This window comes from Novosphingobium sp., from assembly GCF_041905565.1.
In the GTDB taxonomy this organism is placed as follows: Bacteria; Pseudomonadota; Alphaproteobacteria; order Sphingomonadales; family Sphingomonadaceae; genus Novosphingobium.
Genome location: NZ_JAYRKX010000007.1, coordinates 111,935 through 162,200, shown reverse-complemented (window position 1 = coordinate 162,200; position 50,266 = coordinate 111,935). Strand labels below are relative to the sequence as shown.

49 protein-coding genes, 1 tRNA gene and 1 pseudogene (1 of these 51 only partly in view) are annotated in these 50,266 nt (G+C 66.8%); 30 read left to right on the top strand and 21 right to left on the bottom strand.

All coding sequences use genetic code 11. The features are described 5' to 3' along the window. Positions 1-112: 112 nt before the first annotated feature. A complete protein-coding gene (locus tag ACE3N9_RS08095; protein ID WP_374282653.1) occupies positions 113-1,435 on the bottom strand; it encodes a homoserine dehydrogenase in 1,323 nt (440 codons plus the stop codon). A 75-nt stretch (positions 1,436-1,510) separates the two neighbouring features. After that, positions 1,511-2,359, bottom strand: coding sequence for a hypothetical protein (locus ACE3N9_RS08090; RefSeq protein WP_374282651.1), 849 nt, complete (start codon positions 2,357-2,359; stop codon positions 1,511-1,513). Between the two features lie 342 nt (positions 2,360-2,701). Between ACE3N9_RS08090 and ACE3N9_RS08085 the strand changes: the two genes are divergently transcribed. From ACE3N9_RS08085 to ACE3N9_RS08070, 4 genes are all read left to right on the top strand, one after another. After that, complete coding sequence (locus ACE3N9_RS08085; protein ID WP_374282649.1) at positions 2,702-3,355, top strand: energy transducer TonB; 654 nt, start codon at positions 2,702-2,704, stop codon at positions 3,353-3,355. 68 nt (positions 3,356-3,423) lie between these two features. Then, positions 3,424-4,188, top strand: coding sequence for a MotA/TolQ/ExbB proton channel family protein (locus tag ACE3N9_RS08080; RefSeq protein ID WP_374282647.1), 765 nt, complete (start codon positions 3,424-3,426; stop codon positions 4,186-4,188). 116 nt (positions 4,189-4,304) lie between these two features. Then, entirely contained in the window at positions 4,305-4,838 is a 534-nt protein-coding gene (locus ACE3N9_RS08075) for an ExbD/TolR family protein (RefSeq protein ID WP_374282645.1), read from the top strand. 33 nt (positions 4,839-4,871) lie between these two features. Continuing rightward, entirely contained in the window at positions 4,872-5,330 is a 459-nt protein-coding gene (locus ACE3N9_RS08070; RefSeq protein WP_374282643.1) for an ExbD/TolR family protein, read from the top strand. A 95-nt stretch (positions 5,331-5,425) separates the two neighbouring features. On the opposite strand, the gene ACE3N9_RS08065 is transcribed toward ACE3N9_RS08070, so the two are convergent. Next, entirely contained in the window at positions 5,426-7,888 is a 2,463-nt protein-coding gene (locus tag ACE3N9_RS08065) for a ligase-associated DNA damage response DEXH box helicase (protein ID WP_374282642.1), read from the bottom strand. A 96-nt stretch (positions 7,889-7,984) separates the two neighbouring features. On the opposite strand from ACE3N9_RS08065, the gene ACE3N9_RS08060 reads away from it, so the two are divergent. Further along, positions 7,985-9,247, top strand: a complete 1,263-nt coding sequence (locus tag ACE3N9_RS08060) for an MgtC/SapB family protein (RefSeq protein WP_374282640.1) — start codon at positions 7,985-7,987, stop codon at positions 9,245-9,247. Positions 9,248-9,340: 93 nt separating this feature from the next. On the opposite strand, the gene pgmG is transcribed toward ACE3N9_RS08060, so the two are convergent. Genes pgmG through ACE3N9_RS08045 form a run of 3 tightly spaced genes read right to left on the bottom strand, consistent with a single transcriptional unit; the run spans position 9,341 to position 11,871 of the window. Beyond that, complete coding sequence (pgmG, locus tag ACE3N9_RS08055; protein WP_374282638.1) at positions 9,341-10,744, bottom strand: phosphoglucomutase/phosphomannomutase PgmG; 1,404 nt, start codon at positions 10,742-10,744, stop codon at positions 9,341-9,343. Then, complete coding sequence (locus tag ACE3N9_RS08050; protein ID WP_374282636.1) at positions 10,741-11,037, bottom strand: DnaJ domain-containing protein; 297 nt, start codon at positions 11,035-11,037, stop codon at positions 10,741-10,743. Before ACE3N9_RS08050 ends, pgmG begins: the two co-directional genes overlap by 4 nt. Positions 11,038-11,046: 9 nt before the next feature. Then, a complete protein-coding gene (locus ACE3N9_RS08045; protein WP_374282634.1) occupies positions 11,047-11,871 on the bottom strand; it encodes a division plane positioning ATPase MipZ in 825 nt (274 codons plus the stop codon). 98 nt (positions 11,872-11,969) lie between these two features. Here ACE3N9_RS08045 and panC point away from each other — a divergent pair, with 98 nt between their 5' ends. Beyond that, entirely contained in the window at positions 11,970-12,818 is an 849-nt protein-coding gene (gene panC, locus ACE3N9_RS08040) for a pantoate--beta-alanine ligase (RefSeq protein WP_374282632.1), read from the top strand. A 129-nt stretch (positions 12,819-12,947) separates the two neighbouring features. Continuing rightward, a complete protein-coding gene (locus ACE3N9_RS08035) occupies positions 12,948-13,733 on the top strand; it encodes a CsgG/HfaB family protein (RefSeq protein ID WP_374282630.1) in 786 nt (261 codons plus the stop codon). A gap of 107 nt (positions 13,734-13,840) precedes the next feature. Here the strand turns inward: ACE3N9_RS08035 and ACE3N9_RS08030 are convergent, their stop codons facing one another. The 6 genes from ACE3N9_RS08030 to pepN form a co-directional block, all read right to left on the bottom strand. Then, on the bottom strand, positions 13,841-14,377 hold the full coding sequence (locus ACE3N9_RS08030; protein WP_374282628.1) for an adenine phosphoribosyltransferase: 537 nt from the start codon (positions 14,375-14,377) through the stop codon (positions 13,841-13,843). A gap of 78 nt (positions 14,378-14,455) precedes the next feature. Further along, the gene (locus ACE3N9_RS08025) at positions 14,456-15,271 is read right to left on the bottom strand and encodes a cytochrome c1 (protein ID WP_374282626.1); all 816 of its coding nucleotides are present in this window, start codon (positions 15,269-15,271) and stop codon (positions 14,456-14,458) included. Between the two features lie 26 nt (positions 15,272-15,297). Further along, positions 15,298-16,581, bottom strand: a complete 1,284-nt coding sequence (locus ACE3N9_RS08020; protein ID WP_374282624.1) for a cytochrome bc complex cytochrome b subunit — start codon at positions 16,579-16,581, stop codon at positions 15,298-15,300. A gap of 11 nt (positions 16,582-16,592) precedes the next feature. After that, positions 16,593-17,159 carry a ubiquinol-cytochrome c reductase iron-sulfur subunit gene (petA, locus tag ACE3N9_RS08015; protein ID WP_374282622.1) on the bottom strand — a complete coding sequence of 189 codons (567 nt, stop codon included), beginning with the start codon at positions 17,157-17,159 and terminating at the stop codon, positions 16,593-16,595. 251 nt (positions 17,160-17,410) lie between these two features. Then, on the bottom strand, positions 17,411-18,187 hold the full coding sequence (gene pgeF, locus ACE3N9_RS08010; RefSeq protein ID WP_374282620.1) for a peptidoglycan editing factor PgeF: 777 nt from the start codon (positions 18,185-18,187) through the stop codon (positions 17,411-17,413). Further along, a complete protein-coding gene (gene pepN, locus ACE3N9_RS08005; RefSeq protein ID WP_374282618.1) occupies positions 18,180-20,792 on the bottom strand; it encodes an aminopeptidase N in 2,613 nt (870 codons plus the stop codon). Before pepN ends, pgeF begins: the two co-directional genes overlap by 8 nt. A 111-nt stretch (positions 20,793-20,903) precedes the next feature. Between pepN and ACE3N9_RS08000 the strand changes: the two genes are divergently transcribed. Next, the gene (locus ACE3N9_RS08000; RefSeq protein WP_374282616.1) at positions 20,904-22,199 is read left to right on the top strand and encodes a M48 family metallopeptidase; all 1,296 of its coding nucleotides are present in this window, start codon (positions 20,904-20,906) and stop codon (positions 22,197-22,199) included. A gap of 16 nt (positions 22,200-22,215) precedes the next feature. Continuing rightward, a complete protein-coding gene (locus tag ACE3N9_RS07995; RefSeq protein ID WP_374282614.1) occupies positions 22,216-23,022 on the top strand; it encodes an SDR family NAD(P)-dependent oxidoreductase in 807 nt (268 codons plus the stop codon). On the opposite strand, the gene ACE3N9_RS07990 is transcribed toward ACE3N9_RS07995, so the two are convergent. Together ACE3N9_RS07990 and ACE3N9_RS07985 are read right to left on the bottom strand one after the other, a co-directional pair. Next, positions 22,987-23,886, bottom strand: coding sequence for a DMT family transporter (locus ACE3N9_RS07990; protein WP_374282613.1), 900 nt, complete (start codon positions 23,884-23,886; stop codon positions 22,987-22,989). The two genes, ACE3N9_RS07995 and ACE3N9_RS07990, sit on opposite strands and share 36 nt — an antisense overlap. After that, a complete protein-coding gene (locus ACE3N9_RS07985) occupies positions 23,883-24,878 on the bottom strand; it encodes a low specificity L-threonine aldolase (RefSeq protein WP_374282663.1) in 996 nt (331 codons plus the stop codon). Before ACE3N9_RS07985 ends, ACE3N9_RS07990 begins: the two co-directional genes overlap by 4 nt. Positions 24,879-24,937: 59 nt before the next feature. On the opposite strand from ACE3N9_RS07985, the gene ACE3N9_RS07980 reads away from it, so the two are divergent. From ACE3N9_RS07980 to ACE3N9_RS07965, 4 genes are all read left to right on the top strand, one after another. Next, the gene (locus tag ACE3N9_RS07980; RefSeq protein ID WP_374282611.1) at positions 24,938-25,246 is read left to right on the top strand and encodes a GNAT family N-acetyltransferase; all 309 of its coding nucleotides are present in this window, start codon (positions 24,938-24,940) and stop codon (positions 25,244-25,246) included. A gap of 124 nt (positions 25,247-25,370) precedes the next feature. Further along, complete coding sequence (locus tag ACE3N9_RS07975) at positions 25,371-25,502, top strand: hypothetical protein (RefSeq protein ID WP_374282609.1); 132 nt, start codon at positions 25,371-25,373, stop codon at positions 25,500-25,502. 182 nt (positions 25,503-25,684) lie between these two features. Next, positions 25,685-26,026 carry a hypothetical protein gene (locus ACE3N9_RS07970; protein WP_374282607.1) on the top strand — a complete coding sequence of 114 codons (342 nt, stop codon included), beginning with the start codon at positions 25,685-25,687 and terminating at the stop codon, positions 26,024-26,026. A 54-nt stretch (positions 26,027-26,080) separates the two neighbouring features. Continuing rightward, a complete protein-coding gene (locus ACE3N9_RS07965) occupies positions 26,081-27,232 on the top strand; it encodes a JmjC domain-containing protein (RefSeq protein ID WP_374282605.1) in 1,152 nt (383 codons plus the stop codon). A gap of 91 nt (positions 27,233-27,323) precedes the next feature. Here ACE3N9_RS07965 and ACE3N9_RS07960 read toward each other — a convergent pair whose 3' ends face one another. Further along, complete coding sequence (locus tag ACE3N9_RS07960; RefSeq protein ID WP_374282603.1) at positions 27,324-27,875, bottom strand: pseudouridine synthase; 552 nt, start codon at positions 27,873-27,875, stop codon at positions 27,324-27,326. Positions 27,876-27,939: 64 nt separating this feature from the next. Between ACE3N9_RS07960 and ACE3N9_RS07955 the strand changes: the two genes are divergently transcribed. The 4 genes from ACE3N9_RS07955 to ACE3N9_RS07940 all read left to right on the top strand — a co-directional run bounded on the left by ACE3N9_RS07955 (position 27,940) and on the right by ACE3N9_RS07940 (position 32,912). Beyond that, positions 27,940-28,341, top strand: a complete 402-nt coding sequence (locus tag ACE3N9_RS07955) for a ribonuclease HI (RefSeq protein ID WP_374282601.1) — start codon at positions 27,940-27,942, stop codon at positions 28,339-28,341. A 209-nt stretch (positions 28,342-28,550) separates the two neighbouring features. Beyond that, the gene (locus tag ACE3N9_RS07950) at positions 28,551-28,841 is read left to right on the top strand and encodes a hypothetical protein (protein WP_374282599.1); all 291 of its coding nucleotides are present in this window, start codon (positions 28,551-28,553) and stop codon (positions 28,839-28,841) included. A gap of 61 nt (positions 28,842-28,902) precedes the next feature. Further along, complete coding sequence (locus ACE3N9_RS07945; protein ID WP_374282597.1) at positions 28,903-31,839, top strand: TonB-dependent receptor plug domain-containing protein; 2,937 nt, start codon at positions 28,903-28,905, stop codon at positions 31,837-31,839. 50 nt (positions 31,840-31,889) lie between these two features. After that, positions 31,890-32,912 (top strand): MBL fold metallo-hydrolase, encoded by a 1,023-nt coding sequence (locus ACE3N9_RS07940; RefSeq protein ID WP_374282595.1) that lies wholly within the window; start codon positions 31,890-31,892, stop codon positions 32,910-32,912. Positions 32,913-32,943: 31 nt separating this feature from the next. Here ACE3N9_RS07940 and ACE3N9_RS07935 read toward each other — a convergent pair whose 3' ends face one another. Next, entirely contained in the window at positions 32,944-34,260 is a 1,317-nt protein-coding gene (locus ACE3N9_RS07935) for an MFS transporter (RefSeq protein WP_374282594.1), read from the bottom strand. A 14-nt stretch (positions 34,261-34,274) separates the two neighbouring features. Then, positions 34,275-35,423, bottom strand: coding sequence for a mandelate racemase/muconate lactonizing enzyme family protein (locus tag ACE3N9_RS07930; protein WP_374282592.1), 1,149 nt, complete (start codon positions 35,421-35,423; stop codon positions 34,275-34,277). 154 nt (positions 35,424-35,577) lie between these two features. Here ACE3N9_RS07930 and ACE3N9_RS07925 point away from each other — a divergent pair, with 154 nt between their 5' ends. The 4 genes from ACE3N9_RS07925 to ACE3N9_RS07910 all read left to right on the top strand — a co-directional run bounded on the left by ACE3N9_RS07925 (position 35,578) and on the right by ACE3N9_RS07910 (position 40,581). Next, positions 35,578-36,849: a glucarate dehydratase family protein gene (locus ACE3N9_RS07925; RefSeq protein WP_374282590.1), complete on the top strand. Its 1,272-nt coding sequence runs from the start codon at positions 35,578-35,580 to the stop codon at positions 36,847-36,849. 19 nt (positions 36,850-36,868) lie between these two features. Beyond that, on the top strand, positions 36,869-37,753 hold the full coding sequence (locus ACE3N9_RS07920; protein ID WP_374282588.1) for a LysR family transcriptional regulator: 885 nt from the start codon (positions 36,869-36,871) through the stop codon (positions 37,751-37,753). 103 nt (positions 37,754-37,856) lie between these two features. Next, on the top strand, positions 37,857-39,413 hold the full coding sequence (locus tag ACE3N9_RS07915) for an aldehyde dehydrogenase (NADP(+)) (protein WP_374282586.1): 1,557 nt from the start codon (positions 37,857-37,859) through the stop codon (positions 39,411-39,413). 136 nt (positions 39,414-39,549) lie between these two features. Continuing rightward, positions 39,550-40,581, top strand: a complete 1,032-nt coding sequence (locus tag ACE3N9_RS07910) for a mannonate dehydratase (protein WP_374282584.1) — start codon at positions 39,550-39,552, stop codon at positions 40,579-40,581. A gap of 4 nt (positions 40,582-40,585) precedes the next feature. Here the strand turns inward: ACE3N9_RS07910 and ACE3N9_RS07905 are convergent, their stop codons facing one another. The 3 genes from ACE3N9_RS07905 to ACE3N9_RS07895 form a co-directional block, all read right to left on the bottom strand. After that, the gene (locus tag ACE3N9_RS07905; RefSeq protein ID WP_374282582.1) at positions 40,586-41,914 is read right to left on the bottom strand and encodes an enolase C-terminal domain-like protein; all 1,329 of its coding nucleotides are present in this window, start codon (positions 41,912-41,914) and stop codon (positions 40,586-40,588) included. Continuing rightward, on the bottom strand, positions 41,911-42,837 hold the full coding sequence (gene kdgD, locus ACE3N9_RS07900; protein WP_374282661.1) for a 5-dehydro-4-deoxyglucarate dehydratase: 927 nt from the start codon (positions 42,835-42,837) through the stop codon (positions 41,911-41,913). Before kdgD ends, ACE3N9_RS07905 begins: the two co-directional genes overlap by 4 nt. A gap of 108 nt (positions 42,838-42,945) precedes the next feature. Next, complete coding sequence (locus ACE3N9_RS07895) at positions 42,946-43,992, bottom strand: MBL fold metallo-hydrolase (RefSeq protein ID WP_374282580.1); 1,047 nt, start codon at positions 43,990-43,992, stop codon at positions 42,946-42,948. Positions 43,993-44,148: 156 nt separating this feature from the next. Here ACE3N9_RS07895 and ACE3N9_RS07890 point away from each other — a divergent pair, with 156 nt between their 5' ends. After that, positions 44,149-45,336, top strand: a complete 1,188-nt coding sequence (locus tag ACE3N9_RS07890; RefSeq protein ID WP_374282578.1) for an enolase C-terminal domain-like protein — start codon at positions 44,149-44,151, stop codon at positions 45,334-45,336. Between the two features lie 79 nt (positions 45,337-45,415). Beyond that, positions 45,416-45,484: pseudogene (locus tag ACE3N9_RS07885) on the top strand (transposase); the annotation flags it as partial. Between the two features lie 300 nt (positions 45,485-45,784). On the opposite strand, the gene ACE3N9_RS07880 reads toward ACE3N9_RS07885, so the two are convergent. Further along, a tRNA-Thr gene (locus ACE3N9_RS07880) sits at positions 45,785-45,859 on the bottom strand. 157 nt (positions 45,860-46,016) lie between these two features. Between ACE3N9_RS07880 and ACE3N9_RS07875 the strand changes: the two genes are divergently transcribed. The 7 genes in view from ACE3N9_RS07875 to ACE3N9_RS07845 are tightly spaced (at most 44 nt apart) and all read left to right on the top strand, a layout consistent with a single transcriptional unit that may run on beyond the window. Then, complete coding sequence (locus ACE3N9_RS07875) at positions 46,017-46,160, top strand: hypothetical protein (protein WP_374282576.1); 144 nt, start codon at positions 46,017-46,019, stop codon at positions 46,158-46,160. A gap of 44 nt (positions 46,161-46,204) precedes the next feature. Next, the gene (gpmA, locus tag ACE3N9_RS07870) at positions 46,205-46,891 is read left to right on the top strand and encodes a 2,3-diphosphoglycerate-dependent phosphoglycerate mutase (protein WP_374282574.1); all 687 of its coding nucleotides are present in this window, start codon (positions 46,205-46,207) and stop codon (positions 46,889-46,891) included. Between the two features lie 2 nt (positions 46,892-46,893). Next, on the top strand, positions 46,894-47,382 hold the full coding sequence (purE, locus tag ACE3N9_RS07865; RefSeq protein WP_374282572.1) for a 5-(carboxyamino)imidazole ribonucleotide mutase: 489 nt from the start codon (positions 46,894-46,896) through the stop codon (positions 47,380-47,382). Between the two features lie 5 nt (positions 47,383-47,387). Then, on the top strand, positions 47,388-48,440 hold the full coding sequence (locus tag ACE3N9_RS07860; RefSeq protein WP_374282570.1) for a 5-(carboxyamino)imidazole ribonucleotide synthase: 1,053 nt from the start codon (positions 47,388-47,390) through the stop codon (positions 48,438-48,440). Beyond that, the gene (locus ACE3N9_RS07855) at positions 48,437-48,946 is read left to right on the top strand and encodes a dihydrofolate reductase (RefSeq protein WP_374282568.1); all 510 of its coding nucleotides are present in this window, start codon (positions 48,437-48,439) and stop codon (positions 48,944-48,946) included. Before ACE3N9_RS07860 ends, ACE3N9_RS07855 begins: the two co-directional genes overlap by 4 nt. Further along, the gene (locus tag ACE3N9_RS07850; RefSeq protein WP_374282567.1) at positions 48,946-50,211 is read left to right on the top strand and encodes a dipeptidase; all 1,266 of its coding nucleotides are present in this window, start codon (positions 48,946-48,948) and stop codon (positions 50,209-50,211) included. The genes ACE3N9_RS07855 and ACE3N9_RS07850 overlap by 1 nt, the downstream gene beginning before the upstream one ends. Before the next feature lie 2 nt (positions 50,212-50,213). Further along, on the top strand, positions 50,214-50,266 hold the beginning of the coding sequence (locus ACE3N9_RS07845) for a bifunctional riboflavin kinase/FAD synthetase (protein ID WP_374282659.1). Its footprint extends 871 nt past the window's final position; the window shows 53 of its 924 coding nt (coding positions 1-53); the start codon lies at positions 50,214-50,216; the stop codon falls past the right edge of the window.

Sequence of the window (50,266 nt, the reverse complement as noted above, 5' to 3'; positions counted from 1 at the left end):
TCCCCCGGCCCAACCACCCGCTTAAGGGTACCCTATGGGTGGTTGGGCCGGGGGAGTGGGCCGGCCAGGCCAAGCTGATCGCGGAGGCGATCAGCGCATCCGACAAGAAATCTCAATCCCCCAGCAGGTTCATCACCAGAGGCGGCTCGGTCAGGCTGTCCGAGCCATCGAGCAGTTCCAGCGCCTTGCTGACCGCGCTTTCGGGGCCTTCGTGGGTGACCATCGCCACCATCACCGCCCCGTCCACCCCGGCGCGGCCCTTCTGGATCAGGCTCTCGATCGACACGCCGGCATCGCGCAGCGCGGCGGTGATTTCCGCCAGCACGCCGGGACGGTCGGCCACCATGAAGCGGATGTAGCTGCGGCTGAGCCGGTGCCCGGTATCGGCCGGGGCCATCGCCTCCAGCTCGGCCACCGGGACCGAGAAGGGCGCGCCCACTTCGCCCCCGCCCATGGTTGAGCGCGCAATGTCGATCAGGTCGGCCACCACGGCGCTGGCGGTCGGGCCTTCGCCTGCCCCCGCACCCTGGAACAGCAGCCGGCCCGAAAAGTTGCCTTCGGCGACCACCGCGTTGGTCGCGCCGTCGACGTGGGCCAGCGGGTGATCGAACGGCACCAGGTGCGGCTTGACCCTTTGGAACAGGGTGTTGCTGCCGTTGTGCACCTCGGTGTCAGCCATACCGATCAGGCGGATGACATAGCCCAGCGCATCGGCCTGGGCGATGTCGGCGGCGCGCAGCCGGGTGATCCCGGCGGTATCGACCGAGCCGAAATCGACATTCGATCCGAACGCGATCGAGGCGAGAATCGCCAGCTTGTGCGCCGCATCGGTGCCCTCGATGTCGAAGGCCGGATCGGCTTCGGCATAGCCCTTGGCCTGCGCTTCGGCGAGCACGTCGGCAAAGTCGCGCCCACTGTCTTCCATGGTCGAGAGGATGTAGTTGCAGGTCCCGTTGAGAATCCCGTAAACCCGCTCGATCGCGTTGGCCGCAGCCCCTTCGCGCAGGCCCTTGATCACCGGAATTCCGCCGGCCACCGCGGCTTCGAACTTCAGCGCAACCCTCGCCGCCTCAGCCTTGGCGGCCAGTTCCAGCCCGTGGTGCGCGATCATCGCCTTGTTGGCGGTAACCAGCGCCTTGCCCGCCTCGATCGTGGTGCGCGCGCAGGCCAGCGCCGGGCCATCGGCCCCGCCGACCAGTTCCACCACAACATCGACATTGGGCTTCTCGCCCAGGATCACCATGTCGTCTTCCCAGGCGTAGGGCGACAGGTCCACCCCGCGCTTGCGGCTGCGGTCGCGGGCGCTGATCGCGACGATCTCGATCGGCCGGCCGGCACGGCGCGCGATCAGCGCCTGGTTCGCCTCGACCAGGCGGATCACCCCGGCGCCAACGGTGCCCAGGCCAGCAAGTGCGATTCGAAGCGGTTCAGCCATCTGTCTTTCCCTGTTACTGGCGCGCCCATGCCAAGCGGCGCGGCGCTTGGGAAGCCAGTTATGCTTGGCCCGGCGCTATTTCCGATTGCGCGGACAAGCGCCAAGCTGATCCAGCACCGCGCGGTAGTCCGCCCCGGCAGCCGCGCGGGCGGCATCGCCCTCCGAAATGTTCACTCCCACCGGCAGGACCGGCGGCAGGAAGCAGGCCAGCCGATACCAGGCCAGGGTATCAGGCCGGGGCACGCCGCCGGCATCGCCCAGCACTTCGGAAAAGGACACGCTGATCCGCACCGGCTGGCCAGGGCTGCGCGCCACGGCGATCGCCGCTGGCTCACCATTGGCAGTCGACAGGAACAACTGGGTCTCGCTCTCGCCAGCCAGGGTGCCGGGCACGTTGATCGCCTCTCGCACGCCGGTCACGCGCTGCGGCGCGCCCGGCGCGTAGAGCGCCTGCAGGATGTCCTTGAGCCGCGCCTCGCTGGCGGGATTCCAGGCCAGCTGAGCATCGGGCGCCACCAGTTGCAATTCGCCCGGACGCCCCGCCACGGCGCGTGCGAACAGCAACACGCTCTGCTTCTTGAGCGCGGGCGGCTTGCCCTTGGCGTCAAGCGGCAGGTCGACGAGGTAGCGCAGCGCCTCACCCACTACCTGGCGGCCGGCGTAAAGCGCCTCGGTCCGCGCCTCGACATAGAAACGCCCCCAGCCGGGGCGCAGGCCCTGGGCCTGGCCGGGCTTGAGCGGCGCGAGCTTGCGCACTTGAGCACGCAGCACCAGCGGCGCGCCATCGGCCAGGTCGGCCAGATCGGCGTAAGCCGCAGCCGGAAGCGGCGCGCGAGGCGGCGAATCGGCGGCGCTGGCCGGGGCTCCAAGCAGTGCGCAGCTGGCAGCGAGCGCGAAGGCAAGACAAGCGTGGCGATGGATCATGACGCGTTCCAGAATGGTTGCTGACCGGCTCAATCCGACATCGAAGCGCAGGATTCAGCGGCGTTTTCAACCCCTTTGATCTTAACGGAGTTGAATCAGTAGTTAATGGATAAAGCGTTGCGCGCTGGGGCCAAGGCCGTTAAAGCACTAGGAAAACCGGGCCAAAAAACAAAAAAGGTCCGCGATCTGGCCGTGGGGGCGTCGGGCGCCAGCACGGTTTCCCGGATTGAACCGCAGGGTGGAAGTTAAGTATTTTGGGCGGCCGGCTTTCCGCATTGCAGGGAGTCGTTCGCCCGGTCCGGGTTCAGGCCCGGGGGGACTGTAATGGAGTGATGCAATCGAATGGCCTACGCTGACCAGCAGATGAGCGGTAATCGCATTACCGCGTTTATTATCGTTGCTCTGCTCCACTTGGTGCTCGGTTATGCGCTGGTGACCGGCCTCGCTTACGAGGGCGTGAAGCAGATCATGAAGAAGGTTACGACCATCGACATCAAGAAGGACGAGCCCAAGAAAGAGCCGCCGCCGCCGCCGAAGAAGGTAGCTGCGCCGCCGCCGATCGTGGCCCCGCCGCCGAAGATCAACGTGAGCGTGGCTCCGCCTCCGGTTCAGACCGTGGTGACCCCGCCGCCGCTGCCGCCGCCGCCGATTATCGCGCCGCCGGCTCCGGTTCCGGCGCCGCCGCCGCCGCGGTTCCAGCCCAAGTCGGCTACGCCGAAGGGCAATCCCGCGAACTGGGCGACGACCAACGACTATCCCAGCCGTGCCCTGCGCGAAGAGCGTGAAGGCACCACGGGGTTCCGCGTCACGGTCGGTCCGGACGGCCGCGTTACCAGTTGCGACGTCACCAGCTCGAGCGGCAGCTCGGACCTGGACGACGCAACCTGCGCGAACGTGACGCGTCGCGCCCGGTTCACCCCGGCCATGGACGGCGAAGGCAACCCGACCTCGGGTAGCTATTCGAACCGGATCCGCTGGGTGATCCCGAAGGATTGATCTCTTTCTTGCTTCCGGCCCCGCGCCGGACCCAAATTCCACCTTATTCTTCTTGAGAGGACTATCGCATGACCATCGTTGAAATTCTGGCCGCCGCCGCTGGCGCTGCGCCGCAGAACAAGTTCGGCTTCGCCGAAGCTCTGAAGCAGGGCGGTTTCATCGCCTATGCCACCGTCGTCATCCTCGGCGTCATGTCGTTCGGCTCGTTCTTCATCCTGATCACCAAGTGGATCGACCAGTCGAAGATCCTGCGCCAGTACCAGGCCCTGAAGGGTTCGTTCTGGAAGGCCAACACCCTCAAGGAAGGCGCCGCCAAGCTCGAAAAGAACAGCGCCTGGCGCCAGATCGTCGATGACGGCATCGCGGCTGAGGACGCTCACAGCAAGATGGCTGACGCCCTTGAAGCCCATGACTGGCTGCACGGCTCGCTGGCCCGCTCGGAAGGTCAGATCAACGCCCGCCTCGCTGGCGGTCTGCCGTTCCTCGCCACCGTCGGCGCGACCGCTCCGTTCATCGGTCTGTTCGGTACCGTGGTCGGCATCTACCGCGCGCTGATCGCCATCGGCATCGCCGGTTCCGCCTCGATCGACAAGGTCGCGGGTCCGGTCGGTGAAGCGCTGATCATGACCGCGCTTGGTCTGCTCGTCGCGGTTCCGGCCGTGCTTGCCTACAACTACCTCCAGGGCCGCAACAAGGCGATCGCTGGTCTGCTCGCCGGTTTCTCGACCGACGTGCTCGCCTACATCAACTCGAAGGGTGCGGTTCGTCCGGCTACCACTGCTGCTCCGGCCGCTGCGGCCAAGCCCGCCGCTGCTCCGGCTGCCAAGCAGTAAGTCACAAGGCTGGCGCGCGACGGGTCCGTCCCGCCGTCGCGCCGGCTTCCAACCGGACCGGGGCCTGGCTGGCCCGGTCCCCGGTCCCGGTTAAACGCAAGAATAGGATGTAACCCATGGCGATTTCGATGGGCGGCGGCGGCGAAGAGAAGCCGATGTCGGACATCAACACCACGCCCCTCGTGGACGTGATGCTGGTGCTTCTGATCATCTTCCTCATCGCCGTTCCGGTCGCGATCCAGACCATCCAGAAGCTGCACATCCCGATCATGGTTTCGGTCGAGTCCAAGGACAAGGTCGAGAACCTGCTGCTGACTGTCAGCACCACCGACGCTGCTGGTCGCAGCGCGGGTGATCCGGGCTTCGAAGGTGCGAATCTGGGCGGCGAATGCCGGATCTACTTCAACAACATCACACCGGTCGACTCGGTCGAGCTGCGCGATCTGGCCTACAAGCGGCTGGACAACATCGTGAAGCGCGCCGGCGGTCCCGAAGCGCTCAAGGCTAACCCGGAACTGGTCCCGCAGGTCCATATCCGTGGTGACGTGAACGCACCGTGGCGCTGCGTGGCTGGTGCGATCTTCAACGTGCAGATTTCGGGCTATCCGACCGTTGGCTTCATTTCGACTCCGGTCGATCCCGCCGGCTGATCAGCCAAGCCGAAAATCCAGGAGTAAACCATAATGGCAATCTCAGGCGGCAAGGACGATGGCGAGCCGATGATGGAAATGAACACGACGCCGTTGATCGACGTCATGCTCGTTCTCCTCATCATGTTCATCATCACCATTCCGGTGGCCACCCACGCGGTGAATATCGACCTGCCTTCGCCGGCGGCGACCCCGCCGGACATGGAAGTGAAGCGTGACAAGAACAAGGTCACCATCCTGCCCAGCGGCGAAGTGCAGTGGAACGGCGTGACCGTGAACAACGGCCAGCTCGTTTCGGCGCTGAAGGCGACCCTGTCGATCAAGCCGGAGCCGGAGCTGCAGTACCAGCCCGACGCCCAGGCGCCCTATGACATGTCGGCCAAGGTGCTGAACATCATCAAGGGTTCGGGCGTGACGGCCTTCGGCTTCGTCGGCAACGAACAGTATTCGGAATTCGGCAAGCCTGCCAACGCAGGCAAGGCTTCGATGTAAGCCTTCGGCCAATCCGAAACGAAACCTGCAAGGGGGCGGAGCGATCCGCCCCCTTGTTGTTTATGCGGTACCCGGCAGGCCGGCTTGGCACCGGATCAATCCTCGTCGGGATCGAACCGTGCCGGTCCCTCACCCGGATCCATCGCCCGGGCCGCCAGCCCCTCGGCTTCGAGCAACAACTCATCATCGGTCGAACCCTGGGCCACACTTTCGCGCCCGATCATCGCCAGCACCGGCACCGCCAGGGGACTGACCCGGTCCAGCACCACGTGCCGCAACTGCCCGGCGGCGCGATCCAGCACGTTGGCCAACCGGCCCATATCGGTCATGCGCGACCGCGCGTCGGCCCAGGCCGCCTCGATCAATACGTGGTCGGGCTCGTACTTGCGCAGCACGTCGTAGATCAGGTCGGTCGAGAAGGTGACCTGCCGCCCGGTCTTGCGCTTGCCAGGATGCTGGCGCTCAACCAGCCCGGCAATCACCGCCACTTCGCGAAAGGCCCGGCGCAGGAGGTAACTGTCCTGGACCCATTCGACGAACTCGTGCGCCAGGATATCAGGGGAAAGTAGCGCCGCCGGATCGGGAATTGGCCGCAGCCCCCATACCGCCAAAGCATAGTCATTGGCGACGAAGCCCAGCGGAGCGAGCCCGCGCTCCTCCATCCGCCGCGTCACCAGCATGCCGAGCGACTGGTGCGCCGGCCAACCCTCAAACGTGTAGAACACGGTGTAGTGCCGCCCCTCATGCGGGAAGCTTTCCGCCAGGAGCGTGCCCGGCGCGGGCAATTCGCTGCGCCAGTCCTGCACCTCCAGCCATTCCCGCACGTCATCCGGAAACCGCGCCCAACCAGCCCGGTCCGCCAAAAGGCCCTGGACCCGTTCCGCCAGATGCGTGGTCAACGGCATGCGCTGGCCCAGATAGCTCGGGATCTGCCCGCCCTTCTTCGCCGCGCGGACCAGCAATTCGGTCTCGCGCATCGATTCCACTTCAAGGTCGAGCCCGGCAAAGCGGAACGTATCGCCAGAGGCCAGACTGGCGGCAAAGCCTTCCTCAACCCGGCCGAGCGAACGGCCGTTGCGGAACCGCACGTCGACCATTTCCGCGTCGATGATGATCCCGGCGTTGAGCCGGTGCCGCGCGGCGTGTTCAGGATGGGTCAGCCGCCACAGCCCGTCCCGACCGCGCACGATCCGCTGGAACCGGTCATAGGCCCTGAGCGCATAGCCACCGGTGGCGACGAAGTTCAGCACCCGTTCCCAGGTGGCCGCATCGACCCAGCCATAGGCCGCGCTTGACGCGATCTCGGCGTGCAGCGCCGCCCCGTCGAACGGCCCGCCGCAGGCCCGCGCCATGACATGCTGGGCCAGGACGTCGAGACCGCCCGGGCGAAATGCCTCACCATCGCGCTGGCCCTCTGCCACGGCCTGTTCAGCAGCAATCGCCTCGAGGAATTCGAAGCGGTTGCCCGGCACCAGCAGAGCGCGGCTGGGTTGATCGAGCCGGTGGTTGGCCCGCCCGATCCGTTGCAACAGCCGCGACGAGCCCTTGGGCGCGCCCATCTGGACCACCAGATCGATATCGCCCCAGTCCACCCCAAGGTCGAGGCTGGCCGTGGCGACCAGCGCGCGCAGTTCCCCGCGCGCCATGGCACCTTCGACCTTGCGCCGCGCTTCCTTGCTGAGCGAGCCGTGGTGGATCCCGATCGGCAACTTGTCTTCGTTCGCGTCCCACAGCCGTTCGAAGATGAATTCGGCCAGGAACCGGGTGTTGCAGAACACCAGCGTGGTCCGGTTGGCGCGGATCGCCGCGTACAGCTGCGGCACGGCCCAGGCCGCCGCATGGCCGCCCCACGGCACCCGCGCCTGATCGGGCAACAGGATCGACAGCTGCGACGGCGCGCCAGGTTCACCAAGCACAAGATCGACCGAACCGGCCTGTCCGCCGGGGGCCAGCCAGGTGCGAAAGCTGTCCGGCTCGGCCACCGTGGCCGACAGCGCGGCGCGCTGCATGTCGGGGGCCAGCGCCTGCAACCGGGTGAGCGCCAGAGCCAGCAGATCGCCACGCTTGCCGGTGGCAAAGGCGTGGACCTCGTCGATCACGATGCGTTGCAACCCGGCGAACAGCTCCGCGCTTTCGGGATAGCTGAGCAGCAACGAAAGCGATTCAGGCGTCGTCAGCAACACGTGCGGCGGGCGGGCACGCTGGCGGGCCTTGCGGTCCGACGGCGTATCGCCGCTGCGGGTCTCGACCCGGATCGGCAGGTCCAGCTCGGCAATCGGGGCGAGCAGCCCGCGCTGCACATCGTGCGCCAGCGCCTTGAGCGGGGAGATGTAGAGCGTGTGCAGACCATCGTGCGGGCTCGCCCCGGCCAGCACAGACGGGCAGAACGCGGCCAGGGTGGGCAGGAACCCGGCCAGGGTCTTGCCCGCGCCGGTATCGGCCACCAGCAGGGCGTGGCGCCCGGCACGCGCCGCCGCCAGCATGCCCCGCTGGTGGCTGCGCACCCGCCAGCCACGCTCGCCAAACCAACCTTCCAGCTCGGGCGGGAGATGTTCCATCGCGCGCCCTGCCTCGCACGGATCGCGTGTCCGGCGCAAAGGCTATCCGCGCACCCCCTTCCCTATTGGCGGCGGGCCTGCCATCACCGGCGAACGATGAACCTGTCGACCTCAGACCTGACCGCAATTGGCCTGGCCCTGGCGCTGGGGCTGCTGGTCGGCGTGCAGCGCGGCTGGGCCACGCGCGATGGCGGGCCGGGCAGCCGCTTCGCCGGAGTGCGTACCTTCGGGCTGCTCGGATTGGCCGGCGGCATCGCCGGGGCGCTGCACGGCAGGGCCGAAGGGCTGGCCACGGTGCTGCTGGCTGCCAGCGCGGCGCTGGTCGTGCTGGGCTATTGGCGGGCAACCCAGCGCGATCCATCGATTTCCGGCACGGCCAGCCTGGTCGGCCTGCTGACCATGGCCTGCGGGTTCCTGGCAGGCGGCGGCAACTATGGCCTGGCCAGCGCGGCGAGCGGGGTAATGGTCATGGTGCTGGCGATGCGGCGCCAATTGCACGGCTGGGTCCGCGCCATCGACGAGAGCGAAATGATGGCCATCGCCCGCTTCGCGCTGATCGCGCTGGTGGTGCTGCCGCTGCTGCCCGATACGCGGTTCGGTCCCTACCAGGCCTGGCAACCACGCCAGCTCTGGATGGTGGTGGTGCTGGTCTGCGGCTTTTCGTTCCTGGGCTACATCGCTGCTCGCAAGCTGGGGGCGTCGCGCGGGGTGCTGGCCACATCAGCGGCGGGTTCGGTGGTTTCGTCAACCGCCGTCACCGCCTCGCTCGGCGGCAAGCTGCGCAATGGCGAAGGCGATCCGGCTGTGCTTAACGCCGGGATCGCGCTGGCCTCGGCGGTGATGTACGGGCGGGTCATGGCGCTGACCGGGGCTCTGGCCAGCCAGGTCCTGCCCAGCCTGGCGCTGTGGGCTGTGCCGGGCCTGGTGGTCAGCCTGGCCGGCGCCGGGTGGCTGATGCTGCGCCGGGACGCAGGTGATCCGGCGCGCGACGGGCAGTTGGCGCTGCGCAATCCCTTTGCGATCGGCCCGGCGCTGCTGCTGATGCTGCTGGTCATGGTGCTGACCGTCCTGGCCCACTGGGTGCAGGACCGCTGGGGCGATGCGGGCCTGGCGACGGTGCTGGCGCTGTCGGGGATGATGGACGTCGATTCGGCGATCATCACCATGGGTAACCTGCCCCCCGGCGCCCTGCCCGCCGCCACGGCCGCCATGGTACTGATGCCGCCGGTGCTGTTGAACACTGCAGTCAAGGCGGGCATGGCGATAAGTCTGGCGGGCTGGCGGCAGGCCTGGCCGGGGGCCATGGTGCTGCTGGCGAGCATGCTGGCCGCACTGGCCACGCTACCCGCCCTGGTGTGATCCGCCTGGCGCGGCAGCCCATTAGCGCAGGCCGCGCTTTGCAACATCGCCGCTGCGTTCAGCGGGTCGAATGCATCAACCCGCCGAGCCCGATCAGTGTCCTGCTTGCGGGCCGCGTTGCAGGCCCGATGCGGCCAGCTGGGCGTCGATCTGCGCCATCAGTCGTTCCAGCCCGGCCTCATCCTCGCTTTCGGCGCGGGCAACCAGCACGTCCTGGGTGTTCGAGGCGCGCAGCAGCCACCAGCCATCGGGCGTGTTGACGCGGACACCGTCGGTGCCGTTAACGTCGGCCCCGGCCTCGGCCAGCCGCGCTTTGACCTCGTCAACCACGGCGAACTTGCGGCTTTCATCGACCTGGAAGCGCATTTCCGGCGTGTTGATCAGATTGGGCATTTCACCCCGAAGTTCGGTCACCGACTTGCCCAGCCGGACCGAGGCCGCGATCAACCGGACCGCAGCGTAAAGTGCGTCGTCATAGCCGTAGTAGTCGTGGGCGAAGAACACATGCCCGCTCATCTCGCCGGCCAGCGGCGAACCAGTCTCTTTCATTTTGGACTTAATCAGGCTGTGTCCGGTTTTCCACATAAGCGGCTGTCCACCATGCCTTGAGACATGATCGAATAGAGCCCGACTGGCCTTCACATCCGCGATAATCGTGGCTTCCGGCACCTTTTTCAGGAGGTCTTCGGCGTAGATCATGAGCAACTGGTCGCCCCAGATCACGCGCCCTGCGCCGTCGATCGCGCCGATCCGGTCGCCGTCGCCGTCGAAAGCCACACCAAAATCGAGGTTCTTCGCCGCGACCAGCGCGCGCAGGTCCTCTAGGTTCTTTTCCTCAGTGGGATCCGGATGATGGTTCGGGAACGTCCCATCCACTTGGGTGAAGAGCAGATGATGTTCGCCAGGAAGCTTTTGCGTCAGCAGTTCGAGAGCGGGGCCGGCGGCCCCGTTACCCGCATCCCAGCCGATCCGAAGAGCGGCCAGCCGATCCTGGCTGATCCCGCGCAGCCCCTCGACCAGCCGGTCGACATAGGCGCCGAGGATCTCGCGGCGCTCATGGCCGCCCTCACCGTCAGCCCAGGCACCAGCGGCCGCCAGTCGGCCGAGCTGCTGGATATCCTCGCCGAAGAACGGACGCCCAAGAAATACCATCTTGAAGCCATTGTAATTGGCGGGATTGTGGCTGCCAGTTATCTGAATGCCGCCCTGCACATCTGGCATTGACGCTTCGGCGTAGTAGAGCATCGGGGTCGGCCCCATGCCAACCCGCACCGCGTCGACGCCGCTGGCGTTGAGCCCGGCGATCAGCGCTTCTTCCAGTTCGGGCGAGCTGACCCGCCCGTCATAGCCCACAGCAACCTTGCTGCCGCCAGCCTCGCTCAGCAGCGTCGCAAACCCGCGCCCGATGGCATAGGCGTCCGCCGTGCCCAGCGTTTCGCCAATGATCCCCCGGATGTCGTATTCGCGCAGCACGGTGGGGTGGAACTGGTGGCTCATCGTTCAATCCTGTTCTGCCGGTCGAGCCGCGCCAGCAGCAGGTCGCGGGCGGCATTCGCCGCGTGAACCTGCTCGGCCGTACCGCCCCGGTCCGGATGGACCCGGGTTATCAGCCGCCGATGCGCCTCGGAGATGGCTTCACGACTAGCCGAGCGTTCCACGCCTAGCAAGGCGCGCGCCTGCGCTTCTTGCTGCGAACGTTCTGAATCGGACCACAATTCCCACGGCCACTTGCCGGTCAGACCTTTACACGCCAGCGCGGCCAGCACCGCGAACAGGATCAGCCGGCCCATTGGCGCCTCTCAGCCCTGGGCGGCCAGAGCCAGCTCGGGCGCACCGCGCGCTGGCATCGGCAGGTTGAGCCCTTGCAACAGCGCGCGCAGTTCCTGACGGGCGACCAGGTGGCTGGTACCCAGTTCTCCCAGGTGCCCCTTGTCGAGCAGGGTCAGACCCGACGGAAACAGCTCGCGATAGATTACGCGTTCGGACAGCCCTTGCGCGATGCGAAAGCCAACCCGCTTGGACAACTCGGTCAGCGCCCCGTCAAGGCGGCGCATGTTGCGCGCTTCGGTGTGCTGGGTGCGGTTGCGCACCACCACCCAGTCCATTTCGCGGCGCTTCTGTTCGATGGTGGCCATGGCCCGCTTCTTGCGCGCTTCCCAGATCAGTTCGGCATAGAACGACAGGCGGCGTACCTTGAATGTCTCGGCATCTACCTGTCCGATCAGGTCGAAATCGACGAAGCTGTCATTCAGCGGGGTGACCAGCGTGTCGGCTTCGGTAGCAACGTGGCGGGCAAAGGCATCGTCGCGGCCCGGGGTGTCGAACAGCAGGAAATCGGCACCCTCACTCATTTCGGCGATCAGCGCGTCAAGTTCCGCGATTGTGTCGCCCTGGAACACGGCAAATCGTGCGTTCGGCAAATCAATGCTGCGGCGGCGCTCGGTCTCGGTGCGGTTTTCCAGATAGCGATGCAGGGTGCGCTGGCGCGGATCGAGGTCGATCGCGGCGACCTTGGCCCCCTGGTAGGCCAAGGCGATCGCCACGTGGACCGCCGTGGTCGACTTTCCGGTTCCGCCCTTTTCATTGGCAAAGACGATTCGGTGCGGCGCGGCTTGGTTCGACACGGGCTTGGTTCCGGGCTTTCTTTGAGTGGTTGCTGTGCCGCCCACGGCAAGGCTAGGGCAGCTGGCGAAACCTGTTCTTACTCCAAGGGGATTCTCCGGTGCAAACGATCAGCCAGCTTGTTCCACTGCGCAGTGCGGTCGATGCCTTAAAGGTGGATGGGCCGCTGGCGCTGGTGCCGACCATGGGAGCGTTGCACGAAGGCCATCTGACGCTGGTACGCGAAGCACGGCGGCAGGCTGCGCACGTGGCCGTGTCGATCTTCGTAAACCCGCGCCAGTTCGGCGCGAACGAGGATCTGGACGCCTATCCGCGCCAGCTGGAGCGCGATTCGCGCCTGCTGGAGGGCGAAGGGGTCAGCCTGCTGTGGGCGCCGACGGCAGAGGCGATGTATCCGGCGGGCTATGCGACCAATGTCTCGGTGGAAGGGGTGAGCAGCGGACTGTGCGGCGATGCCCGCCCGGGCCATTTCGACGGGGTGGCGACCGTGGTGTGCAAGCTGTTCAACCAGGTGCGCCCGGACCTGGCCCTGTTTGGCGAGAAGGACTGGCAGCAACTCGCCGTGATCCGCCGCATGGCGCGCGATCTTGACCTGACCCTGCCGCACGTCGACTGGATCATCGGCGTGCCGACAGTGCGCGAGGCCGATGGCCTGGCGATGAGCTCGCGCAATGCCTACCTTTCCGCCGAGCAACGCGTCCAGGCGGCCTGCCTGCCACGGGCAATGCAGACCGCCATCGCGGCCATGCGGGCGGGCACCGCCTATCCCGCCGCGCTCGACGCCTTGCAGGCCGAACTGCTGGCGGGCGGGTTTGCCTCGGTCGACTATGCGCAGGTGCGCGGGGCAGACAGCGTTGCCCTGCAGGACGGTCCCGGGGACGAGCCAGGCCGCCTGTTCGTGGCCGCCCGGATCGGCGGGACGCGGCTCATAGACAACATGCCGGTGTGACAGCAATCACAATGGCTTGGCGCGATTATGCAAGTCGGGTGGAGCCAAACAGGCTATGTTTTCCCGTATCGGGCCGCGCCTGAGGGCAATCCAACGGTGCGCCCCTGTTTCAGGGAGGATGTTATTCCTATGCGCAAGACCATAGCCACCGCCATCGCGCTGGCCCTGACGATCGGGTCTACCCCGTCGCTGGCCGCCGACAAGGGCTCCTCTGGCCGCAAGGCCCAGGCCAAGGGCACGCGCGACATCCCGCGCTGCACCAAGAACCTCGGAACCGTCGCGATTGTCGAACCGGACAACCAGTGGTGGCGCGAGATGAGCCTTGGCAGCCCCGAGGCGATCATCAAGATCTTCGTCCAGCAATCCGGCTGCTTCAGCCTGGTCAACCGGGGCCGCTCGATGCAGAGCCGCGCCATGGAACGCGCCATGGCTGACAATGGCGAACTGCAGGACGGCTCAAACCTCGGCAAGGGCCAGGTCAAAGCGGCTGACTACTTCCTGCAACCCGATATCGTTACCGCGAACCGCAATTCCGGCGGCGGCGGCGCCGGGGCAGTGCTCGGCGGCATCGGCCGCAGGTTTGGGGGTTTCGGCGGGGCGCTTGGCGCAGTCGCCGGCGGGATCAGCGTCAAGAAGGGCGAGGCGAACGTGACCCTGTCGGTCGTCAACGCCCGCACCACCGTCGAAGAAGCGCTGGTCGAAGGCTACTACCGCAAGAGCGATCTCAGTTGGGGCGCCGGCGGGGGTGTGTTCAGCGGCGGCACCTTTGGCGGTGCGGCCGGTGGCGGCTACCAGAACACCGAGATCGGACAGGTCATCGTGCTGGCCTATCTCGATGCCTATACCAAGCTGGTCAGCCAGCTGGGCGGCCTGCCAGACAATGCGGCAGAAGCCGCGCCCCAGGCCAAGCCTTGAGTGACGGGGCGGGCCGGACCCGTTCCGTTCCGGCCCGCCTGCCCCCACAGCACCGTTTGGCATGGCCCCCGGCTCTTGCCGCAGAGCCTGCCAACTTCGGCCGGCGATCAGTGGCCGGGAAAGTCCATCAGTGCCTCGACCGTCAGACCGGCAGCGCGCAGCCGGTCTGCGCCGCCCAGGTCCGGCAGGTCGATCACGAACAAGGCGTGCTGGGCTACGCCGCCGGCCCGGTTCAGCAGCTGCGCCGCAGCCAGGGCGGTCCCGCCCGTGGCAATCAGATCATCGATAATGACCACACGCTGGCCAACGGCAATGGCGCCGGGATCGACCTCGAGCGTGTCGGTGCCGTATTCCAGGGCATAGTCGATCGCCAGCACCGGAACCGGTAGCTTACCGGGCTTGCGCACCGGCACGAACGGCAGGTTCAACCGTGCGGCTACCGCCGCGCCGAAGATAAAGCCGCGCGCTTCCATCCCGGCAATCGCCTGCGCCCCGGCGGCGGCGGCCTGATCCGCCAGCATGGCGACGCTTGCCGCAAAGCCGGGTCCATCACCAATCAGGGTCGTGATGTCGCGAAACAGGATGCCGGGCTTGGGAAAGTCCGGGATGGTCCGCACCAGCGCCTTCAACTGATCAGGGGTCATTCCGCAGTCCTTCCAAAGCAAACGCCCCCTGCACCGGGGTGCAAGGGGCGCTGATTGCTCGCCTCAGGCGGGCAAGGCTCAGTGGCCCTTCTTCTCCGCCCAGATGTTGCGGTAGGACATGTAGGCCAGGATCGTGGCGAAGATCAGGAAGCCCAACCACCACACGCCAGTCTGGTGGCGCTTTTCCAGCTTCGGTTCGGCAGTCCAGACGAGGAACGCCGATACGTCCGTCGACATCTGGTCAACCGTGGCCTTGGTGCCGTCACCATAGGTCACCTGGCCTTCCGAGGTCAGCGGAGCCGGCATCGAGAGGTTCAGGTTGGCGAAGTACGGGTTGTAATACAGCCCATCCGGCGTCTTGGCGTCGGGGTATTCCTTCAGCAGCTTGGCCGGCTGCGCCTGGTAACCCGTCAGCAACGAGTGGATGTAGGCCGCGCCGCCATGACGCGCCTTGGTGATCAGCGACAGGTCGGGCGGGACGCCCTGGCCGGCATAGACCACCGGCGGGAACTTGTCGGCGGCCAGGCCCGGACGATCCTTGACCTCGCCGGTCAGGGGATCCTTGGCGGTGATCGTCGCCTTGGCGGCAATCGCCTTGATTTCAGCTTCGCTGTAACCAAGGTCCGCGAGATCGCGGTAGGCGACATGCTTCAGCGAGTGGCACGCGGCGCAGACTTCCTGGTAAACCTGGAAGCCGCGCTGCAGCTGCTGGCGGTCGAACTTGCCGAACCAGCCGTCGCTCGACAGGCTGAGCGGCTTGGGGTGCTCATGGAAGGCCTTCTCGACCGTGTGCGGCAGGCCGTCCTTCGACAGGTTGATGCCGCCCAGCAGCAGTGACCAGGCAAGGGCCACCGTGAAGAACAGCCCGACCAGGATGGAAAAGATGCGGATCATGGTTCTCTCTTTCCGTCAGCCTGAGGTCAGCCCTGGTGGTCCAGCACCGAGTTGTCGTCCTTGCCCAGGACGGCCTCGGTGATCGAGAAGGGCAGCGGATCGGGCCGTTCGATCGACGAGACGATCGGCACGATGATCAGGAAGTGTGCGAAGTAATAGAGCGCAGCCACCTGGCTGAGCATGACGTAGGGTTCTTCGGCCGGGGCGCCGCCGCAGTAGAACAGCACGACCATCGCCGGGATCAGGCCGAACCAGAAGAACTTGCGGTACAGCGGGCGATAATTGGCCGAACGCACGGGCGAACGGTCAAGCCAGGGCAGGAAGAACCACACCAGGATCGCCGCGAACATCGCCAGCACGCCCATCAGCTTTGCAGGCACGATGAAGAAGTCCTGGGTGAAGGCGCGCAGGATCGCGTAGAACGGCCAGAAGTACCATTCGGGCACGATATGCGCCGGGGTCTGCATCGGGTTCGCCGGGATGTAGTTATCCGGGTGGCCCAGCGCGTTCGGCATGAAGAACACCATGGCGCTGTACAGGATCATGAACAGGCCGATCGTCCACCCATCCTTCGCGACGAAGTAGGGGAAGAACGGCACGGTGTCGCTTTCGCTCTTCACTTCGACGCCGGTCGGGTTCGACGAACCCGGGATGTGCAGCGCCCAGATGTGCAGGATCACCACGCCCAGGATCACGAAGGGCAGCAGGAAGTGCAGCGAGAAGAAGCGGTTCAGCGCGGCGTTGTCGGGCGCGAAACCGCCCAGCAGCCATTCGCGCAGTGGTTCGCCGACCAGCGGGATCGCTCCGAACAGGCCGGTGATGACCTGCGCACCCCAGTAGGACATCTGGCCCCACGGCAGCACATAGCCCATGAAGGCGGTGGCCATCATCAGCAGGAAGATCACTACGCCCAGCAGCCAGATCATCTCGCGCGGGGCCTTGTACGAACCGTAATAGAATCCGCGGAAGATGTGGGCATAGACCACGACGAAAAACGCCGAGGCGCCGTTGGCATGACCGTAGCGCAGCATCCAGCCCCAGTTGACGTCGCGCATGATGTGCTCGGTCGAATCGAAGGCGACCTGAGTGTTGCCGCCGTAATGCATCGCCAGGACCACGCCGCTGACGATCTGGATCATCAGGCACAGACCCGCGAGGAACCCGAAGTTCCACATGTAGTTCAGGTTGCGCGGCACTTCATAGCCGCCACCAACCGCGCTGTAGACGAGGCGCGGGATCGGCAGCTTCTCGTCCATCCACACCATGAAGGGGTGGCTCGGCTTGTATTCTTTTGCCCAGGGAAAGCTCATGGTCGGGACCCTCAGCCGATCTTGACGACAGTGTCGGAGGTGAATTCGTAGGGCGGCACCTGCAGGTTCTTCGGAGCCGGACCCTTGCGGATGCGCGCGGCGACATCGTAGTGCGAGCCGTGGCACGGGCAGAAATAGCCCTGGAAGTCGCCCTTCACCTCGCCCTCGCCGGCGCCCTGCGGGACGCAGCCGAGGTGGGTGCAGACACCCATGGTGATCAGCCAGTTTTCATGGCCTTCCTTGGTGCGCTGGGCCAGCGTTTCGGGATCGCGCAGGCTGGTGACGTCAACCTGGTTCGCTTCCTCGATTTCCTTGGCCGTCAGGTTGCGGATGAACACCGGCTGCTTGCGGAAGATCCGCTTGACCGCCTGGCCCGGCTGGATCGCGCTGATGTCGACCTCGGTCGAGCTTTCGGCCAGAACGTCGGCCGAAGGGGCCATCTGGCTGATCAGCGGGTAGACCAGCGAAACACCGCCGATCCCGGCCGCGCTCACCGCAGCGATATTGATGAAATCGCGCCGACGAACCCCTTCGCCGCCTGCGGCGGCCGGAGTGTCGATGCCAGCATCTTGTGCCATGGTCGAACCTATCCTGCTCTTTGCCGGAATCCCCGAAAGCGCCCCTTGCACCAACGGAAATCCGCACCAAATCGTGTTTTGGAGATGCCCCGCCGGTAAACCTTGGAACCCCCCTGAACCAACCGCGCACGCGCCACGAAGCGCCGGGCGGGCGAACGGTTTGGGGGGCCTGATAGACGCGAAGGGCCGCGCTGCCAACAGCGTTTTTTACACGAATTGTGGAGCGGTCCGCATGGCCCCCGTAGGCAGGGTCAGGGCAGGCCGATCAGGCTGATCTGGCGGCCATAATCCGCTTCGCCGCGATGGGTCGCCCGGCGGAAGCTGAAGAACCGGTCGGGATCGGCATATGTATCCAGTCCAAGCCGTTCAACCCTCGCAATTCCGGCCTTTTCAAGCCGTGCGGCAACATAACCTTCGAGATCGAATTGATAGTGGTCCGCGCGCCCGGGCACGAAGAACCGTTCCCAATCCGCGCCGTCTGCGAGGAACCGGCTGCGAAAGGCCGCGTCCACCTCGTAGCTGGTCTGGGCGATGCAGGGACCGACCGCGGCGGCGATTCGGGCGCGGTCCGCCCCCAGTCGTTCCATCGCGGCAATAGTACTGTCAGTCACGCCGGCCACGGCGCCCTTCCACCCGGCATGGGCCGCGCCGACCACGCCGGCCTGGCGATCGGCCAGCAGCACCGGGGCGCAATCGGCGGTGAGAATGCCGAGCAAGACCCCCGCCTGATCGGTAACCAGGGCATCGGCATGGGGCCGCGCCGCCTCGTCCCAATCGCCCGCAACCGCGCAGTCGGCGCCGTGGACCTGGTAGACCGTGACCAGCCGCGCGCCGGGCAGCACGGCGGCCACGCCCCGTCGGCGGTTCTCCCACACCGGCACCAGCCGGGGATCGGCCGGGTCCATCGCCCGCGTGCCCATGTCGAGCCCGGCAACCTGCCCCGTGGACACGCCGCCGCGCCGCCCCAGGAAGCCGTGGGGCAGCCCGTCCAGCGCCGCGGCGCGGAATACCTCGACCGGGTCAGCCAAGGCTCTTGCTCACTTGCTCGAAGGTATCCTTCGACAGGCCGGGCGCAGCCAGGATCCGTTCCAGCTCGGCCCGCATCAGCGCGGAACGGCCTGGCTCGATCCTCCGCCAGCGGCCCAGTGGGGCGACAAACCGCGCCGCCGTTTGCGCATTGATCGGATCGAGCGCGAGGATCAGGTCGGCAACGATCCGGTAGCCTTCGCCGCTTGCGATATGGAACGCCCCCGGGTTGACCGCCATTGCCATATAGAGCGCGCGGACCCGGTTGGGGTTGGTCATCGTGAAGTCGGCATGCTTAGCCAGCGCCTTGACGTGATCGAGCACGCGCGGGTGGAGCGAGCCTGCCTGGAGCGAGAACCACTTGTCGATCACCAGTGCATTGCCGGCAAAGCGCTGGTGGAAAGCGGCCAGCCGGTCCTCGCGCAGCGGGGTTTCCAGCCCGCACAGCACCATCAGCGCGCCCTGCCGGTCAGTCATGTTATCGGCGGCGTCATACTGCGCGGCAGCGAGCAACGCGGCTTCATCCGGCGCCCCGGCGGCGAGGTAGACCAGCGCCTGGGTCTTGAGCTTGCGGCTGCCGCGGGCTTCGGCCGAGAGGCTGTAGGGCACCGCGCTGGCCCGGGCGTGCAGCTCGCGCAGCTCGGCCTTCAGGCTGGCGCCCAGCCAGGCCTTCAGCGCTTCGCGTTCGGCATGGATCGCGCCGGGGTCGGCCACCAGGAACTGCTCGGCCAGATAGGCTTCGCCTGGCAGGATCATCAGTTCGCCGCGCATCAGATCGTCGAGCGCGGGATCGGCGATGACCGCTGCGAGCGCACCCCTGATCGCCTCGCGCCCTGCCTGCCGTTCGGCATCGCACAGCATCCCGCCGCCGATCGCGGCGACGAGATGCTGGACCACCAGCTGCTGCATCGCCTCGTACCGGGCAAAGGGATCGTCATCATGCGCGGCCAGGAACACCAGGTCCGCCGCGGCAAGATCGGCGTCGATTGCAACCGGCGCGGAGAAGCCGCGATTGAGCGACAGCACCGGGCATTCGGCGAATCCCGGAAAGCTCAAGGTAACTTGAGGTTCGCGCAGTGTAACCAGTTGTTCACCATCGTGTTTCCCGGTTTTCCGGTCAAACAGCGCCACGCGCAGCGGGATCACCATCGGCTGCTTGTCGGCCTGGCCGGGGGTGGCGGGCACGGTCTGCCGCAGGGTCAACTGCGCCACATCGCCGCTATGGGACAGCCGCGCTTCGACGCGCGGCGTGCCGGCCTGCGAGTACCACAGGCGGAACTGGCCAAGGTCAAGGCCCGCCCCTTCCTCCATCGCCCGGACGAAGTCCTCACAGGTTGCCGCTTCGCCATCGTGGCGTTCGAAATAGAGGTCGGTGCCCTGGCGGAACCGCTCCGGCCCGGCCAGCGTGCGCATCATCCGGATCACCTCGGCGCCCTTGTTATAGACCGTGGCGGTATAGAAGTTCGAGATTTCCTGGTAGGCATCCGGCCGGATCGGATGGGCCAGCGGGCCGCTATCCTCGGGGAACTGGGCGCTGCGCAGCACCCGCACGTCCTCGATCCGCTTGACGCTCTCGCTGCCCATGTCCTGGCTGAACAGCTGGTCGCGCAGCACGGTGAAGCCTTCCTTCAGGCTCAGTTGGAACCAGTCGCGGCAGGTCACGCGGTTGCCGGACCAGTTGTGGAAGTATTCGTGGGCGACCACCCCTTCGATCCCGTCATAGTCGAGATCGGTCGCGGTGTCGGGATCGGCCAGAATGTAGCGGGTGTTGAAGACGTTGAGCCCCTTGTTCTCCATCGCCCCCATGTTGAAGTCCGACACGGCGACGATGTTGAACAGGTCCAGGTCGTATTCGCGCCCGAACACTTCCTCGTCCCAGCGCATCGAATCCTTGAGCGCCTGCATCGCGTGGCCGGTGCGATCCTGGTCGCCCTCGCGGACCCAGATGTTGAGATCGACCTTGCGGCCGCTCAGCGTGGTGAAGCTGTCGTGGTTGGCGACCAGATCACCCGCGACCAGCGCAAACAGATAGCTCGGCTTGGGCCAGGGATCGTGCCATTCGGCCCAGTGCGTGCCATCGCCGTTGTCGCCGGTGGCGGTGCAGTTGCCGTTGGACAGCAGTACCGGGAAGCGGTCCTTCGCCCCGGCCATCCGCACGGTATAGACCGAGAGCACGTCCGGCCGGTCGGGGAAGAAGGTGATGCGGCGGAAGCCCTCGGCCTCGCACTGGGTGCAAAGCATCCCGTTCGAGGCATAGAGCCCCATCAGCTGGCTGTTGGCGGCAGGCTCGATCTCGGTCTCGACTTCGACCGCATGGGCCGCGCCGGCCAGCGGGATCAGCAGATCGTCGCCGTCCATGGTCCAATCGTTGATCGCTGCGCCATCGACCCGGACGACGACCGGCTTGAGGCCATCGCCGTTGAGCCGCAGCGGCGCAGTGGCGGCCTCGCCCCCGCGCTGGACGGTCAGGCGCGCGCGGACCCGGGTCCGCTCAAGCCCGAGGGTGAAGTCGAGGCGGGTTTCCGGCACCAGCCATTCAGGCGGGCGATAGTCTTCGCGGCGGATGACCTGCGGGGCGGCGGGAACGTTCAGGCTGGCGTCGATCATGAAGCCATCTAGGGGGCCTTGCCCCCGAAGGCCAAGGGCAATGTTGCGCTTGACAGGCACGGCGTGGCAGCGCACCCGTATTAGCAAGATAACACAGCCGGAAAGCCTGCCATGAAATCACGCCTTGCGCTCGTTCCACTCGCGCTGACCATGCTGGCCGCCCCGGCGCTGGCCCAGGGGCAGGCCTTCGATGTCGAAACGGCAACGCGGGCCTATCTCGATACCTTGCAGGGTGCGGCCCGGGCCAAGTCCGACGCCTATTTCGAAGGCGGCTACTGGGTGATCCTGTGGGGCGCGCTCGTCTCGTTCCTGGCTGATGCGCTCCTGCTGCGCTTTGCCCTGTCGGCCCGGCTGCGCGACTGGGCGGCGCGCCGGTTCAAGCGGACCGGCATGGTGGTCTGGGCAACGGCGGCGCTCTATGTCCTGTGGGGCATGATCGTGACCTTCCCCTGGACGGTCTACACCGGCTTCGTGCGCGAGCGGCAATACGGGCTGATGAACCAGCAGTTCGGCGGCTGGCTGGGCGATCAGGCGACAGGGGCGGTGATCTCGCTGGTGCTGATGCCGCTGCTGATCACCGCGATCTATGCCGTGATCCGCCGTTTTCCCGGGAACTGGTGGATGCTGGGCACCGGCGTGGTGCTGGGCTTCGTGCTGCTCGGCGCGCTGATCGCGCCGGTCTATATCGCCCCCTTGTTCAACAAGTATACCGAGCTGCCGGCCGGCCCGGTGCGTGACCGCATCGTCGCCATGGCCCAGTCGCGCGGAGTGCCATCCGAACACATCTACCTGTTCGACGCATCGAAGCAGACCAAGCGGATTTCCGCTAACGTCTCGGGCCTGGGGCCGACGATCCGGATCAGCCTCAACGACAACCTGCTGAACCGCACCACCCTGCCGGAAACGGCGGCGGTGATGGGACACGAAATGGGCCATTACGTGCTGGGCCATGTCTGGCGCAGCATCCTGGTCCTGTCGCTGCTGGCGGGCGCGATCCTGTTCGTCATCGCGCGCGTGGCGCCCGCGCTGATCGCGCGGTATGGCGCGCGCTGGGGGGTGAGGGACCTGGCCGACCCCGCCTCGATGCCGGTGATCGGCATGCTGATCGCGGTGCTGGGGCTGCTCGCCACGCCCGTCACCAACACGCTGATCCGCGTCAACGAAAGCGAGGCCGACGCATTCGGCCTCGACGTCGCGCGCGAGCCGGACGGCTTTGCCCTGACCGCGATGAAGCTGTCGGAATACCGCAAGATCGAACCCGGTCCGATCGAGGAAATGCTGTTCTTCGACCACCCATCGGGGGCAACCCGGGTACGCATGGCGATGCAGTGGAAAAAGGACCATGTGCCGAGCGCACAGATGGTCACGCCCCCGCCAATGGTGCAGGAGCAGCCCGCCCCGCAATGATCTGCAGTGATGTGACATGAAACCCCGGTTTTTCATCTTCGGCCTTGGCTACACCGCCGCCCGGCTTGCAGCAGCGCTCGAAGCGCGGGGGTGGGACGTGGTGTCCACCGGGCGCAGCGGCACCTTGCTGTTCGAAGATGCGGGCAATGTGCGGCTAGCGCTGGCCGATGCCAGCCATGTCCTGTCGTCCGTCCCGCCGGGCGGCGATCTGGGCGATCCGGTGCTCGATGCCTATGGCCCGATGCTGGCGGGCAAGTGGCTCGGCTATCTCTCCTCCACCGGGGTCTATGGCGATACCGGCGGGGCCTGGGTGGACGAGAGCGCGCCGACCGGCACCGGCCGCCGCGCGGCGCGGGCAGAGGCGGATGCCGCCTGGCTGGTGTGCGGGGCGCGGGTGTTTCGCCTGCCGGGCATCTACGGCCCGGGTCGCTCCGCGCTGGAGCGGGTGCGCGAGGGCAAGGCCCACCGGATCGACCTGCCGGGCCAGGTGTTCAGCCGGGTCCACGTCGACGATATCGTCAGCGGCGTTCTCGCCGCGCTGGACGCGCCGCCGGGGGCCTGGAACCTGGCGGATGACGAACCGTGCAGCCAGAACGCGGTGATCGAACATGCCTGCCGCCTGCTTGGCCTCGCGCCGCCGCCGCTGCAAAGCCTGGACGAGGCCGGGCTCAGCCCGATGGCCCGCGCCTTCTATGCCGAAAACCGCCGCATCGCGAACCACAAGGCCCGGCGCGAACTGGGCTGGACTCCGCGTTATCCGAGCTACCGTGAAGGGCTGGCGTCGTGCCTAACGCCGTCCGCCGAGCGCGATCAGCAGGCCTGACAGCGCCAGCACCGATCCGGCGGCGGCCAGCGCGGTCCAGCGATAGCCTTCGAAAGCGGTCGACAGGGCCATCGCCACCACCGGCACCAGCACGCCGTTATAGGCCGCCCGACCCGGCCCCCAATCGCGGATCAGCGCGAAGTAGAGCGGGAAAGTAACCACCGAGCCGATCAGCGCGAGATAGGCGATGCCCCAGAGGTATTGCGGCCGCGGATCGAGCACCGGCGGGCCCGAGGTGACCCAGGCGAACAGCGCGTCGGCGAGCGTCCCCCACAGCATCGCCCAGGCGATCAGCGGCACTACCGGCTGGCGGCGGGCCAGTTCGGTCGCCTGCAGGACATTGGCGCTCGACGCGCAGAGCAGCGCGCAGCCGACCAGCGCGATCCCGGTCAGCACGCCGCCGGCGGCCGGGGCGGCGCGGTATTCGTGGGTCAGCAGCAGCGCGATGCCCGCCAGCGCCACGCCCGTTCCGGCGAGGAACCGCCCCGACAGCGGCGCGCGCAGGAACAGCCGCGCCAGCAGCGCGTTGGGCACCAGCAGCAGCGCGAAGATCACCGCGACCAGCCCCGAGGTCAGGTAGTGTTCCGAGCGGTAGACCAGCTGGAAATTGCCGAAGAACTGGAACAGCCCGATGGCCACCGACAGCCGCAGCGCCGCCGGCTCCAGTCGGAGGGATTCGCGCCGCACCGCGGCCAGGGCGAACATCCCCAGGGTCGCGAGGGCAAAGCGCCAGGTCACGGTCCAGCCGGGGGGAACCGCGCTGATCTGGTCCTTGATCACCAGCCAGGTCGACCCCCAGATCAGCGCGACCAGCAGAAACGCGGCGATCGAGCGGGTCTGGCGCGCTTCGGCCCCCGCGCTCATAGTGCGGCGATCGCGCGGGCCAGCGCGGTCACGTGATCCGGCGCGCTGTTCCAGGCGGTGACCAGCCGGGCGGCGTCCGCTCCCCAGTCATAGAAAGTGAAGCCCTGCGCGCGCAGCGCCTCGCGTTCGGCCGGGGAAAGGCGCAGGAAGATCTCGTTCGCCTCGACCGGATAGAGCAGCCGTTGGCCTGCGGCGGCGGCCAGTTCCTGCGCGGCGTGGTTGGCGGCGCGGGCGTTGGCCAGCCACAGGTCGCCGTCCAGCATGGCGAGGATCTGCGCGGCAAGGAACCGCCCTTTCGATTGCAGGTGCCCGGCGCGCTTGCGGCGATAGCGGGCCACGTCGGCCAGGCTTTCGTCGAAGAAGACGATGGCTTCCGCGCTCATCCCGCCGTTCTTGACGCAGCCGAACGAGAGGACATCGGCGCCGGCGCAGGCGGCGTAGGGTTCACAGTCCAGCGAGGCGGCGGCGTTGGCGAAGCGGGCGCCGTCGACGTGCAGTTTCAGCCCTGTTTCCCATGAAACACGAGCGATTTCAGCAAGTTCGTCCGGCTTGTAGGTCAGGCCATATTCGCTGGCCTGAGTGATCGAGACGGCGTGGGGCTGGACCTGGTGAACGTCCTTGCGGATCGGATCGATCACCGCGCGGATCGCCGCGCCGTCCAGCTTTGCCCCGGCCCCGTCGGCCAGTAACAGCTTGGCACCATGGGTAAAAAAGCCCGGCGCGCCGCCTTCGTCCATCTCGATATGGGCCTCGCGGTGGCAGATCACGCCGCCGTGCGGGGGCACCATCGTGGCCAATGCCAGGCAGTTCGCGGCCGTGCCCGTGGCCACCCACAACACTGCACAAGGCCGCTCAAACAGGGCCGAGAAGCGTTCATCGAGCGCACGGCTCCAGGAATCGCCGTCATAAGGCGCGTCAGGAGCGTCAGCGGCCTGCATCGCCGCCCAGACGGCGGGATGGACCATGGCGGCATTGTCGGACAGGAACTGCATCGCCATCTTGCATGGCGCGGGGCTGCCCCCCGCGTCAAGTTGCGGACAGGGAGCCCGGCATGGACCAAAGTGAAGTGACCATCACCCGCCACGGCAGCGAACGCGCCGGGGAATACCACGCCCACCTGCCCGGCGCGCAGGCGATCGGCCGGCTGACCTGGGTGCGCCGCGATGATGCGGTGGGCGAAGTGCGCGTGGCCGACCATACCCTGGTCCCGCCCGAGATCGGCGGGCGCGGCGTGGCCGCCCGGCTGGTCGAGGCGCTGATTGCCGATGCGCGCGCGCAAGGCTTCCGGATCGATCCCACGTGCAGCTATGTCGAGGCCCAGTTCCGCCGCCACCCCGACTGGGCCGACCTGCGGGCCTGAACCAAACATGGTTTGCGCGGCATGGTTAAAGCGTTGACCATTCGCGCTGGGTGCATTCGGCAAGGCGGAATTCACCCCGCCGCGGCACTGCTCGGCCCGACCAGGGGCGAAAGGAGCGATACGGATGCGTTACATCTTCTACGCCATGGCCAGCGTGGCGACGATCTATGTCTGGCTGCACCACACCGGCGACGGGCGCGACGTGCTGCGCAAGCTGGACACCCCGGCAGCCGGCAGCCCGCGCGTATTCGAATGATGCGCGGCTGCGCCCGCCCCCGGCGGAGCGCACCGCGCGACCAGGGAATTCGCCCCGGATAGCAGCGCGTGGTCGTCTGCGGATCCGGGGGCGGAACCGGTCTATCGCCGTGGCAGTCATTGCAGTGCGCGGCGCAGCCACTAAAGGTCTGCGCCCGCACTCCAGCCAATCGAGACTGAACCATGGCCCGCAAGCATTCGAAACATGGCCCTTATGGCGATCTGCCTGACGTGGACGAAGAGGCGGCGGCGGCGGCGGTGCCATGCTGGCTGTGCGGCCGGCCAACCGGCAAGACCATCGTCTGGCACCATCCCGTTCCCAAGAGCCGGGGCGGGCGCGAGGTTGTGCCGATGCACGGCATTTGCCAGCAGACCCTGATCGCCAATTTCACCAATTCCGAATTGCAGCGCTACGGGATGGACGTGGAGGGCCTGCTGGCGAACCCGGCGGTGCGCAAATTCGTTGACTGGGTGGCCAACAAGGATCCCGATTTCACCGCGCCGATCGCGAAGAAGCAACGCTGATCTTCGATCAGGGCAACCACTGGCAGCGCCAGTCCGCAGCAGTTTCGAGGCCATATGCAGTTCAACCAGTTCGATCCGGCCGCGTTCCTGCGCGATTACTGGCAGAAGCAGCCGCTGCTGATCCGCAACCCCTGGCGGCAATGGACCAATCCGCTTGAGCCGGACGAGTTGGCCGGCCTGGCGCTGGAGGATGGGGTCGAATCGCGGCTGGTCGTGCACGGCGCCGCCGGATTGACCCTGGAACACGGGCCGTTTGGCGAAGACCGGTTCGAACGGCTGGGCGAAACGCCGTGGACCCTGCTGGTCCAGGCGGTCGATCAGCATGATCCCGCTGTGGCCGCCCTGATCGAACCGTTCCGCTTCATCCCAAGCTGGCGGATCGACGACGTGATGGTCAGCTATGCCAGCGACGGCGGCGGGGTCGGCCCGCATTTCGATCAGTATGACGTGTTCCTGGTGCAGGGCGCGGGCCGGCGGCGGTGGCAGGTGGGGCCCCTGTGCGACGCCAATACCCCGTTGTTGCCGCATCCGGATTTGCGCCTGCTGGCCGAGTTCGAGCCGAGCGGGGAATGGATCCTGGAACCGGGCGACATTCTCTACCTGCCGCCCGGCCTGGCCCACAACGGCGTGGCCATCGGCGATGGCTGCATGACCTATTCGGTCGGCTTTCGCGCGCCGGCCCGCAGCGAGTTGATCGCGCAGTGGTGCGACCACGTGCTGGCCGCCGAGGCGGACGACATCCACTACCGCGACCCGGACCTGGCCTTGCAGGCCAATCCCGGCGAGATCACCCCGGCCGCCCTCGCCGAGTTGCAACGCCTGACCGTGGAACGGCTGCTTGACCCGGCCAGCTTTGCCCGCTGGTTCGGCCAATACAACACCACGCCCAAATATCCCGAGATTGACTGGTCCCTGCCGCAGCCCCTGACCCTGGCCGAAGTGACCGCAATGGCCGCTGCCGGTGTGCCGCTGTGCCGCAATCCGGCCAGCCGCTTTGCCTTCACCGCCACGGCCAAGGGCGATGTGCTGCTGTTCGTCGATGGCCAGTGCTTTGACTGCGCGGCTGCCGCAGCAGACTTCGCCCGCGCCCTGTGCGCGCAGGACAGTCCGCCCTTGCCTGCTGAAATGTCCCGGCCTGGTGCCTGCGCCGAACTGCTGCTGGCGCTGTGCAACCAGGGCAGTGTCGCCTTCGACGAGGAAGACTGACCCAGGGTCAGGACCCATTGGCCGCGCCTTCGAGGTTTGAGTCAAAATGGCCTGTCGCGAGGAGCGAAGGCGCGGCCAATGGGTCCTGACCCTAGACCCTGATTTCGCGCCATTCGCCGGGGCCCAGCCCGTCGATCGACCAGTCGCCGATCCGCCACCGGACCAGCCGCAAGGTCGGATGGCCGATCGCGGCGGTCATGCGCCGCACCTGGCGATTGCGGCCTTCGCGCAGGGTCAGTTCGATCCAGCAATCGGGGACGCTCTTGCGAAACCGGACCGGCGGGTCGCGCGGCCACAAGGCGGGCTCGGCGATCCTTCTGGCTTCGGCGGGCCGGGTCGGGCCATCGTTCAGCACCAGCCCCCGGCGCAGCTTGTCCAGGCTGGACTCGCCGGGTTCGCCTTCGACCTGCACCAGGTAGGTCTTGGGCAGCTTGAAGCGCGGGTCGGCGATCCGCGCCTGCAACCGGCCATCGTCGGTCAGCAGCAACAGCCCCTCGCTGTCGCGGTCAAGCCGCCCGGCCGGATAGACCCCCGGCACCTGCAGCAATCCCGACAGGGTCGGCCGCGCCGATCCCGCGCTGCCTTGGTCGGTAAACTGGCAAAGCACGCCATAGGGCTTGTTGAGCAAGATCAGCCGGGACATTCCGGCTCCGTGCCACCATACTGCCGCCGTGGCCAGCGCCGCGGCACAAGGATGCAGGGGAACGATGCGGATCAAGGTCTATTTCGATGGCGGCTGCCGCCCCAATCCCGGCCGGATCGAGCTGGCCGTCGTGCTCCGCGGGCAGGCCCATGTTTGCCTGGATGCGGGCCTTGGCAACAGCCACGACGCGGAATGGCTGGCGCTGATCGAAGCGGTCCGGCTGGTGCGCCGGCTCGAGATTGCCGAATTCGTCCTGCTTGGAGACGCGCTGGCGGTGATCGGTCCCGCTACCGGAGCGGTGAAGGCCAGCCGCCAGGCGGCCGCGCACCTGCGCGTCCTCGACGAGTTGCTGCCGCAGCGCAATCGCGCCAATCTTCGCTACATCAAGCGAACACAGAATCTCGCCGGAATCGCACTGGCAAATCTGCCGGGGCGACCAGGACCGCCCGGATCGCGCCCGGCCTGAGCCGGCATTTCGAGTCAGCAATGCGCCTCGGAGCTGACGTTCCACAGCCTCATCGACGGCGTCAGCTCCCGACCAAAGTCGGTCATTCCCAGCAAGCCTTTGGGACGTCCGCTTCATGCCAAGACCTGTCTTTGGCATGAGCCCGAGAACCTGGACGGCAGAAGCTGCCTTAACCGCCATTCGTGCAGCGCGGCAGTTGCCTTGACAGAATGGCCGCGATCTTCCGCTTCTTGTTGCCAGGAATGGAGTGGCTATCGCTGGGTGATCGACACCTTTGGAAGACTGTCTGCAATTTGCTTACCGGATTGACCGTGGACGGGTTTTCAAAAGCTGGCCGCCCGCAATCCAACGAAGTGACCGCACCTTACCGAATGATAGAAACAAGCCAAGAATTGGGCGTCGTCACGCTCGATCGCAGATTGGTGTCGGATTGGCATCGGCCGATGCCGGGATTGAAATGGTCTTCGGCCGACCCAGCAGCCATGGTTCTGTTCAATTGAACTAGCTGGGCAGGTCGTTCCGATTTGCCCGGCAACAAATGACGCGCACATGGGGGACGGAATGTACGGAAACGCGAACTTCGCCGCTGGACTGACACGCAGGGCGCGGCTGCTCGCTTCGCTGGGCGCCGCAATTGCCCTGGCTGGTGCGGCTTCTGCGGCTCATGCCCAAGCGGCCGACGATGCGGATGCCGCGGACAAGACCGCCGACATCGTCGTCACCGGCACGCGCATCACCTCGAGCGGATTCAGCGCCCCAACGCCGACCACGGTCGTGTCGATGGAGCAGATCCAGCAGGCTGCGCAGCCCAATATCTTCGATTCGATCTCGCAGCTCCCCGCGCTGCAGGGCTCGGTCGGCACGTCCAACAGCCGCAACAACGGCGGCACCAGCTTTGGCAACAACGGGCTGTCCTCGCTCAACCTGCGCGGGCTCGGCGCGAACCGCACGCTGGTGCTGATCGACGGCCAGCGCGTGGTGGCCAGCCACGTGACCGGCCTGACCGACGTCAGCCAGTTCCCGCAGCTGCTGCTGAAGCGCGTCGATGTGGTGACCGGGGGCGCCTCGGCCTCGTGGGGTTCGGATGCGGTCGCAGGGGTGGTCAACTTCGTTACCGACACCCGCTTCACCGGGCTCAAGGTCAACATGCAGGGCGGCGTTTCGACCTATGGCGACGACCAGTCGATGCTCGGCCAGATCGCGGTCGGCTTCAAGGCGCTGGATGACCGGCTGCATGTCCAGCTGTCGGGCGAATACTTCGACAACCAGGGCGTTCCCGGCGGCGATATTGGCGGCAAGCAGCCGGGTGGCCGCCCCGATGCCTACCGCTCGGGCACGACTTCGTTCAGCCTGACCGGCACTCCCGCCGGTTCGCCGCAGTTCTTCAACTGGCCCTACGATGCGCAGAACATCACGCTCGGCCGCTACGGCCTGATCACCGCTGGCCCCGCCGCGCTCAAGGGCCTGGCTTTCGACGCCTCGGGCAAGGCCTACAAGTTTGCTTTCGGCACGCCCTGCGTCGCGACGACCTGCCTGGGCGGGCAGCAGGACAACTTCCTGACCACCAACACCATCGACAACCCGCTCAACCGCGCGGTCGGCTATGGCCGCATCGGGTACAACGTCACCCCGGACATCGAACTTTACGGGACGCTGACCGTGGCGAAGGTCAAGTCGTTCAACAGCCCGCTGGCGTTCCCGCGCAAGCCGGGCAACCTGACGATCCAGTGCTCGAACGCGTTCCTGGCGGGCGTGACCCTGCCGGGGTCGAGCACCACGATCGCCCAGGCCTGCGCTGCGGCAAACGTGACCAGCTTTAACTACGGCACGATCAACGCCAACTTCCCGCTGCGCGAAGAGATCCACACCGACCGCCGCCAGACCCGCTGGGTGGTGGGTACGCAGGGCAAGTTCAGCATCGGCGAAATGCCGGTCTCGTTCGACGCCTATTACCAGCGCGGCAAGACCAATGCCGACCTGCGTCTCAAGGGCATCACGCTCAACGGGCACTACAACGCTGCCATCGCCGCTTCGGTGGTGGGCGGGCAGACCGTCTGCAGCAGCGCGGCGGCGCGGGCAGTCGGCTGTATCCCGGTCAACATCTTCTCGGGCGCGCCGGTGTCGGTCGAACAGTTCAAGTGGATGGCCCCGGACAACGGCCCCTATCAGCTCAACGTGTTCAAGGAAGACGCGGGCGCGGTCTCGTTCAACTTCAACCCGTTCAAGACCTGGGCGGGCGAAGTTTCGGTCGCGTTCGGCGGTGAATGGCGCAAGGAAAGCTATGTCACCCGCGCCGATCCCTACGGCAACGGGGTGACCATCGACACGCCCAACACCGCGGAATATCCTGCCGATGCGACGCTCAGCGCGACTGGTGCAAACTGGTTCGCGGGCAACTTCAAGAACGGCAGCGGCCAGTACAGCGTGCGCGAAGCCTTCATCGAGCTGGGCGTGCCGCTGGCCGACAGCGCGGCGATCGGCAAGATCGACCTCAACCTTGGTGGCCGCGCGGCGCATTATTCGACCGCAGGCAATGCCAACACCTGGAAGATCGGCGCGAGCTGGGAAACGCCGCTTGACGGGCTGCGCCTGCGCGGCGTGGTCTCGCGCGATATTCGTGCGCCCAACCTCAACGATCTGTTCGCCCCGGTGACCGCGGCATCGCAGAACGTGATCAACCGCGCGACCGGCGGCAACGTCCAGGTGCTGGCGACGACGATCGGCAACGTCGATCTCAAACCCGAAGTCGGCAAGACCTGGGAAATCGGCGCGGCCTACCGGCCCGGGTTCATTCCGGGGCTCAACCTCTCGTTCGACTATTACAACATCCGGCTGAACCAGGCGATTTCGACGCTGACGATCCAGCAGATCGTCGACCTGTGCTACAACGGGAACACGACCTATTGCCAGTACGTCGATCTTGACGGGGCGTTCGGCAGCGCCAACCCGACCTCGGTGATCCAGAAGCCGTTCAACTTCGCTTCGCTGAAAGCGCGCGGGTTCGACATCGAGGCGAGCTATCAGGTCCGGCTTGGCCAGCTGGGCAAGCTGACGCTGCGCGGCCTTGCGACGCGGGCGATCGACATGATCAGCAACACCGGCATCGCCGGTCAGCAGATCGCCCAGCTTGCCGGGAGCAACACCGAAGGCAACGGCATCCCGCGCTGGAAGGGCCTGCTCAGCCAGCAGTGGACCAACGATACCGCGACGATCACCCTGACCGAACGCCTGGTCAGCGCGGGCAAGATCGATCCCAATGCGATCGTCTGCGCTTCCAACTGCCCGGCCACCACCGTGCAGAACCCGACCTATGACTTCAACGACATCCCCGGTGCGGTCTATGTCGACCTTGGGGCCAGCGTGAAGGTGCTGGAAAAGGCGGAAGTCTATTTCAAGGTCGACAACCTGTTCAACCACCGCGCGCCGCCGTTCGGCGGGTCGTCGCTCTACGATACGATTGGCCGGATGTACCGAATGGGCGTCCGCGTCACGATGTAAACAAATCCGGGGGCGCCAATGGCGCCCCCACTGCTTTCCAGGAGAGCCAAATGCGCAAGTCCGCCGTATTCCTGACAATTGCATCCGCCCTGCTTGCAGCGGATGCCAGTGCCCAGAAGGCCCCTCCTTCACCCGCGACCTTCGCAGCACAGACCCAGTTCCCGAAGGAAAACAGGGCGGCGGCCTCGCGCTGGCTTTCGGCCGCGCGCCAGCTGGCCGGACCCGACCTTGTGCCCGAATTCAACTGGCGCTGCCTGACCAGCCCGCTCGACCGGCCGATGGTCATGGCGATCCAGCACGATGGGCTGGTGCCCGCGACCAAGGTGTTCGACCAGCTCTATTCGGTCGGCCAGAACGCAGTCTCGGCCTGGGCGCTGGATACCAGCGACGGGATCATCCTGATCGATGCACTAAACAGCCCGGATGAAGCGCGCGACATCATCGTGCCCAATCTGGTCAAGCTGGGCCTGGACCCGAAGCGCATCAGGTATGTCCTGATCACCCACGGTCACGGCGATCACTGGGGCGGGGCAAAATACCTGCAGGACACTTATGGCGCGAAAGTGGTGATGTCGGCCATCGACTGGGACATGGTCGAAGCCCCGGGCCACGGCGGCGGTCCCTTTGCCGACCTGGTTCCGCCCCGGCGCGACATCGCGGTCAAGGACGGCGATACGATCACTCTGGGCAAGACCACGGTGCGGTTGCACGTGACCCCCGGCCACACGCCCGGCGCGCTGTCGATGATCTTCCCGGTGACCGAGCGGGGCCAGTCGCACATGGTCGGCCTGATGGGCGGGACCGGCGGCGGCCAGACCAGCGCCACCGTGCACCAGCAGATCGCCTCGCTGGAGCGCTGGGACCGCATCGCCGCGGCGGCCGGGGTCGATGCGCTGATCACCAACCACCCGTCGCACCAGTCGGCCAACGAACGCCAGGCGCTGGTGCGCTATGCCCAGCCGGGCGATGCCAATCCCTTCGTCTACGGCACCGAGCGGCACAGCCGTTTCGTGAAGATGCTGGCCACTTGTTCGCGCCTGCAGCTGGCCCGGATGGGCGAAACCGGCGAGTGATGGCCCGGCAGCGGATCGTGGCGCGGCGAGCCTAGGCCGCCGTCACGATCCGCTCGATCCTGCCGACCAGCAGGAGATAGCTGAGCGCAGCCGCCAGCGCCGAGACGGCTACTACCACCAGCACCAGATCGAACGAGCCGGTTTCCTTCAGGATGAAGCCGATCAGGATCGGCGTGACGATCGAGCTGAGGTTGCCGAACATGTTGAAGATCCCGCCCGACAGGCCCGCGCAATCACGCGGGGCAACGTCGCTCATCACCGCCCAGCCCAGCGCGCCCACGCCCTTGCCAAAGAAGGCCAGGCTCATGAACAGCAGGATCATGGTGTTGCTGGTGGCATAGACGCAGCCCAGGATCGTCAGCGCGCCCAGCATTCCCGCCACCACCGGCACCTTGCGCGCCATGGTCAGGCTATAGCCCTTGCGCAGCAGCCAGTCCGAGAACACCCCGCCCAGCACCCCGCCGATGAACCCGCAGACCGCCGGGACGGTGGCAAACAGCCCGGCCTTGATCACCGACAGCCCGCGCTCTTCGACCAGATAGACCGGGAACCACGTGATGAAGAAATAGGTCAGCGTGTTGATGAAGAACTGGCCCAGGTACAGCCCCCACAGCGTGCGGTGCCCGAGCAGCACCCCGATCTGGCGGCGCGTTTCACCGGGGCGCGGCTGCGCTCTGGCCTCGGCCGGCGGATCGACCAGCGCCCCGCCTTCGGCGATCAGCGCCATTTCCGCTGCGCCCAGCCGGGGGTGCTGGCGCGGCTCCTTGACCACGCGCAGCCATACCGCGGCGCAGGCCAGGCCGACCGCGCCCATGAACGCGAACACCCAGGGCCAGCCAAAGCCGGCGATAATCCAACCCATGATCGGTGCGAACACCACCGTTGCGGCATATTGCGCGGAATTGAAGATCGCCGAGGCCGTGCCGCGTTCGCGAGCGGGAAACCATGCCGCGACGATCCGGGCATTGCCGGGGAACGAAGGGGCCTCGGCAAAACCCACCATGAAGCGGAAGGCGAACAGCATGGTAATCGCGGTAGCGCCGCTCATCCAGACCACGCTGCCCTGCGCCGCCGTGAACAGCGACCACAGCACGATCACCGCAAAATAGACGCGCGGCGCGCCAAACCTGTCGAGCAGCCAGCCGCCCGGCACCTGCGCCGCGACATAGGCCCAGCCGAACGCCGAAAAGACGATCCCCAGTTGCAGCTTGTCGATCCCCAGGTCGGCACTGAGCGAGGGTGCGGCGAGCGACAGGGTCGCGCGGTCCGCATAGTTGACGACCGTGACGGCGAACAGCATGGCCAGCACCGTCCAGCGGACCCGGCCTGCGCGTGAACCCTGCTCCATCGCCCCCGCCTCCATCACAGTGCCCCGTCGCTGATACCTGCGGCATCGATCCGGCAGGACGACGCCGTCCAGGCCCGGGCCTGTTCGCTCAGGCTCACGCCGAACCCGGGGCGGTCGGAAATCAGCATCCGTCCGTCGGCGATCTCCTGCCGTTCGTTAAACAATGGGTCGAGCCAGTCGAAGTGTTCGACCCAGGCGTCATGGGCATAGGCGGCGGAAAGGTGGACGTGCAGTTCCATCGCAAAGTGCGGGGCCATGGCCAGTTGGGCCTCCTCGCCCATTGCCGCCACGCGCAGGAACTGGGTTACCCCGCCGACGCGCGCGGCATCGGGCTGGATGAAGTCTACCGCCTTGCCCCGGATCATCGCGAAATGTTCGCCCGCGCTGACCAGCATTTCGCCGGACGCGATCGGGGTGTCAAACGCTGCGGCCAGCGCGGCGTGGCCTTCGATGTCGTAGGCGTCGAGCGGTTCCTCGATCCAGACCAGCCCGTACTGTTCCATCGCCCGGCACATCCGCAGCGCCTGGGCACGGCTCCATTGCTGGTTGGCATCGACCATCAGCGCGACGCGCCCGTCGATCTGCCGCGCCACCGCTTCGAGCCGCGACAGGTCGACCTTGGGGTCGGGATGGCCGACCTTGATCTTGATCCCGCCGATCCCGCTCTCGATCGAGCGTTCGACGCTGTCGAGCACTTCGGGCAGCGGGCTCGAAAGGAACCCGCCCGAGGTATTGTAGCACGGCACCCCATCGCGGCGGCAGCCGAGCAGTTTGGCGAGCGGCAGCCCGGCGCGCTTGGCCTTCATGTCCCACAGCGCATTGTCGAACGCAGCGATCGCCTGAACCGACAGGCCCGAACGCCCGACCGAAGCCCCGGCCCAGACCAGCTTGGTCCACAGCCGCGCGATGTCGTTAGGGTCCTCGCCGAGCAGGTCCGCCCCGACTTCACGGGCATGGGCGTACATTCCGGGGCCGCCGGCACGCTTGGAATAGGAGAAACCGAGCCCGGTGTGGCCATCCTTGCTGGTGATCTCGGCGAACAGCATCGCGACCTGAGTCAGCGGCTTTTGCCGTCCGGTGAATACCTTGGCGTCGCTGATCGGGGTGGCGAGTGGCAGGAACGCCAAGCTGATCCGGACTTCGGCAATGCTGTCGGCGCTCATCCTTCGGCCCTCTCCGCTCGCGGCACTTTATCCTGCCGGGTTTCGCGCCAAGCGGCACGCGGATCAAGCCGGGCGATGGCATTGATCGATAGCGCTTCGGAATTGGTCTCGAACCTGAACCATGCCAATCAGCATGATTGGAGAGGAACAAGCCATGCGTATTGCCGAGGTCAAGGTCACCCCGATCGCTTTCCGCGATCCGCCGCTGCTCAATGCGGCGGGGATCCATGAACCCTATGCGCTGCGCTCGATTATCGAAGTGCATACCGAATGCGGCCGCACGGGCCTCGGCGAAAGCTATGGCGATGCGGCGGCTCTGAGTGCATTCCAGGCGGTCGCGCCCGCTCTGGCCGGGCTCGATCCGTTCGACCTCAATGGCCTGACCCGGCTCTGTGCCGAGGCCGTCGCGGCGCTGCCGCCGCCAGCGCCGGGTGCGGAACTGGCCCCCGGCAGCGATCCCGCGCGGCAGCTCGCGAATTGCGTCTCGGCCTTCGAAGTCGCCTTGCTCGACCTGCAGGCGCAGCACGCCGGGCTGCCGCTGCATGCCCTGCTGGGCGGAGCGGTGCGGCGCGCGGTGCCGTTCAGCGCCTACCTGTTCTTCAAATACGCCCGCCATATCGAGCCCGAGGAAGCCCCGGATGAATGGGGCGAGGCGGTGACGCCCGAACAGATCGTCGCCCAGGCGCGGCGGATGATCGAACTTTACGGGTTCGGCTCGATCAAGCTCAAGGCCGGAACCCTGCCGCCCGATCTCGAAGTGGCGAGCATCGAGGCGCTGGCCCGGGCGTTCCCCGGCCTGCCGCTGCGGATCGATCCCAACGGCGCCTGGTCAATGGAAACCGCGATCCGCTGCGCCGAGCGGCTCGGGCCGCTGATCGAATACTACGAGGACCCGGTCGACGGGCTTGAGGCGATGGGCGAACTCCACCGCCGCACCGGCCTGCCGCTGGCGACCAACATGGTGGTCACCGCGTTCGAGCACTTCCCCAAATCGATCGCGCTCAACTCGGTGCAGATCGTGCTGTCCGACCACCATTACTGGGGCGGGCTGCGGGCGAGCCAAAACCTGGGCGCGATGTGCCGGACCTTTGGCCTGGGCCTGTCGATGCATTCCAACTCGCACCTCGGGATCAGCCTGATGGCGATGAGCCACCTCGCCGCTGCGACTCCCAACCTGACTTATGCCTGCGACACGCATTACCCCTGGGTCGAGGAAGCGGACGAGGTGATCGCAGGCGGCAAAGTGCCGATCGCGGGCGGCTGCGTGACGCTGGGCGATGCGCCAGGCCTTGGCGTCACGCTCGATCCCGAACGGCTGGCGCGCGGCCATGCGACCTACAACAGGATCGCGATCCGGACCCGCGACGATCTCGGCCAGATGCGCAAGTACGATCCCGCTTTCGCTTCGGCCAAACCGCGCTACTGATAGGCGCGGGAGATCGGACATGTTCGAGCTGATCCAGTTGCGCTGTTTCGTCGCCGTGGCCGAGGAGCTGCACTTCGGCCGCGCGGCCGCGCGCCTCAACATGACCCAGCCCCCGCTCAGCCGCCATATCCAGGTGCTTGAACGGATCCTCAAGGTCGAGCTGTTCCACCGCTCGAGCCGCTCGGTCAAGCTGACCGCCGCAGGCTCGGCGTTCCTCGCCGAAGCAACCCGGATCGTCGAGATGGCGGACGGCGCGATCACCATGGCGCGCGCCGCCGCCGAAGGGCAGCGCGGGATGGTCAGCCTGGGGTTCACGGCGGCTTCGGGCTACAGCTTCCTGCCGCGCTTCATGGGCCACTTGCAGCAGGCGATGGACGGGGTGCGCTTCATCCTCAAGGAGATGGTCAGCGCCGAGCAGATGGAGGCGCTGCTTTCGGGCCGGATCGACATCGGGCTGCTGCGTCCCCCGGTGCGCCGCCCCGAACTCGCCTCGCAGCTGGTGCTGCGCGAACGCTTTGTCGTGTGCAGCCACGCCTCGGTCCCCGAGCACGAGCGTCCGCGCAAGCTGGCCGATTTTGACGGGCTGCCGCTGATCATGAACGCGCAGGACAAGGCGCGCTATTTCCACGATCTGCTGACCGGGCTGTTCGCCCAGGCCAAGGCCGAACCGCGCCTCGTCCAGCACCTCGCGCAGATGCATTCGATGCTGATGCTGGTCGGTGCGGGGCACGGCTTTGCCATCGTTCCCGAAAGCTCGACGCGGCTCCATCCCGAGGACGTGGTGTTCAGCCCGCTGGAGGACTGCGAACCGATCGTCGAGCTGCATGCCGCCTGGCGGCAGGATAACGACAACCCCGCGCTGGGAGTCCTGCTGCGCCAGCTCAAGGCCTGGCCGGGGCAATAGCCCGGGGATCGATAACCAGCCGGTATCGATCAATCCCGCCTCGCGATTGGTCCGCGCCCGCTCTGCCCGCCTAGACATGATATTCAACCAAGGATCCCTGCCCATGCCCGTTGAAGGCCTGATGTTTGTTGCCGGACAGCCCGTGGCGGGCAGCGGTGAGAGTTTTACCGGAACCGATGCCGCCAGCGGCGCGGCGCTGGGACCCGCGTTCCGCACCGCCGGTGCCGAGGAGGTCGAGCCCGCGCTGGCCGCCGCCGCTGCCGCCGCGCCCGCCTTGGCCGCCAGCGCCCCCACTGCGCGCGCCGCGCTGCTCGAAGCGATGGGCGAAGCAATCCTGGCAATCGGTGACGAGCTGATCGAGCGCGCCATGGCCGAAAGCGGGCTGCCGCGTCCCCGGCTCGAAGGCGAGCGCGGGCGGACCGTGGGTCAGCTTCGCCTGTTCGCCACCCTATTGCGCGAGGGCGACTACGCCGGGGTGCGGATCGACCGCGCCGATCCGGCCCGCGCCGCCGGACCCAAGCCCGACTTGCGGCAGGCGCAGCGCGCGCTCGGCCCGGTCGCGGTGTTTGGCGCGTCGAACTTCCCGCTGGCCTTCTCGGTTGCGGGCGGCGATACCGCCTCGGCACTCGCCGCAGGGTGTCCGGTGGTGGTCAAGGGTCACCCGGCGCACCCCGGCACCGGCGAATTGGTGGCGCGGGCCTTGACCGCTGCCGTGACGGCCAGCGGCTTTCCGGCCGGGACCTTCTCGTTCCTGCAGGATGGCGGGATCACGGTCGGACAGGCGCTGATCGCCGATCCCCGGATCAAGGCGGTCGGTTTCACCGGCTCGCGCCGTGCGGGCGAGACATTGGTCAAGGCTGCCGCCGCGCGGCCAGTGCCGATCCCGGTCTACGCCGAAATGAGCGCAACCAATCCGGTCCTGTTGCTGCCGCACCGGTTGGAGGAAGCCGCCGAAGCGATCGGGGCGGCGTTCGTCGGCTCGCTCACGCTCGGCACCGGGCAGTTCTGCACCAATCCCGGGCTGGTCGTGGCCCTGGCAGGCCCGGCACTCGACCGCTTCCTCGCCGCTGCCAGCGCCGCGATCGAAGCCTGGACGCCCGGCGTGATGCTCACCCCCGGCATCTGCGACAACTTCGCGCGCACCTCGGGCGCGGTGGCCGGGCAGGGCGGGGTCACGACCCTGGCCGCAAGCCCGGCACAGGACCTGCGCGCCACCGCCAAACTGCTGACCACCGACGCTGCGACCTTCCTTGCCGAGCCTGCGCTCCATCAGGAGATGTTCGGCCCGGCTGCACTTGTGGTGCGCTGCGCCGATCTTGCCGCGATGGAACAAGTGCTGGGCGCGGTCGAAGGCCAGCTCACGGTCGCGCTGCACTTCAACGCGGCCGACCACGATGCGGTCCGCCGCCTGCTGCCCACTGCGATGGACAAGGCCGGGCGCGTGCTCGCCAACGGCTTCGGCACCGGGGTCGAGGTCAGTCCGGCGATGGTCCACGGCGGGCCCTGGCCGGCCACTTCGGACAGCCGCACCACCTCGGTCGGCACCCGGGCGATCGAGCGCTTCCTGCGCCCGGTCTGCCTGCAGGACCTGCCCGAGGAATTGCTGCCTGCGGCCTTGAGCGAGGCCAACCCGTGGAACCTGCCGCGCCGCGTGTGGTGAGCCGGCCCGACTTAGCAAGGAGAAAGCAATGGACCGGCGCGTATTTCTGGCGGGGATCGGATCTGGGTTGGCTATCGCGGGGGGCCAAAGCGCCCCGCTGGCGGCGGCGCCAACGGGGCCCAAGGGGCCCAAGACGGTGCGCGGCGCGCCCGCCAAGAGCCCACTGCGGATGAAGCTGGGTTGCCAGAGCGGTCCGGCCGACGACGAACACTTCGCCTACCTGGCGCGCTACGGCGTGACCAATGTCTGCGCACGGGCGCGGCTCAGCGAAGGGCGGCTCCATTCCACGGTCGATGAATTGCTCGACCTGCGGCGCATGGCCGAACGCCACAAGCTGTCGCTCGACATTCTCGATCCGGCGATGCTGCCCTCATCGCACATCGACCGCGAACGCAATCCCGCAATCATGCTGGCCGACAGCCCCCAGCGCGACCGCGATGTCGAACAGTTCCAGCAGCTGATCCGCAATTCCGCGGCGGCGGGCATTCCCTGCATCAAGTACAACATGAGCATCCTGGGCGTGCTGCGCACCGGCCATGTCGAAGGGCGCGGCGGGGCCTTGTTCGGGGAATGGGACGCCGCCAAGGCCGCCCCGCCGACGCCGCTGAGCCGCGCCGGCGCGGTCAGCGAGGACATGTTCTGGGAACGGATTACCTGGTTCCTCGACCGGGTGGTGCCAGTAGCCAACGAATGCAAGGTGCGGATTGCCTGCCACCCGCACGATCCGGGCACCCCGCCCGAAGGCTACCAGGGCGTCCACCGCGTGCTGGGGACGATCGCTGGGCTGAAGCGCTTCGTTTCGATCAACGAGAGCCCCTATCACGGGCTGAACTTCTGCCAGGGCACGGTCAGCGAGAACCTGCCCGATCCCGCGACGCAGATCTTTGACGTGATCCGCTGGTTCGGCAGCCGGGGGAAGATCTTCAACGTCCACTTCCGCAATATCGTCGGCGGGCGCGGCCACTTTCGCGAGGCGTTCCCGGACGAGGGCGACATCGACATGTATCGCGCGCTGCTGACCTATCACGAGGTCGGCTATGACGGGATGCTGATGCCCGACCACGTCCCCGAAGTTCCCGGCCATCCCGAAGCCGCGCTGCAAAGCTTCGCTTTCGCCTATGGCCATATCCGGGGACTGATGCAGGCGGCCGCGCACCACCTGGGCTAGTCGCCTAACGGACCAGACAGGGCCGTTTGGGATCGAAGGTCCAGCCGGGGATCAGGTATTGCATCCCCATCGCATCATCGCGCGCGCCAAGACCGTGTTCGAGATAGAGCGCATGGGCGCGGGCGAGGGCATCTTCGTCCAGCTCGATCCCCAGCCCCGGACGGGCCGGGACGGCGACGTGGCCATCCTCGATCCGCAGCGGCTGCCTGGTCAGGTATTCGCCATCCTGCCAGATCCAGTGCGTGTCGATCGCGGTGATCTTGCCCGGTGCGGCGGCCGCGCAGTGGGTGAACATCGCCAGCGAAATGTCGAAATGGTTGTTCGAGTGCGACCCCCAGGTCAGTCCCCAGTCGTGGCACAATTGCGCGACCCGGACCGAGCCGGCCATGGTCCAGAAGTGCGGATCGGCCAGCGGGATGTCGACCGCCCCTTTGCGCAGCGCATCGACCATTTGCGGCCAGTCGGTCGCGACCATGTTGGTCGCAGTGGGAAGGCCCGTGCGCTGGCGAAATTCGGCCATGACGCTGCGTCCGTCCCGGCCATTTTCCGCGCCGCACGGATCCTCGGCATAGGCCAGCACGTCGGTCAGGCCCGAACAAACCCGCACCGCTTCTTCAAGACCCCAGGCGCCGTTGGGATCAAGCGTGATCCGCGCTTCGGGGAACGCCGCCTTGAGCGCGCGCACGGCCTCGGCTTCATCGTCGGCGGAAAGCACCCCGCCCTTGAGCTTGAAATCGCGAAAGCCGTAACGCGCCTGCGCCGCGCGGGCGAGCGCGACCACGGCTTCGGGGGTCAGCGCCGCTTCGTTACGCAGCCGCTCCCACGCATCGACGGACTGGCTCTCATCGCGGTAGGGCAGATCGGTGCGCTGGCGGTCCCCGATATAGAACAGGTAGCCCAGCATCTCGACCCGGTCGCGTTGGCGGCCTTCGCCGAGCAGGTCGGCCACGGCCAGCCCGGTGTGCTGGCCCAGCAGGTCGAGCATCGCCGCCTCGATCGCGGTCATCGCGTGGATCGTGGTGCGCAGGTCGAAAGTCTGCAGCCCCCGGCCTCCGGCATCGCGGTTACCGAAGCGGCGCTGGATCTCGGTAATCACCCCGGCATGGCTGCCGAGCCGTGCGCCGATCACCAGATCGCGCGCGTCCTCCAGCGTCTGGCGAATGCTTTCCCCGCCAGGCACTTCACCCAGCCCCGTGTTGCCGTCGGCATCGGTCAGCACCACGACGTTGCGGGTGAAGAACGGAGCGTGCGCGCCCGACAGGTTGAGCAGCATCGCGTCGTGCCCGGCGACGGGCACCACGCGCATGGCGGTTATCGCGAGCGCAAGGCTCATGCCGCGGCGGCGAGTGCGCCGTTGGCCTGCTCGATCAGCGCGGCCAGTTCCGCACGTTCGGCCGCAGACAGGTCGGTCAGCGGCGGGCGCACCGATCCGGCCGGACGGCCAATCGCTTCGCAGCCGGCCTTGACGATCGACACCGCGTAACCTTTCCCCCGGTTGCGCAGCGCAATGTAGGGCAGAACGAAATTGTTCAGTTCGCGCACGATCGCCGCCTTGTCGCGGGCGCGCACCGCCTTGTAGAAAGCCACCGCCCATTCCGGCATGAAGTTGAAGATCGCCGAGCTGTACGTGGTGACCCCCATCTCCAGATAGGCTGGGGCGAAGGTTTCCGCCGTCGGCAGCCCGCCGATGTAGGTCAGCCGGTCACCCAGCTTGCAGTAGATGCGCATCATCAGTTCGACATCGCCGACCCCGTCCTTGTAGCCGACAAGGTTGGGATTGCGTTCGCACAGGCGAGCGAGGGTATCTTCGGTGACGATGGCATTGTCGCGGTTATAGACGATCACGCCCATGCTGGTCGAGCGGCAGACCGCCTCAATGTGCGCGGCCAGGCCTTCCTGACCCGGAACCATCAGGTAGGGCGGCAGCAGCAGCACGCCATCGGCACCAGCCTTCTCGGCAGCCTGGGCGATGTCGACGGCGATCGAAGTGCCATAGCCGCAGCCCGAGATCACCGGCACCCGCCCCGCAGTCTCGTTGACGGCGGCAGCGACCACCCGCGACACTTCGGCCGGATCGAGCGAGAAGAATTCCCCGGTCCCGCCCGCAGCGAACAGCCCGGCGACTTCGTACTGCAGCAGCCAGTCGCAATGGCGGCGATAGGACGCCTCGTCGAACTGCAAATCACCGTCGAAATGGGTGACGGGAAATGACAGGAGGCCCGATCCAATCCGGGCGGCCATTTCCTGCGGTGACATCATCGTATTATTCCCCAATCTCAACTGTTGCCCCGGCGCTACCATCGCCGCGTCGGTATGGTCCAAACCTAATCCTGTCTTGATCGATAGCGCTTCGGTATCAGGACTTCACTGCCCCCTGGCTTCGGGATCGAGCCCGGCGCGGACCAGCCCCAGCTTGCTGCAGGCCGCCTGCACGGCGAAATAGCGGCGCAGCTTGTCCGCGCTGACCAGGAACGGGTTGGCATCCTTTGCCCCGCGATAACGCAGCAGTTCGATCTTCTCGAACGCGCCGTCCTGTAGCGGGTGGTTGGCGATCAGCGCATCCGCGCCCGCCTTTGCCGCAAGGCCAGCAAAGCGCTGCATCGAGGCGATGTGCGGATAGCGCATCATTGGATCACGCGGCGCGCCCAGTCCGCCGAAGTAGGCAACGGTGTGGCGCGCACCCCGGTCGGTCACCGGAAAGATGGTCGAGACCGTGCCGACGGTATGTCCCGGCGTGACGAAGAACTGCAACGTGGTCTGGCCCAGGGTCAGCTTCTCGCCATCGGCAATCGTCACATCGCGGACCGGGGGCAGGGCGAAGGGGCCGACCGTCTTGCCGCTGGCGCGCATCGCTTCCATCGCTTTCCAGTCGAGGTCGGAGGAAAGCAGCCGCGCACCGTAGGTATCGCGCAGCCAGGCCGCGCCGCCATAGTGGTCGCCGTGGGCGTGGGTGATCACCACATATTTGATCCGCGCCGGATCGAGACCCTGCGCCCTCAGCGCGGGAACCAGGATCTCGCGCGCCTCTTCCTCGCTGTTGAGCGCATCGAACAGCACGATCCCGCCGCTGGTATCGAGCGCCCAGGCCGAAACCGCGTTCTGGCCGACGAAATAGAGTTGGTCGAAGACCTTGGCTGGCCCCAGCAAGCCATTGAACTGCAAGGCATTGGCGCGCTGGCGATAGCGCGGATCGGTGATGCAGCGGTGGACGAAATCGCCGTAGAGGTCCTGCCCGGCAATCGCCTTGGCCCGAGCGAGATAGAGCGCGGCCCTGGCGTGGTCTTCCTTGGGGAATTCGGCCGGGCGGGGATAGTCCTTGACCGGCCTGGCGGCCGGTAAATCGGCGTCCTGCGCGGCGGCGGCGCTCGCCAGTACCATGACCAGAGCCAGCGAGATCAGCTTGCGGTCCATCGCCCATCCTTTGCCCGTTTGCAGCCAGACTGCGCCGCACGGGTGCGCTTGGCCAATGCCGAGGCGGTATCGAGCGATGCGCCAAGCGTGCTTGGTATGAAAGCGCGGAGGCGGTTAGACTGGCCCCGGATAACAGCCAGACGGGAACCTCCAGCCATGCAGATCACCCGGCGTCATGCCCTGATGGGCGCATCGGCCATTTTGGGCGCGGCGATGCTTGGCACTGGCACCGGGTTGAGCGCCGAAACCCGTGAAAAGGCCCGTGCGCTCGGGCTCAGGATCACCGCGCTCAAGACCTTCCTGGTCGCGCCGCGCTCGATCTTCGTGAAGGTCTATACCAACCAGGGCATCACCGGGCTCGGCGTCGCCTTGCAGACCAGCAAGGAAGTCGCGACGGCGGCGGCGATCATGGAGAACGAGCGGGTGCTGATCGGGCGCGACCCGACCCGGATCGAAGCCTTGTGGCAGGAGCTCTACCAGGCCCCGCGCTGGCGCGGCGGGCCGCTGACTGCGGCGATCAGCGCGATCGACATCGCGCTGTGGGACATCCTGGGCCAGGCGCTGGGCCAGCCGATCCACCAGCTGCTCGGCGGCGCGGTGCGCGACTCGATCCGGATCTATGGCAGCACCATGGACATGACCCCGGCGATCTTCGCCGAGCAGAAGGCGCAAGGGATCACCGCGACCCGGGTGCAGGCCCCCAAGGGTTCGGTCGGGGCGATGATCGCCGCGACCCGGCGCTGGCGCGAAATGGTCGGGCCGGATCACGAGCTAGCGGTCCACATGGACGGCACGCTCTCCACCCGCGAGGCGATGCAGTATCTCCACAGGGTCGAGGACCTCAACCTGCTATGGGTCGAGGAACCGATCCAGATGGACGACGTCGAGGATTGGGCGATGCTGCGCGCCCGCACCACCACCCCGCTCGCCACCGGGGAACGGGTGCTGACCAAATGGGGTTTCGCGCCCTATCTCAACCGCCACCTGATCGACTTTGCCCAGCCCGACATCGCCTCATGCGGCGGGCTCAGCGAAGCACGCAAGATCGCCGCGCTGGCCGAAGTCAACCGCATCCAGATGGCCCCGCACGGCCCGCACGAAAGCGCGGGGGCGCTGGTCAACCTGCACTTCGACGCCGCCACGCCGAACTTCTTCGCGCAGGAAGTTCGAGACTATACCTCACAGTTCGAACTCGACCTCCATGAAGGTCTGGTGCCACAAATCAAGGATGGCTTTGCCGCGCTGCCCGACCGCCCAGGCCTCGGCACTGTCCTCAATGAGAAAATTGCTGCGCAGCGACCTTATATCGCAATAACTCGATCGGCCGAAGGTCGAGCTTTCTGAACCTGGACGCCTCGAAAAACTCGGGCCTTTGATGGGTTGATTTGATTCACTTCGCTCACGTTACGGCGGAGGCGATGATGGCAGGCCGCCATTCGACCCGGTGCTGATGTTCAAGATCCTGGTGCGTCAGGCGCTCTACTCGCTGTCATCCGGCACGGTTGGGCCGCATGGAAGGTGCTGGCCACTGGCCCTAGATCCAACGATCCGGTCGAGCGCAGCCATCTGTCTCGGCGCGCTCGGCTTCGCTTAAGCCAAAATCTTCCAAAACCCCCTCAGGACAGGAAAACCGGGTTTGGAGACTCGGGCCTGGCTTTGCGCAGATCGGCCCCGATCAGATCGAGTCTCTGTCCTGTGCTTGGTCTGGGGCAGCCCCAAACGGCGCAGACCTGCGCGGGTTTGCCGGAAGGGTCCCGAAGGCGCAGAAATCTGGGGCGGAGAAGCTGCGGAATGGTGCTGCTGGGGAGGATTGAACTCCCGACCTCAGCCTTACCAAGGATGCGCTCTACCACTGAGCTACAGCAGCACACCATTCCGCGCGCACCGGACGGGACGGACCCGCCGGGCAGGGGCGCGCTATTGGCCGCAGGTCCCTGGTTTGTCAACCTCCGTTTGCTGCGCCGGGCAAATGCCGGTGCCGGGAGGGCTTGAGCTTTGCCCCGCATGGCGGCAGGAGATGGCCGATGGATGAAGACCGGCAGAACCTGACGCGCGAGGAGCGCCTGGCCGCGAAGCTGCGCGAGAACCTGCGCCGCCGCAAGCAGCAGGCGCGCGAAATGGCCGGAAGCGACGCCTCCGCCCTTCCCAAAGCGCCCCCCAGCCACTAGGGGCGGTCAGACATTTCCTTGAACCTGTGGGGGGAACGCATACCGTGCCGCGCCTGATCCTTGTCCGCCATGGCCAGAGCCAATGGAACCTGGAAAACCGTTTCACCGGCTGGTGGGACGTCGATCTGACCGAAAAGGGCGTGGCCGAAGCCCAGGCCGCCGGCGAACTGCTGAAGGCCAAGGGCATGCTGCCGACGGTTGCCTTCACCAGCTTCCAGACCCGCGCAATCAAGACGCTGCACTATGCGCTGGAAGCCGCCGGACGCCTCTGGATCCCCGAAACCAAGGACTGGCGCCTGAACGAGCGCCACTATGGCGGGCTGACCGGCCTCGACAAGGCCGAAACCGCGGCCCGGCACGGCGATGACCAGGTCAAGATCTGGCGCCGCAGCTTCGACACGCCGCCGCCGGTGCTGGAAGATGGCAGCGAATTCGACCTCAAGCAGGACCAGCGCTATGCCGGGATCCCGATCCCGTCGACCGAAAGCCTGAAGGACACCATCGCCCGCGTCCTGCCCTATTACGAAGCGGCGATCGTGCCGCAGCTGAAGGCCGGGGAAACGGTGCTGGTCGCCGCCCACGGCAACAGCCTGCGCGCGCTGGTCAAGCACCTGTCGGGCATTTCCGATGCCGAGATCACCGGCCTCGAAATCCCCACCGGCCAGCCGATCATCTACGAGCTGGACGACAATCTGAACGCGCTTGAGCGCTACTACCTGTCGGAGCGCTGAGCATGACCGCGTCCCCTGTCCCGGTCGCCATCGTCATGGGCAGCCAGTCGGACTGGGCGACGATGCAATGCGCCGCGAAAGCGCTCGACCAGCTGGGCGTCGCCTATGACGCGCGGATCGTGTCGGCGCACCGCACCCCGCAGCGGCTGGTGGAATTTGCCGAAAGCGCGGCTGATGCCGGGTTCAAGGTGATCATTGCCGGGGCGGGCGGCGCGGCGCACCTGCCGGGCATGGTTGCCAGCATGACCCACCTGCCCGTGCTGGGCGTGCCGGTGCAGTCCCGCGCGCTGTCCGGGCAGGACAGCCTGCTGTCGATCGTGCAGATGCCCGCTGGGATCCCGGTCGGCACGCTGGCGATCGGCGAGGCCGGGGCGACCAACGCCGGGCTACTCGCCGCCGCGATCCTGGCCACCAGCGATCCGGCCCTGGCCGAGCGGCTGCAGGCGTTCCGCGCCGCGCAGACCGCCAGCGTCGCCGAGCGGCCGAGCTGAACGGCATGATCCCTCCCGGCGAAACCATCGGCATCCTGGGTGGCGGGCAGCTGGGGCGGATGCTGGCCATGGCCGCCGCGCAGCTGGGCTATCGCTGCCACGTCTATGCCCCCGAGGCCGATTCGATCGCGGCCGAGGTTTGCGCCCAGTTCACCAACGCGCCCTATACCGATACCGCTGCGCTCGCGACTTTCGCCGCCGATTGCGCGGTGGTGACCTATGAATTCGAGAACGTCCCCGTCGGTCCGCTCGCCGCGCTGCAGGGCGTGCCGCTGCTACCGAATGCCCGCGCGCTGGAAGTGGCGCAGGACCGGCTGAGCGAAAAGCGCTTCGTGACCGAGCTGGGCGGCAACCCCGCCCCGTTCCTGGCGGTCGATACCGCCGAGGACCTCGCCCGCGCGCTCGACACGATCGGTTCGCCCGGCATCCTCAAGACCCGGCGCGAAGGCTATGACGGCAAGGGCCAGTGGCGGATCATGGCCGATCACGATGCCGAAGGCATCCGCATCGACCAGCCGCTGGTCTATGAAGGGTTCATCGATTTCTTCGCCGAATTCTCGGTCATCCTGTGCCGGGGCGCGGACGGATCGATCGTGTTCTGGGACAGCGCCGAAAACGTCCACAAGGGCGGCATTCTCGATACCTCCAGCCTGCCCGCCAGCGATGCCGTACTGGCGCAGGTCCCCGCCGCGCGCGACCTGGCACGCAAGGTGGCCGAACGGCTCGACTATGTCGGGGTGCTGACGCTGGAATTCTTTGCCACGGCGAGCGGCCCGGTGTTCAACGAAATGGCCCCGCGCGTCCACAATTCGGGCCACTGGACGATCGAGGGCGCGCTGACCAGCCAGTTCGAAAACCACATCCGCGCGATCTGCGGCCTGCCGCTGGGCGACCCGCGCCTGGCCGCGCGGGGCGTGGAAATGACCAACCTGATCGGCGATGACGCGCACGACTGGCCGGCGCTTCTGGCCGATCCGTGCAACCACCTGCACCTCTATGGCAAGGCCGCCGCCCGGCCGGGGCGCAAGATGGGCCACGTGACCCGGCTGACGCTGTGAACCGGCCCGAGGTTTTCCTGGTGGTCGCCGTGGCCAGGAACGGCGTGATCGGGGCTGATGGCGCGATGCCCTGGCACATCCCCACCGACCTGCGCCGGTTCAAGGCGCTGACCATGGGCCTGCCGATGGTGATGGGCCGCAAGACCTTCGATTCGCTGCCCGGGCTGCTGCCCGGCCGCCGCCACATCGTGCTGACCCGCGATCCCGCCTGGGCCGAGGACGGCGCCGAAGTGGCGCGCAGCGTGGAAGAAGCGCTGGCCATGGCCAATGCCGCGCATGTCGCCGTGGTCGGCGGGGCGGAAATCTACCGCCAGTTCCTGCCGCTGGCCCAGCGAATCGAATGGACCGAGATCGACGCCGAACCGATCGGCGATACCCATATCCCCGAATTCGACCGCAGCGACTGGCAGGAAAGCTGGCGCGAGCATCACGCGGCCGAAGGGCGCACGCCGGGGTTTGATTTCGTTACCTTGCTGCGTAAACCTGCGCCGGGGGAGGATCGCTGATGCGCAAGAGGGTATGGGTGCCGCTGGCCGTGCTGGGGCTGGCCGCGGCGGGCTTTTTCGGCGTGGCGCCGGGCTGGCTCGAAGGGCAGATGAACAAGGTCGATGGCAAGGAACTGATCCCGGTCAGCGCCGAGGCGCAGGCCCTGCACAAGACCTTGCAGATCGTCGACCTCCATTCCGACACGCTGATGTGGGACCGCAACGTGCTGCAACGCGCCAGCCGCGGGCACGAGGACCTGCCGCGCCTGGCCGAAGGCAATGTCACGCTGCAGCTGTTTTCCAGCGTGACCAAGAGCCCCAAGGGCCAGAACTATGACGCCAATGGCAGCGACACCGACAACATCACCGGCCTGGTGATCGCCCAGTTGCAGCCGGTGCGGACCTGGGGTTCGCTGCTGCAGCGCTCGCTCTACCACGGCGAAAAGCTCGACCGGGCAGTGGCGCGCGCCGATGGCGCGCTGCGCAAGGTCAGCGATCCGGCGAGCCTGGATGCGCTGCTGGCGGCGCGCGCCGATGGCGCGCTGCGCAAGGTCAGCGATCCGGCGAGCCTGGATGCGCTGCTGGCGGCGCGCGCGGGCAAGGCCAATCCCCCGGTCGGCGCGCTGCTGACGATCGAGGGGCTGCAGAACCTCGAAGGCCAGCTTGGCAACCTCGACAAGCTGCACGCGGCCGGCTTTCGCATGGCGGGCCTGACCCATTTCTTCGACAACGAGCTGGCGGGATCGCTGCATGGCCTGAAAAAGGGCGGCTTGAACCCGCTCGGCCGGCAGGCGGTGGCGCGGATGGAAGACCTTGGCATGGTGGTCGACATTGCCCATTGCAGCCACCAGTGCGTCGGCGAAGTGCTGGCCATGGCGCGCCGCCCGGTGGTCTCCAGCCACGGCGGCGTGCAGGCAACCTGCAAGGTCAACCGCAACCTGTCGGACGATGAACTGCGCCAGCTGGCCAAGACCGGCGGCGTGATCGGCATCGGTTACTGGGACGCCGCGATCTGCGACACCAGCCCGCGCTCGATCGCCCGGGCGATGAAACACGTGCGCGACCTGGTGGGCATCCAGCACGTCGCGCTGGGCAGCGATTATGACGGCGGCACCACGGTGCGGTTCGATACGTCGAAGCTGGTCCAGGTCACCCAGGCGCTGCTCGACGAAGGGTTCACCCCGGACGAGGTGCGCGCGGCGATGGGCGGCAATGCCCTGCGCGTGCTGCGCGCCGGCATGGTGCCGCTGGCGGCCCTGCCCCAGGGAGCAGCGGCCCGGCCATGACCATCGTGCGGCTCGACGCGGGCCAGCCTCTGCCGGATTCGCTGCGCGGCGCGAT

Coding starts and splice junctions, on each gene's coding strand:
- ACE3N9_RS08095 (WP_374282653.1), bottom strand. CDS start 1,435: ATGGCTGAACCGCTTCGAATCGCACTTGCTGGCCTGGGCACCGTTGGC.
- ACE3N9_RS08090 (WP_374282651.1), bottom strand. CDS start 2,359: ATGATCCATCGCCACGCTTGTCTTGCCTTCGCGCTCGCTGCCAGCTGC.
- ACE3N9_RS08085 (WP_374282649.1), top strand. CDS start 2,702: ATGGCCTACGCTGACCAGCAGATGAGCGGTAATCGCATTACCGCGTTT.
- ACE3N9_RS08080 (WP_374282647.1), top strand. CDS start 3,424: ATGACCATCGTTGAAATTCTGGCCGCCGCCGCTGGCGCTGCGCCGCAG.
- ACE3N9_RS08075 (WP_374282645.1), top strand. CDS start 4,305: ATGGCGATTTCGATGGGCGGCGGCGGCGAAGAGAAGCCGATGTCGGAC.
- ACE3N9_RS08070 (WP_374282643.1), top strand. CDS start 4,872: ATGGCAATCTCAGGCGGCAAGGACGATGGCGAGCCGATGATGGAAATG.
- ACE3N9_RS08065 (WP_374282642.1), bottom strand. CDS start 7,888: ATGGAACATCTCCCGCCCGAGCTGGAAGGTTGGTTTGGCGAGCGTGGC.
- ACE3N9_RS08060 (WP_374282640.1), top strand. CDS start 7,985: ATGAACCTGTCGACCTCAGACCTGACCGCAATTGGCCTGGCCCTGGCG.
- pgmG (WP_374282638.1), bottom strand. CDS start 10,744: ATGAGCCACCAGTTCCACCCCACCGTGCTGCGCGAATACGACATCCGG.
- ACE3N9_RS08050 (WP_374282636.1), bottom strand. CDS start 11,037: ATGGGCCGGCTGATCCTGTTCGCGGTGCTGGCCGCGCTGGCGTGTAAA.
- ACE3N9_RS08035 (WP_374282630.1), top strand. CDS start 12,948: ATGCGCAAGACCATAGCCACCGCCATCGCGCTGGCCCTGACGATCGGG.
- ACE3N9_RS08030 (WP_374282628.1), bottom strand. CDS start 14,377: ATGACCCCTGATCAGTTGAAGGCGCTGGTGCGGACCATCCCGGACTTT.
- ACE3N9_RS08025 (WP_374282626.1), bottom strand. CDS start 15,271: ATGATCCGCATCTTTTCCATCCTGGTCGGGCTGTTCTTCACGGTGGCC.
- ACE3N9_RS08020 (WP_374282624.1), bottom strand. CDS start 16,581: ATGAGCTTTCCCTGGGCAAAAGAATACAAGCCGAGCCACCCCTTCATG.
- petA (WP_374282622.1), bottom strand. CDS start 17,159: ATGGCACAAGATGCTGGCATCGACACTCCGGCCGCCGCAGGCGGCGAA.
- pepN (WP_374282618.1), bottom strand. CDS start 20,792: ATGATCGACGCCAGCCTGAACGTTCCCGCCGCCCCGCAGGTCATCCGC.
- ACE3N9_RS08000 (WP_374282616.1), top strand. CDS start 20,904: ATGAAATCACGCCTTGCGCTCGTTCCACTCGCGCTGACCATGCTGGCC.
- ACE3N9_RS07995 (WP_374282614.1), top strand. CDS start 22,216: ATGAAACCCCGGTTTTTCATCTTCGGCCTTGGCTACACCGCCGCCCGG.
- ACE3N9_RS07990 (WP_374282613.1), bottom strand. CDS start 23,886: ATGAGCGCGGGGGCCGAAGCGCGCCAGACCCGCTCGATCGCCGCGTTT.
- ACE3N9_RS07985 (WP_374282663.1), bottom strand. CDS start 24,878: ATGCAGTTCCTGTCCGACAATGCCGCCATGGTCCATCCCGCCGTCTGG.
- ACE3N9_RS07980 (WP_374282611.1), top strand. CDS start 24,938: ATGGACCAAAGTGAAGTGACCATCACCCGCCACGGCAGCGAACGCGCC.
- ACE3N9_RS07975 (WP_374282609.1), top strand. CDS start 25,371: ATGCGTTACATCTTCTACGCCATGGCCAGCGTGGCGACGATCTATGTC.
- ACE3N9_RS07970 (WP_374282607.1), top strand. CDS start 25,685: ATGGCCCGCAAGCATTCGAAACATGGCCCTTATGGCGATCTGCCTGAC.
- ACE3N9_RS07965 (WP_374282605.1), top strand. CDS start 26,081: ATGCAGTTCAACCAGTTCGATCCGGCCGCGTTCCTGCGCGATTACTGG.
- ACE3N9_RS07960 (WP_374282603.1), bottom strand. CDS start 27,875: ATGTCCCGGCTGATCTTGCTCAACAAGCCCTATGGCGTGCTTTGCCAG.
- ACE3N9_RS07955 (WP_374282601.1), top strand. CDS start 27,940: ATGCGGATCAAGGTCTATTTCGATGGCGGCTGCCGCCCCAATCCCGGC.
- ACE3N9_RS07950 (WP_374282599.1), top strand. CDS start 28,551: ATGGCCGCGATCTTCCGCTTCTTGTTGCCAGGAATGGAGTGGCTATCG.
- ACE3N9_RS07945 (WP_374282597.1), top strand. CDS start 28,903: ATGTACGGAAACGCGAACTTCGCCGCTGGACTGACACGCAGGGCGCGG.
- ACE3N9_RS07940 (WP_374282595.1), top strand. CDS start 31,890: ATGCGCAAGTCCGCCGTATTCCTGACAATTGCATCCGCCCTGCTTGCA.
- ACE3N9_RS07935 (WP_374282594.1), bottom strand. CDS start 34,260: ATGGAGCAGGGTTCACGCGCAGGCCGGGTCCGCTGGACGGTGCTGGCC.
- ACE3N9_RS07930 (WP_374282592.1), bottom strand. CDS start 35,423: ATGAGCGCCGACAGCATTGCCGAAGTCCGGATCAGCTTGGCGTTCCTG.
- ACE3N9_RS07925 (WP_374282590.1), top strand. CDS start 35,578: ATGCGTATTGCCGAGGTCAAGGTCACCCCGATCGCTTTCCGCGATCCG.
- ACE3N9_RS07920 (WP_374282588.1), top strand. CDS start 36,869: ATGTTCGAGCTGATCCAGTTGCGCTGTTTCGTCGCCGTGGCCGAGGAG.
- ACE3N9_RS07915 (WP_374282586.1), top strand. CDS start 37,857: ATGCCCGTTGAAGGCCTGATGTTTGTTGCCGGACAGCCCGTGGCGGGC.
- ACE3N9_RS07905 (WP_374282582.1), bottom strand. CDS start 41,914: ATGAGCCTTGCGCTCGCGATAACCGCCATGCGCGTGGTGCCCGTCGCC.
- kdgD (WP_374282661.1), bottom strand. CDS start 42,837: ATGTCACCGCAGGAAATGGCCGCCCGGATTGGATCGGGCCTCCTGTCA.
- ACE3N9_RS07895 (WP_374282580.1), bottom strand. CDS start 43,992: ATGGACCGCAAGCTGATCTCGCTGGCTCTGGTCATGGTACTGGCGAGC.
- ACE3N9_RS07890 (WP_374282578.1), top strand. CDS start 44,149: ATGCAGATCACCCGGCGTCATGCCCTGATGGGCGCATCGGCCATTTTG.
- ACE3N9_RS07875 (WP_374282576.1), top strand. CDS start 46,017: ATGGATGAAGACCGGCAGAACCTGACGCGCGAGGAGCGCCTGGCCGCG.
- purE (WP_374282572.1), top strand. CDS start 46,894: ATGACCGCGTCCCCTGTCCCGGTCGCCATCGTCATGGGCAGCCAGTCG.
- ACE3N9_RS07860 (WP_374282570.1), top strand. CDS start 47,388: ATGATCCCTCCCGGCGAAACCATCGGCATCCTGGGTGGCGGGCAGCTG.
- ACE3N9_RS07850 (WP_374282567.1), top strand. CDS start 48,946: ATGCGCAAGAGGGTATGGGTGCCGCTGGCCGTGCTGGGGCTGGCCGCG.